Raw genomic sequence first — 57,671 nt, forward strand, 5'->3', positions numbered from 1 at the left:
GGGGCCGGGACCTCGGCTGTGGTGACCTCGGCTGTGGTGGTGCTGGCCATGTCCGAACTCCTGGGAGAAACACTTCAGGGCCGTACCCCACCAGTATCTGCTGGTGGCGTCCGGCCCGAAGGGTGGTGGGTGGGGCGGCGGTCCGGACCGCGTGCCCCGGCGGGGGCCGTTTCCGGGCCGATGCTGCTCGGGCCGTTGCCGTTCGGGCCGCCGCTGTCGGGGCGGTCCGGTCCGGTGCCGTCCGGGCCGTGGGCGTCCGGCCGTTGTCGGTCAGGCCGTGGGCGTCCGGGCCGTGGGCGTCCGGCCGTTGTCGGTCAGGCCTTGCCGACGTACTCGTAGCCCGCCTCGTCGATGGCGGCGCGCACGGCTTCCTCGGTCAGCGGCGCACGGGAGGAGACGGTCACCTGGCCGCTCGCGGCGACGGCCTTGACCTCGGTCACCCCGTCGATGGCGGAGATCTCCTCGGAGACGGCGCCCTCGCAGTGGCCGCAGGTCATGCCCTTCACCTCGTACACCGCGGTGACCGAGCCGATCGACACCTCGGCGGGGGCACCGTGATCGGCCCCGGACGAGCAGCAGGAGCGGGCGGCGGCCTGAGGGATCTCGGTCTCGGCGGTCATGGTGTTCTCCTCTGATCGGATGCCGAAGAGCGTGGACCGCGGCGCCTGCCACAGGTCGAAAGCGCAACAAATCGGCACATTGAGCGTTGTATGAGGGACTCGGGACATCCGGTCTGCGTCCGGGGCGGCCCGAAGCCTCCTTGCCTCGCTCTCCAGACTATACCCCTAGGGGGTATCAAGGCGAGCGCCGGGCGCCGGGCGCCGACGCCTCTCGTGCCCGCTCCTGCCGCGACCGCAGGACGAGGACGCGGAGCCAGCAGACCCCGACCAGGGTGGTCGCCACCGTGCCGCCCACCGAGATCAAGGTGAAGAGGTGCTGCTGCCGGCCGGTCGGGTTCTCCAGGAACCCCCGGGCCGGAATCGAATCCACCTGCCCGTCACCGGTGACCCGCGCGACCAGCCAGACCGCGATACCCCGCATCGAGTCCCACAGGGCGTGCAGGACGGCGACTCCGAGGAAGGTTCCGACGACCGCCGGCGGGAAACGGAACCGGCCGTTCACCTCCCGGTGGACCAGCAGGACCCCGCCGGTGATCGCTGTCCACAGGCCGTGCCCGAAGGGGGAGAGCACGCCGCGCAGCACCTCGGTCTCCAACAGCGCGCGCAGGTTGATGCCCTCCAGCGTGACCGCCGCGTCGAAGGCGTACCCGGCACTCTCGAACGCCGCGAAACCGAATCCCACCGTGCCGCCCAGCACCAGCCCGGCCCTGCGGCCCCGGATGGAGTGGTGGCGGCGGAGGACGAACATCAGGGCGCCCAGCTTCACCGCCTCCTCGATCAGGCCCACGCCGAGGTACAGCCAGGCCGAGGTCTGGTGCAGCAGGTAGTACTCCAGGACCGAGGCGCCCAGCACCCCCAGGATTCCGCCGGTCAGGAACGAGCCCAGGATCATCGACGGCCCGAGGTCCTCGCCGTGCCGCTCGTACGCCCACAGCACGAACGCGGCCGGCACGAGAAAACTGCCGAGCAGGATCAGCGTCGGCAGCAGCGTGGAGTTCTCGGTGAGGTACGTGGCCCCCGCGGCGAGGGCCCACGAGACGGCCCCACCCCAGAGGCAGCGCCGCCACAGGCCGGGACGCGGCCGGGGTGCGCCAGGCGGGCCGGGCGGCGGGCCGGGCGGAGGTGTGGGCGGCTGCGGGGGTGGTGGGTCGTCGGGGGAGGACGAGTTCACGTCGGCTCCTGGTGGGGGGCCTCCCTGCTCCCGGGAGGGGATCGGGAGGGTGCGATCTCCCGGCTCCCGGAAGGGTGACCGGGACGAGTTGGGAGGGGGCAGGAGGGGATCGGGAGGAGAGGATCGGGCTGGATCGGTTGATGTCGTGACGGTCGGGGTGAATCGGGCGGGATCCGTAGACTATGGGCTGCGTCCTGGCGCGTCAGGGCCGCAACACGAAGGGCGTGTCGTCGGAGCGCGGCGGTCGTTGGTGGGGCATGTCGTCGCACCGTTTGGGATGTTCCGGGGCATATGCCAGTGAGCGATGGCCCTGCTGCTCCCCGCACCGCGCCTCGCGTCGTGGCGTGTCCCGTGCCGTGCGGTCAGGTGGAACCCGGGGTGCGGGAGAGCCGGTTCGCCTCGTCGAGCAGCGGGTTCAGGTAGCGGAACATCACCGTCTTCAGCTCGCGGGCGTACGCCTCCCGCTCCTCGCCCTCGTGCGTCATGATCAGGTCGATTCCGGCCTTGAACAGCTGGAAGGACATGGTGCCGACGCGCTGTATCTGTGCGTCGGGAAGCTCCGGCAGGTAACCCGCGAGGAGCGCCTCGACACGGGTGAGCATCGCGTCGTGCACGAGGTCGTGCTTCTCGGTGATGCGGCCGGGCACCTCGCCGCCGTGCATCAGGACGCAGAACGCCGGATTCTCCGTGTTGAAGGCGATCAGCGGATCGAGCACCGCGTCGAGCAGGCGGTCCAGCGCGAGTTCGGAGTGGCTCAGGGTGATGGCCTCGCCGTACGTCTCCTGCCAGCGGTGCAGGAGGCGGTCGCCGAGTTCCACGGCGATCGCCTCCTTGTTGGGGAAGAACTGGTAGAGCGTGCCGGGCGAGACGCCGGCCTCACGGGCGATGGCATTGGTGCTGGCGGCGGTGTAGCCCTGTGTACGGAACACGTCGGCGGCGGCGGCGAGCAGCTGGGCTATCCGGGCCTCGCCGCGCGCCTGGCGGCGGCGGGGGGCCGGGGTGCTCCCGGCTTCGTCCGGGGCGGCGCCCGTGCGTGCTCCGTCCCGCGCCCCCGGTCCCTGTGCGCTCGCTCCCTTTGCGCGCGGTCCCTGTGTGCTCGATCCCTTCGTCGTCGATCCCTTCGTCGTCGATTCCTCGGCGGTCGATTCCTTCGCCGCCGCGGCGGCGGCCCGCTCGGTTCCGGCCTCAGACATGGTTCATCCCCAGCCCTCGAGAGAGTGATTGACAAACACGAGCGGGCACTCGCATTCTTGAGAAACGCGAGCGACCACTCGTGTTTGCCAGTCTATGTGGCAGTGGCCGGCCCGTGCTGCCTCGCGCAGCCCGGGCCTGGTGGAGGGGGCACCGCATCATGTCTGTAGTCGAGAGCCCGCGGCGGCTCGGTGGCTGGACCCGTTTCGTAACGGCGCGGCCTCGGCTCGCCCTGCTCGCGGCGCTCCTCTTCACCGCGCTCGCCGTGTTCGCGGGGAGCGGTGTCGGCGACCAGATGGGCAGCGGCGGCTGGGAGGCCCCGGACGCCGAATCGACCTGGACGACCCGGGTGCTGGAGAAGGAGTTCCCCGCCTCCCAGCCCAACCTCCTGCTGCTGATCGACAGCGGGCGGGCCTCGGTCGACGACCCGGCGGTGGTGGCCGAGGCCTCGCGCCTCACCGCACGCCTGGCCGCCCAGGAAGGGGTCACCGGCGTCGGCTCGTACTGGCAGAGTTCCGCCCCCGCCCTGCGCGCCCGGGACGGACACGAAGCGCTGATCGCCGCCCACATCACCGGTCAGGAGAAGGGCTCCGGAGAGACGCTCGACCGGATCGCCCCGCTCTTCGAAGGGGAGCACGGGCCGGTGAAGGTCTCCATCGGCGGTCTGGTCGCCGCACGGCACGAGATGCAGTCGATCATCCAGCAGGACCTGCTGAGGGCGGAGTTGGTCGCCCTGCCGGTCACCCTCGTCCTGCTGGTGATGGTCTTCGGCAGCGCGGTGGCGGCCCTGCTCCCCCTCGGCGTCGGCATCGTGGCGATCCTGGGGACCAGTGCCGTGCTGCGCGGCGTCACCGAGCTGACCGACGTCTCCGTCTTCGCCCAGAACCTCACGACCGCCCTCGGTCTCGGACTCGCCGTCGACTACGCCCTGTTCATCGTGCGCCGGTTCCGCGAGGAGATGGCCGCCGGCGCCGACCCCCGCTCCGCGGTCGGCATCACCCTCCGTACGGCGGGGCGCACCGTGCTCTTCTCCGCGCTCACGGTCGCGGTTGCGCTCTCCGCGATGCTCGTCTTCCCCCAGTACTTCCTGCGCTCCTTCGCGTACGCCGGAATCGCCGTGGTGGTGCTGGCGGCGGGGGCGGCCCTCATCGTCCTTCCGGCCGCGCTGGTGCTCCTCGGCCCCCGGGTCAACGCCCTGGACCTGCGGCGCGCGCTGGACCGCAGGAGAGGTGTCCGGAAGGCGGAGCCCGGGACGGCCGGCCGGGGGTGGGCCCGTCTCGCCGCGCTGGTGATGCGCCGCGCCCCGGTCTTCGCCCTGGTGACCGCGGCCGCGCTCGTCCTGCTCGGACTGCCCTTCCTGGGCGTGCGGTTCGGTATGGCCGACGACCGCCAGCTCCCCGCGGACTCCGCGTCCCGCACGGTGCAGGACCACATCCGGGAGGCCTTCCCCGGGTCCCCGGGCGGCAGCCTCACCCTCCTCGTCCGAGAGCCCGCCACCCCTGCCCAGTACGCGGCACTCCGTGAGCGGATCGCCGCCACGGAAGGAGTGGCACGGGTGGACGGTCCGCTGACGGCCGGAGATTCCGCCACCTACTCCGTGGTGCCCGAGGGCGAGGCGGCCGGGCCGGAGGCCCAGAAGCTCGTCCACGACCTCCGCGTGCTCGACGCACCCGTCCATGCCTCGGTGACCGGGACCGCCGCCGTACTCGTCGACTCGAAGGACGCCATCGCCGAACGGCTCCCCTGGACGGTCGGCATCATCGCCGTGGTGACCCTGCTCCTGCTCTTCCTGCTCACCGGCAGCGTCCTGATCCCCGTCCAGGCGGTCGTGCTCAACGCCCTCAGCCTGACCGCGATGTTCGGCGCGGTCGTCTGGGTCTTCCAGGAGGGCCACCTCTCCGGACCGCTCTCCTTCACCAGCACCGGCGACATCGAGACCACCCTGCCCGTGCTGATGTTCTGCGTCGCCTTCGGGCTCTCCATGGACTACGGCGTCTTCCTGCTCTCCCGCATCAAGGAGGAGTACGACCGCAGCGGCGACCACGAGGGCTCCATCGTCTTCGGACTGCGCCAGACCGGCGGGCTCATCACCGCAGCCGCGGTGATCCTGGCCGTGGTGATGGTCGCCATAGGGACCTCGCGGGTGACCAACACCAAGATGCTCGGACTCGGCATCGCCCTGGCCGTACTGATGGACGCCATGGTGGTGCGCAGCCTCCTGGTCCCCTCGGTCATGAAGGTGATGGGCCGCGCCACCTGGTGGGCGCCCGCCCCGCTGCGCGCCCTCCACCGAAGATTCAGCCTCGACGAGGGAGCGGCACCCGCCCCGTCCGGGCAGGGAGCGGGGATGGTCGCTTCCGTGCCGGGCAGCCGTGGGGCGGCCGTTGGAAGCGGGGTGACAACCTCGTCCGACCCGGGCCGGACCACGATCTCCAACGGCAGTTGACGCCCCATCCGGTGCGGCGCGACAGGGCGGCGCACCGTACCGTGCCCACCGGGCGCAGCACCGGGCGCAGCACCGGGCGTTCCAACGGGACGCGAGACGCGACGGAAGGGCGGGGCCATGCGAGCAGTGGTGTTCGAGGAGTTCGGTCAGGAGGCACGGGTACGTGAGGTGCCCGATCCGGTCCCCGCCCCGCAGGGGGTGGTGGTCAGGGTCGAGGCGACCGGGCTGTGCCGCAGCGACTGGCACGGCTGGATGGGCCACGACGAAGGAATCACCCTCCCGCACGTGCCGGGCCACGAACTCGCCGGAGTGGTCGAGGCGGTCGGAGCCGGAGTCGTCGGCCCGCGCCCCGGCGACCGGGTCACCGTCCCGTTCGTCTGCGCCTGCGGTCGGTGCGCGGCCTGCGCCTCGGGGGCGCAGCAGGTGTGCGAGCGCCAGACCCAGCCCGGCTTCACGCACTGGGGCTCGTTCGCCGAGTACGTCGCGCTGGAGAACGCCGACGTCAACCTGGTGTCCGTGCCCGAGGAGCTCTCCTTCGCCACGGCGGCGGGCCTGGGGTGCCGGTTCGCCACGGCGTTCCGCGCGGTCGTCGGTCAGGGCCGCGTCGCGCCGGGGGAGTGGGTCGCGGTGCACGGCTGCGGTGGGCTGGGGCTCTCCGCCGTGATGATCGCGGCGGCCGCCGGAGCCCGGGTGGTGGCCGTGGACGTCTCGGCCGCCGCTCTGGACCTGGCGAAGTCGTTCGGGGCGGCGGCGTGCGTGGACGCCTCGGCCCACCCGGAGGGCGCGGACGCCGTCGTCCGTGAACTCACGGGCGGCGGGGCGCATCTGTCGCTCGACGCCCTCGGTTCGCCGGTGACCTGCGCCGCTTCCGTACGCAGCCTGCGCCGGCGCGGACGCCATGTGCAGGTCGGGCTGTTGCCGACGGCGGCCGGGGACCCGGTCGTCCCGATGGCACGCGTGATCGCGCTGGAACTGGAGATCCTCGGCAGCCACGGAATGGCCGCCCACGACTACCCGCCGATGATGGACCTGGTCCGGGCGGGGACCCTGCGCCCCGACCTCCTGGTGACCTCCACCATCGGTCTCGCCGAGGCCCCCGCGGCGCTCGCCGCGATGGGCGGGGCCCCAGGAGCGGGGGTGACGATCATCGAACCGGGGCGCAGACGCCACGGGTCGCTCAGCGGGTGACCGCTCAGCCGGTGAGCGTGCGGACGCGGTTGCGGTTGCCGGGCCGGCGGGCGACCCAGTGGCGGACGGTGTCCGGGTACCAGTAGGGCCGGCCGTCCCGCACCTGATCGGGGTCGGGAAGAAAACCATGCTTGCGGTACGAGCGCACGGTGTCCGGCAGGACCCGGATGTGCGCGGCGATGTCCTTGTAGGACCAGAGCGTGCTGTCCGTCATCGAGTGTCGCCTCTCTGCGCGTTGCCGCACCGCAGCGGTGGTGAGGTAGTGAAGGGGGCCGCGGTGCCCCGGCTGACGATCGGTCAGCGGTGATCTGTCGAACGACCGGGAGCGCCGGCCGACGGGTGTTGTCGCGCAGCTGTGACGCATGCCGTACACAACCGGCACATGTCCCACGAAGGCGGGCGGGGCGAGGCCCGGCGGCCCGGTGGTCCGGCGGCCCGGCGGGTGGACGGGGCCCGGGGGCCGTGGGACCGGGGCGCCGGTGGTCGGGACGGCCGGGGCCGGTCGGGACGGCCTCTCGGCCGGTCAGGCGTCGGGCAGCCCCACAGCGTGCACGAATGCCTCGGCGAAGGCGTCGCACATCTCCTCGACGGAGGGGATCTGGAGGCCGGGTACGAGTTCCAGGGCCGGCCGGAGCAGGAGGTGCATGAGCAGGGGGTTCGACATCTGGTGGATGAGGGCGATGAGCGGCAGGTCGCGGATGCGGCCCGCCGCGACCTCGGAGGCCAGCCACTCGCCGATGCTCGCGTAGAGGCGCGGGATCGTGTGGCGTGCGAGGACCTGCGTCGCGTCGTCCCCCGGGCGGGCCAGGACCTCGGCGAGGATCGCGGGGAGCACCCGGGGTTCGAGGCCGACGACGTGTGCGAGGTGCGCGTAGATCCCGCGGACCGTACTCCGCAGGTCCCCGGGGTGGGCGGCCAGGACCGCTTCGATGTTCACGAACGGGCCGTACCGCTCGAAGATGGCCTGCATCACCCCGTCCCGGCCACCGAACGCGGCGTAGAGGCTGTGCACCGAGCACTCGGCCGCCGCCGCGACGCGTTCGAGGGAGAGCGCGGCCAGGCCGTCGCTGCTGATGAGTGCGGCTCCCGCTTCGACGGCCCGCTCGCGTACGGGCCTGTGGCCACCGGGGTCGACCCCGGCGGCGCGGACCGCCTCGTCGAGGGCGTGCCGGGCGCCCCCGAGGCGGCGTAGCAGGGTGCTGCGGGAGATACCCGCTTCCTGGGCGATGGCCTGCATCGACACGTCGGCGACGGCCGTCTTGCGTGCTCGCGCTGCGCGGAGGGCCGCCTCGACCAGGTCGGACGGCACCTGGACAGCGGGGTGAAACTCTTCGTTTGACACATGCATCAATGTACCTTGTATTCTTGTATCAGTTCCTGTGGCGGACGTGTGCGGCGTGCGAACCATCGCCTTGTCGCACTCTGCCGCTCTCTGCCGCCGAGCCTCGTGCGAAGCGTGACGTCCGGCCGTCGCCGGTGCGCCCGCGCCTTTGTCCCTTCTCCTCCCGGCCACGTACATCGGCCACGTACATCGGCCACGTACATCGGCCACGTACATCGGCCACGTGCATCGCGACGGGTACGCGCGTCGCGACGGCCCGCCAGGCATCCACCCACCGGCCCATCGCAAGGAAATCCGCCATGACCCAGCAAATCACCCCGCCCGCACCCGCCGGGCAGGCGCGCAAGCTCCTGGCCGTGGTCGTGGGCCTGGTCGCCGTCGTGATCCTCATGCTCTGCGCCTTCGCCCTGCCCTCGGTCAACAGCGGCCCGCACGACCTTCCCGTCGGGGTCACCGGGTCCGCCCAGGCGACCAGGGCCGTCTCCGGCGCACTCTCCGGCGACGAATGGAACGTCACCACCTACGGCGACGAGGGGGCCCTGAAGGCCGCGATGGAGAACCGCGACATCATGGGCGGCATAGCACTGACCCCAGGGCACGTGACCGTCTACACGGCCACCGCCGGCGGGGCGCAGCCAACCGCCGCGGTGACCGCCATGGGCAGCGGGATCGCGCACCAGCAGCAGGCCGAGGTGACCGTCACCGACCTGAAGCCGTTCACGGCCGACGACCCGAAGGGCGCTGGCTTCGCCGCCGCGGCGTTCCCCATGATCTTCGGCGGCATGATTCCCGCGGTGCTCCTCACCCGCCTCTTCCCCGGGCACGCCGGACTCCGCCGCCGTCTCGTCGGAGGTGCCGTCTTCGCCCTGCTGGCCGGATTCGCGGTCACGGCCCTCCTTCAGTTCGGCACGGGTTCTCTCGACGGCGACTACGTGCTCAGCGGCCTCGGCCTGTCCCTGGGCATGGCTGCCCTGGTGATGACCCTGCTCGGGCTCGAAGCGCTGCTGGGCATGGCCGGTTTCGGCCTCGGCGCCGCCGTGGTCATGCTGCTCGGCAACCCGCTCTCCGGACTGGCCAGTGGGGCCCACTGGCTGCCGGACGGCTGGGCCACGCTCGGGCAGATCCTCCCGCCGGGCGCCTCCGGAAGCCTGCTGCGCGCCAACGCGTTCTTCGGCGGCACCGGTGCCGGCGCGCCCGCCCTCGTGCTCGCCGGCTGGGCCGTGTTCGGCCTCGCCCTGATGCTGATCGCGGACCGGCGCGGCCACCGGGCCCCCGCCGCCGCGCCGGCACCGCAGGCGCAACTCGTATGACCTGAACGGCTGTCCGTACCGGAAGGCGGAGGCGGGGGCGGGGCACCACGTGCCCCCGCCCCCGCCTTTTCGCCGTCATGGAGTCATGAGGTGGGCGGCGGCGTGCCGCAGGAGCGGAGGTAGGCGCGGGTGCGGCGGGCGATCGGCAGCGGGGCGTCCGGGGCGCAGGGGTACATGTCCTGCTCGACGATCGCGAAGAGGTCGGTACCGAGCGCGCGCGCCGCTTCGAGCACCGGCTCCAGCGCCGGTACGCCGCGCGGCGGTTCGCACATCACGCCCCGGGCGACGGCGGGACCGAAGGGCAGCTCCTCGGCGACCACCTTCGCCAGGACCTCGGGATCGACCTGCTTCAGGTGGAGGTAGCCGATCCGTTCCCCGTACGTCCGCAGCAGGGCGACGCTGTCGCCGCCGCAGTACGCGTAGTGCCCCGTGTCCAGGCAGAGGGAGACGAGGCCGGGGTCGGTGGCGTCGAGGAACCGGTTGACGTTCTCCTCGCTGTCGATGTGGGTGTCGGCGTGCGGGTGGACGACGATCCGCAGCCCGTACCGGTCCCGCACCTCCCGGCCGAGCCGCTCGGTCTGGGTGGTGAGGTCGCGCCACTGCGCGGGGGTGAGCGTGCGGTCCTCCAGTACCTCGCCCGTCTTGTCGTTCCGCCAGAACGACGGGATGACGACGAGGTGTTCCGCGCCCATCGCCCGGGTCAGTTCGGCGATCCCGGCGACGTGCTCCCAGGTCCGTTCCCAGACCGCCGGCCCGTGGTGCAGCCCCGTGAACACGGTCCCGGCGGAGACCGAGAGCCCCCTGCGCCGGGTCTCGTCGGCGAGCCGGGCGGGATCGGTGGGCAGATAGCCGTACGGGCCCAGCTCGATCCACTCGTACCCCGCCGCCGCGACCTCGTCCAGGAAGCGCTGCCAGGGCACCTGCCGCGGATCGTCCGGGAACCAGACGCCCCAGGAGTCGGGTGCCGAGCCGATACGGATACGGGAGGGGGCGGGTGCGGATCGGGTCATATCGGCCACCCTCGGCCCCTGTCCCGGTGGAGTCAAGGGCGCGTTCGCATGTCCCGGCCAAATGTTGACGGTGTTTCGGGGTAGGGCTGTCCCCGTGATCCGTGGCGGATGCCATGCGCGGCGGATGTCACGCGCGGCGAATGTCAGCGTGGCGGACGTCATGGGTGGCGGACGGGATCCGTGGTGGGTGTGATCCGTGTGGAGGCGATCCGGGCCGGATCGTTGCGCGGCGTCGGAAAGGATGTGCATGCCTCAGCCGTACGACCTGATCACCATGGGCCGGATCGGGGTGGACCTCTACCCGCTGCGGACGGGGGTGTCCCTCGCGCAGGTCGACGCCTTCGGCAAGTTCCTCGGGGGCTCGCCCTCCAACGTGGCGGTGGCCGGCGCCCGGCTCGGACTCCGTACCGCCGTCGTCACCCGTACCGGACGGGACCCCTTCGGCGTGTACCTGCGCGCGCAGTTGCGGGAGTTCGGGGTGGACGACCGGTGGGTGGGCGAGGTGGCCGCGTACCCGACTCCGGTCACCTTCTGCGAGCTGTTCCCGCCCGACGACTTCCCGCTCTACTTCTACCGCCTGCCCAAGGCGCCCGATCTGGAGATCCACGCGCACGAACTCGACCTGGACGCGGTGCGCGCCGCCCGGATCTTCTGGGTCACCGGCACCGGCCTGAGCGCCGAACCCAGCCGTACGGCTACCCTCGCCGCCCTCGACGCCCGTACGGGCGGTCCCGGAACGGCCCCGGCGCCCGGCGTACCGGAGCGGCGGCCGGTCACCGTGTTCGACCTCGACTGGCGGCCGATGTTCTGGGAGGGCGGCGACGCGGACCCCGAGGCGCCCCGCCGCTACCGGGAAGCCCTCGCGTTCGCCACCGTCGCCGTCGGGAACCTGGCGGAGTGCGCCGTCGCCACCGGGGAGCGCGAGCCGTACGCCGCCGCCCGCGCGCTCCTCGATGCCGGGGTCGAACTGGCCGTCGTCAAACAGGGGCCCAAGGGGGTGCTCGCCGTCCACCGTGACGGTACGGTCGCCGAAGTGCCCCCGCTCCCCGTGCGCGTCGTCAACGGACTCGGCGCGGGCGACGCGTTCGGCGGGGCCCTCTGCCACGGGCTGCTCGCCGGATGGGAGACCGAACACGTGATGCGGTACGCCAACGCGGCCGGGGCCATCGTCGCCTCCCGGCTCGCCTGCTCGTCCGCGATGCCCTTCCCCGCCGAGGTGGAGGCCGCCCTCGCCCGCGGGGAGGTCGCCCCGGACGGGCCCGAACCCGGACCTGACTCCGGGCCCGAATCCCCGTCCCCGACGGGGACGGGCACATGACCCCCGCCGCCTCCTCGCTCGCCGACCTCGTACGGCTGCGCGCCGAGCACCCGGAGGCCATCGAGGAGGCCGCCTCCCACAGGCGCCGCAGGCCCCTCGCGCGCCCCGGCGAGCAACTGCTCATCCTCGCCGCCGACCACCCGGCGCGCGGAGCGCTCGCCGTCGGCGGCCGGGCCCTCGCCATGGCGCACCGCTACGAACTCCTCGAACGCCTCTGCCTGGCCCTCTCCCGTCCCGGCGTCGACGGAGTGCTCGCCACCGCGGACATCGTGGACGACCTGCTGCTCCTCGGCGCCCTGGAGGACAAGGTCGTCATGGGCTCGCTCAACCGGGGCGGCCTCGCGGGAGCCGCCTTCGAACTGGACGACCGCTTCACCGGCTTCCGCCCCCTCGACCTCGCCCGGCGCGGGTTCGACGCGGGCAAGCTGCTGCTCCGCATCGACCACGAGGACCCCGGCTCCCTCGACACCCTGCACACCGCCGCCCGCACCATCGACGCGATGGCCGCCCACCGGCTGCCCGTCTTCGTGGAGCCCTTCCTCTGCCACCGGGAGGACGGCCAGCTCCGTACGGACCTCAGCATCCCGGCCGTCACCACCGCCATCGCCGTCGCCTCCGGGCTCGGCGGCTCGTCCGCGTACACCTGGCTGAAGGTCCCCGTCACCGAGCGCCCCGAGGACATGGCCCGGGTGATGGAGACCTCCACGCTGCCCGCCGTGCTGCTCGGCGGCGAGGTCGGCGACGACCTGGACGGGGCGTACGAGAAGTGGCGCGGTGCCCTGCGGCTGCCGACCGTGCGTGGCCTCGTGGTGGGCCGGGCGCTGCTCTACCCGCCGGACGGCGATGTCGCGCAGGCCGTCGACACGGCGGTCGGGCTGCTCCGGCCGTGCGCCACCGGCGAGGGAAGGGAGACACCATGACGACGCACCACGACACCGACGCGGCGCACCGCCGCCCCCTGCACCTGAGAGGCGGCCCCGAAGACGCCCCGTACGCCCTGGACATCGGGCCGGAGAGGGCGGGATGGCAGCGGTCGAGCCTTCGGGTGCTCGACCTGCCGCCGGGCGGAGTTCACACACTCGTCACCGGGGAGAGCGAATGGATCGTTCTGCCGTTGACCGGCGGCTGTACGGTGCACACGGCAGGTGACATCTTTGAACTCACCGGCCGTGAGAGCGTGTTCAGCGGGGTGGCCGACTTCGCGTACCTACCGCGCGATGCCACCGCACAGATCTCCTCCGGCGCGGGAGGCCGCTTCGCCCTGGCAGGAGCGAAGTGCGAGCGACAGCTCCCCGCTCGCTACGGCTCCGCGCCGGAGGTACCTGTCGAACTGCGCGGCTCCGGCACCTGCGCCCGGCAGGTCAACAACTTCGCCGCCGCCGGCACCTTCCACTGCGACCGGCTCATCGCCGTCGAAGTCCTCACCCCGGCGGGCAACTGGTCCTCCTACCCGCCGCACAAGCACGACGAGGCCGAACCCGGCGTGGAGTCGGTGCTGGAGGAGATCTACTACTTCGAACTGGAGCGCGGAGGCCCGGGCTACCACCGGGTCTCCCCGTCCCGCCCCGGTGGCGCGGACGTGCTCGCCGAGGTACGCGGCGGCGACGCCGTCCTCGTCCCCGACGGCTGGCACGGCCCCTCCATCGCACCCCCGGAGGGCGCCCTCTACTACCTCAACGTGATGGCCGGACCGGACGAGGAACGCGCCTGGCTGATCCGCGACCACCCCGACCACGCCTGGATCAGGGAGACCTGGGACCCCCGGCAGGCCGACCCCCGGCTCCCGATGTACGCCGCACCGGAGGAACGCAGGTGACCGTCCGTCTGACCACCGCACAAGCCCTGATCGCCTTTCTCGCCCGGCAGTACACCGAGCGCGACGGAGAGCGGCAGCGGCTGATCGGCGCCACCTGGGGCATCTTCGGCCACGGCAACGTCGCCGGCATCGGCCAGGCACTCCTGGAGTACGGCGGCTCCAAGGACGCCCGGAGCCCCGGCTCCCGGATGCCCTTCCTCCAGGGCCGCAACGAACAGGCCATGGTGCACGCGGCCGTCGGCTACGCCCGGCAGTCCGGGCGGCTCTCCGCCCACGCCGTCACCACCTCCATCGGCCCCGGCGCCACCAACCTCGTCACCGGCGCCGCCCTCGCCACCGTCAACCACCTGCCCGTCCTTCTCCTCCCGGGCGACACCTTCGCCACCCGCCCCGCCGACCCGGTGCTCCAGCAGCTCGAAGTCCCGTACGCCGGGGACGTGTCGGTCAACGACTGCCTGCGGCCGGTCTCCCGGTACTTCGACCGGATCACCCGCCCCGAGGCACTGATCCCCGCCGCCCTCCAGGCCGCACGGACCCTCACCGACCCGGTCTCCACCGGCGCGGTCACCCTCGCGCTCCCGCAGGACGTACAGGCGGAGGCGTACGACTGGCCCGAGGAGTTCTTCGCCGAGCGGGTCTGGCACGTACGCCGCCCCGCGCCCGACCCGGACGAGCTGGACCGGGCCGTCCGGGCGGTGCGGGCCGCCCGCCGGCCGCTGCTCGTCGCGGGCGGCGGGGTGCGGCACAGCGCCGCCGAGGAGGCCCTCGCCGCGTTCGCCGCGGCCACCGGCGTCCCCGTCGCCACCACCCAGGCGGGCAAGGGCACCCTGCGCCACGACCATCCGCAGGACGTCGGCGGCATCGGCCACACCGGTACCGCCACCGCCGACGGACTGGCCCGCGAAGCAGACCTGGTGATCGGCGTCGGCACCCGCTGGACCGACTTCTCCACCGCCTCGGCCACCCTCTTCCCCGACCCGGCGACCCGGTTCGTCAACCTCAACGTCACCGGGTTCGACGCCCACAAGCAGGCCGCCCTCCCGCTCGTCGCGGACGCCCGTACCGGCCTCGAAGCGCTCGCCGCCGCCCTCGGCGCCCACGGCCACCGGGTCGACCCCGGCTACGAGCGCGCGTACACGGAGGGCAAGGCGCGCTGGGAGGCCCGGGTGGACGCCGCGTTCGCCGCCCCCGATCCCGGCGCCGCACCCACCCAGACCCAGGTACTCGGACTGCTGGACGCCCTCGTCACCGAGGACGACGTCCTGATCAACGCCGCCGGCTCGCTCCCCGGCGACCTGCACCAGCTGTGGCGGGCGCGATCGCCCCGGCAGTACCACGTCGAGTACGGCTACTCCTGCATGGGCTACGAGATCCCGGCGGCCATCGGCGTCCAGCTCGCCGCCCCCGGCCGCCCGGTCTGGGCGCTCGTCGGCGACGGTACGTACCTGATGAACCCGACCGAGATCGTCACCGCCGTCCAGGAGCGGCTGCCGGTCAAGCTCGTGGTGCTCGACAACCACGGGTACGCCTCCATCGGCGGGCTCTCGGCGGCCGTCGGCGGCGAGCGCTTCGGCACCGACTACCGCCACCGGGCCCCCGACGGCGCGTTCACCGGCCACCCGCTCCCCGTCGACCTCGCCGCCAACGCCGCCTCCCTCGGCATGCGGGCCCTGCGCGCCCGTACCGTCGGCGAACTCCGCGCCGCCCTCACCGAGGCACGGGCCGCCGACCACCCCGTCTGCGTCCACGTCGCACTCGCCCCGCCGCCGTCCGCCCACCCCGGAGACCGCACACCCGACGGAGTGCCGGGCCCCCCGCCGGCGCAGGCGTGGTGGGATGTGCCCGTGGCCGAGGCGGCCACCCGCCCGGCGGCGGTGGAGGCCCGCGAGGTGTACGACCGCCGACGGGCGACCCGGCACCGCCGCCTCTGAAGCCCGAGCCGCTGTCCGTCCGTGAGTCCCCGAAACCGATGCAGCCCGGGAAGCTTCCGGGAAACTCCGGAGCCCGGGAAGCCCGGGAAGCCCGGGAAGCCCGGGAAGCCCGCGAAGTCCCCCAGGTCCCCCAAGTCCCCGAAGTCTCTGAAGCCCGAAGGAGATCGTCATGACCAGGACCGTCCACCACTGGATCGGTGGCAAGACCGTCGAGGGCACGTCGGGCGCGTACGGCCCGGTCACCGACCCCGCGACCGGCGCCGCCACCACCCGCGTCGCCTTCGCCTCCGCCGAGGAGGTGGACGCCGCCGTCACCGCAGCCAAGGCCGCCCACGCGACCTGGGGCCTCTCCTCCCTCGCGGCCCGCACCGCCGTCCTGTTCCGCTACCGGGCCCTGCTCGACGCCCACCGCGACGAGATCGCCGCCCTGATCACCGCCGAACACGGCAAAGTGCACTCCGACGCGCTGGGCGAGGTCGCCCGAGGGCTCGAGATCGTCGAGCTGGCCTGTGGCATCACCACCCAGCTCAAGGGCGAGCTCTCCACCCAGGTGTCCGGCGGGGTGGACGTCTCCTCGATCCGCCAGCCGCTGGGCGTCGTCGCCGGGATCACCCCGTTCAACTTCCCGGCCATGGTGCCGCTGTGGATGTTCCCGCTCGCCATCGCCTGCGGCAACACCTTCGTGCTCAAGCCCAGCGAGAAGGACCCGTCGGCCGCCGTGCTGCTCGCCGAACTCGCCGCCGAGGCCGGCCTGCCGGACGGGGTGCTGAACGTCGTGCACGGCGACAGGACCGCGGTCGACGCGCTGATCACCCACCCCGGCGTGGCCGCCGTGTCCTTCGTCGGCTCCACCCCGATCGCCCGCCACATCCACGCCACGGCCTCCGCGCACGGCAAGCGTGTCCAGGCACTCGGCGGTGCGAAGAACCACATGCTGGTGCTGCCCGACGCCGACCTGGACGCCGCCGCCGACGCGGCGGTCTCGGCCGCGTACGGCTCCGCCGGTGAGCGGTGCATGGCCATCTCGGCGGTCGTCGCGGTCGGCGCGATCGGTGATGCGCTGGTCGCCCGTATCAAGGACCGCGCGGAGAAGATCAAGATCGGCCCCGGCACCGACCCCTCCTCCGAGATGGGCCCGCTGATCACCGCCGCGCACCGCGACAAGGTCGCCTCCTACGTCGCCGGCGCCGCCGCGCAGGGCGCCGAGGTCGTCCTCGACGGCACCGGCCACACCGTGGAGGGCTTCGAGAACGGCCACTGGATCGGCATCTCGCTGCTGGACCGCGTCTCCACCGACTCCGACGCCTACCGCGACGAGATCTTCGGCCCGGTCCTCTGCGTGCTGCGCGCCGAGACGTACGAGGAGGGCGTCGCCCTCATGAACGCATCCCCGTACGGCAACGGCACCGCGATCTTCACCCGCGACGGCGGCGCCGCCCGCCGCTTCCAACTGGAGATCCAGGCCGGGATGGTCGGCGTGAACGTGCCGATCCCGGTCCCGGTCGGGTACCACTCCTTCGGTGGCTGGAAGGACTCCCTCTTCGGCGACCACCACGTCTACGGCAACGACGGGGTGCACTTCTACACCCGTGGCAAGGTCGTCACCACCCGCTGGCCGGACCCGGCCGACGCCCCGTCCGGCGTCGACCTGGGCTTCCCGCGCAACCACTGAACCCGCTCCGGAGATCTCCGGAGATCTCCGGAGATCTCCGGAGCACACGACGCGGCGCCCCGCGGCCGGATTGCCGCGGGGCGCCGTCGATTCGTCTCTGCCCGGCCGAACCGATTCGTCTCTGCCGGCCGGACCGATCGCCTCTGCTCAGCCGATCGTTTCTGCTCGGCCGTGCCCGGTCAGCGCGCGCCTGCCCGGGCCGTGCCGTACCACCTCGTCACCCGGTGGGGCCCAGCCCCTCCGGTGCGCTCAGCGGCGGTTGTCGCGGCCGTGGCCCCAGTTGTCGTCACGGTCGTGGCCCCGGTTGTCGTCACGGTCGTGGCCCCGGTTGTCGTCGCGGCCGTGGTCCCGGTTGTCGTCGCGGCCGTGACGGCCCCACGACTTCTCGTCGACCTTCTTGCCGCGGGAGTCGCGCAGCGTGGCGGTGTCGCTGTCGTCCCAGACGTAATTGTTGCGGTCCTGGTAGACGTCCGTGCGGCTGTCACGGCCCACACCGGTGTGGACGCGCACCGACGAACGGCCCGCGAGACGCAGGTCGAAGCGGTAGGTGCGGCGGCTCTCGTCGGTGAGCGTCCAGCCGCGCAGGTTGACGGCCTGACGGGACGTGTTGGTGACGGTCACCCACTCGTCGTTCAGCGAACGGTTGGAGCGGTTGTCGCGGCCCGGGCTGTCGTACTGGACCTTGCCCAGGACGACGGAGGAGCGCGGGGCGGGCTTGACGCGGTCGTGCCCGCGGTCGTGGCCGTCCGCGGAGGCCGGCAGCGCGGCTGCCGCCAGGAGGGCGCCGGACGCGAGGACAGTAGCGGTGATCCGTCGTGCGGTACGGGACATGGGACCCCTCGGTACAGGCCCGGACGGGGAGGTCCGGGCGGTTCTCGGCCCCGGCGTTCGCTGCCGGGAGCACAGACTCTGTCCGGATTCGCCGATGGCCGGAAGTCGCTCCGGAGCGCGGTTACACAGTGCAGACATTTCCGTTATGAACGGATGTAGCAGGCACTCGGCATAATCGTCGGGACCCTGTCAAAGAGTGCTCAATGCACCCACCCTTGTGCCGCATGGGTGAGATCGACTCCGTGTATTTCGCGCCCCACTCCGCTCCGCCTTGTGTGCGCGCTGTGAAGAAGGTGGAGGAACGTAACGGCAGTTATCGGTCAAATCGAATGGGCGTCTCCATGTTTCCGGCTGACTCGCCGAATCGTTCGAAGGGAGGCGGTTTTGCAGCGGCTGAACACCGGGAACGTGCCGGTCCGGGCGCCTATGCTCGCGGGATGGAGCAGAGGGAAGTCCTGAAGCGAGTGATCGGCATCCTCACCGAAGCCGGCGAGATCCAGCGGCTGCTCGAAGAGGACGTGGAGCGCGACGACGTCGACATGGAGGGCAGCGTCGTCACCGCCCTGCTGAACGAGACGATGCCGCGCATCGCGATCCCCGGGGACGCCACCGTCGAGGAGATGGCCGCCGTGATCGGCCGCGAGGTGGGCGGCGCGGTCGAGCAGCTGGTGGGGGCGTTCACGCTCGCCTACACGATGCTGGCGCGGGTGCACGACTCCGGCCAGACCGACGTCTCTTCCACCGACGTGCTCCGTGACCTCGCGTTGCAGGCCGAGAGCGGCCCCTCCGCCGACCCCGGGGACGACGCCACCGAGCACTGAGGGTTCGCCCGCCCGCGCGACTGCCGCACCGGGGAAAAGCCGGTGCGGCGGACCTGCGGGCCCGCGCACCATGGTCGCCATGACCGCACCGCAGTACGAGATCCGGGCCCGGCACACCGGTACCACCATCACCGTCCACCAGGCCTACTCGCCGCGCATCGGCCTGCCCGCCGCCCGCGACGGCCGCTTCCCGCCGGCCTGGAAGCGCGACCGGATGACCTGGATCAAGCCGAGCTTCCTCTGGATGATGTACCGCTGCGGCTGGGCCACCAAGGAGGGCCAGGAGACGGTCCTCGCCGTCGAGATCACCCGCGAGGGCTTCGAGTGGGCCCTGGAGAACGCCGAACTCTCCCACTACGTACGCGGACTCCACCCCGACCGCGTCGCCTGGAGCCGCAGCCTCCGCCGCGCCCCCGCCCGCGTCCAGTGGGACCCCGAGCGGGACCTGCGGCTGAACCCTCTCCCGTACCGCTCGCTCCAGCTCGGCCTGTCCGGCGAGGCGGCGGCGCGGTACGCGGACGAGTGGACCGTCTCCGTCACCGACGTCACCCCGCTCGCCCGGGAGATCCACCACCTGGTCCGCACCGGAGACCTCGACGCGGCGACCGCCCTGCTGCCGGAGGAGAGGCCGTACACGGAGGTTGCCGCGCCCCGGCCGTTTCCGACGCCCGTGTGATCACGGCGGCCGGGGACAGCCGCGGCGTCCAGGAAGCGGCGCGTTGCTGCTCACCGCCTGCTCGCACGGCCGAGCGGGCGGATCACGCGCGACCGGCGGCCGCACGGCCCAGTGCGCCACGGGAACGAGCGCTGCCGAGACGTCCGCGTTCAGGCAGGTGAAGGGTTCCGGCGGGTGCGACGGAGGTGAAGGGCGCGCTCACTGCTCCGTGCGGTCCGCCCCCTCGTCCTCGTCCACCACGCCCGGCAGCGCTCCCGGCAGCGTGAAGACGAAGCGGGTGCCCGAGGTGCGGGTGGTGTCCACGGCGATCGAGCCGCCGTGGTGCTCGACGATCTTCTTGCAGAGCGCCAGGCCGATGCCGTTGCCCTCGTAGCTCTCGCGGGTGTGCAACCGCTGGAAGATGACGAAGACCCGCTCCGCGTACTCGGGCGCGATGCCGATGCCGTTGTCGGTCACCGAGATCTCCCAGAACGGGCGCCGGCCCTCCGCGCTCCCCTCGCGGCCCGGGTTCGGCACCGGGCGCGCGGCGATGTGGATGGCGGGCGCGGTGCCGGCCGCACGGAACTTGATCGCGTTGGAGATCAGGTTCTGCAGTACCAGGCCGAGTTGCGTCGGCTGTCCGTGGACCACCGGCAGCTCGTCGTGGGTGACGGTGGCACCGGTCTGCTGGACGGCCACGTCCAGATCGCCGACCGTCCGCCGCACCAGGCCCGCCAGATCGACCTCCTGGTCGTCGGTGTGGAGCCGGCCGACGCGCGAGAAGGTCAGCAGGTCGTTGATGAGGAGCTGCATCCGGTTGGCGCCGTCGACGGCGAACGAGATGTACTGCCTGGCCCGGTCGTCGAGCTGCTCGGCGTACCGCCGCTCCAGCAGCTGGCAGAAGCTGGCCACCTTGCGCAGGGGTTCCTGGAGGTCGTGCGAGGCGACGTACGCGAACTGCTCCAGCTCCTCGTTGGAGCGGCGCAGTTCGACGGTCTGGGCGTCGAGCGCCGCCCGGGCCCGGTCCTTGAGTTCGAGGTCCTCCGCGAGCCGGCGTCGCATGGCGTCCACGTCGGCGGCGAGGATCTGGATGTCGGCGGGGCCGGTGGGGCTCAGCGCGTGGGCGTAGTCCCCGGAGGCGACCTTGCGGACGTCCGCCCGCAGCCGGTCCAGCGGCCGCTGCACGCCGAGGCGCAGGCCCGCGAAGGCCAGCGCCATCACCGCCAGCATCACGCCGGCGATCACGATGAAGACCGTGTTGCGCATGGTGCGCACGGAGGCCAGGTCGCTCCGTGCCCGGTCGCGCTCCGCGGCGATGTGCTCCTGCTGGACCCTGAGCGCGGTACGCAGCGCGTCGAACTGGGTCCGCCCGCTCTCCGCGCGCTCCTGGGCCAGGGCGGTGGGGTCCGCGGCGGCGGCGATGGGCCGGGCGACGGAGGCGTGCCACTTCTCGGCGAGCTCGCCCACCCGCGCGAGGTCGGCCGAGGCCCGTGCGTCGCCGGCCGTGAGGTCCTCCAGCTCCGCCATGGCGGTCTTCTGCTGGGCCAGACCGGTGCGGTAGGGGGTGAGGAACTCCGCGTCCCCGGCCAGGCCGTAACCGCGGATGCCCGTCTCCTGGTTGACCAGCGCCGCCTCCATGCGCACCGAGGAGATGAGTGCGGGGGACCAGCGGCCGATGAGCCGCTGATTGACCGCCGTGGACCGGACCAGGGCCCAGGTGCCGCAACTGCCGAGCACGAGCAGCACCACCAGGGCCACGGTGGTGCCCGTGACGAGCCAGCGGCTGGTGCTCCAGCCGGGCCGGTCCCGCTCCGGCCGGAGCTCGGCCGGCCGGAAACCCTCTTCGGCGCTCTGCACGGTGGTTTACCTCTCACTCGGCTGGGAAACGGTGGGTGGATCACGGGCTCCAGTACCCACCGGAGCGCGGGTCACCCTACCCCGCCGACAACGCAGGTTGTCGCGGGCCTCCCGCTCCGGCTACGGTGCGGCCATGACAGTGGAGACCTCGGCGCGTCCCGGGACCGACGAGCTCGCCGACCGTGCGCGCCGCGCGGTCGCGGACCTGGCGCAACGACTCGCGCTGGAGCCGGACGCCGTGCCGTACGGGGAGGACCGTGACGGCGACGGCACCCCGGCGGACGAGAACTGGACCGACCCGCTGGCCTCGCTGCGCGCGCTGGCCCTCCTCAGCCGTGCGGTGGACGAGTGCGCCGCCCGGGCGGCCCGCGCCGCCGCCGACGAGGGGGCCGGCTACCCGCAGCTGGGCAGCGCCTGGGGCGTCAGCCGGCAGGGGGCCCGCAAACGCTGGCCCGGCCTGGTCTTCACCCAACGACCCCCCTCCCGTCCCCTGCCCAACGATCACCGGAGCCCCCACATGAACGGCCTTGCCCCCCGGCGCACCTACACCGTCCTGCTCGTGGAGGACGACGTGGCCGACGCCATGCTCATCGAGGAGGCCCTGATCGAGCGCGGGATGGCGCGGGGCATCAACCGGGTCGACGACGGGGTGTCCGCCCTGGAGTACCTGCGCGACCCCGCGAAGGACCGGCCGGACCTGATCGTGCTCGACCTCAACATGCCGCGCATGAACGGCCGTGAGCTGCTCGGCGTGCTCAAGAACGACGAGCAGCTCTCCAGCATCCCGATCGTGGTCCTCACCACCTCGGCCGCGCCCGACGATGTCCAGGACGCCTACACCCAGCACGCCAACGCCTACGTGACCAAGCCGGTCAACCTGGACGACTTCGTGCACACCGTCCAGAGCATCGACAGCTTCTTCCTGGAGACCGCGGTCCCGCCCCAGCACCGTCTGGACGGCTGAGAAAGCCCCAGCACCGCCTGGACGGCTGAGAACACCGGCCCCCGGGGCGCGTACCGCGTCCGCAGTACGCGCCCCGGGGGCCGTACCTCTCAAGGAGGCCGGGCGGTTCCGCCCTCCGGCCCGGGGAACGACCGTCGCCTCCCTCTAGGGTCGTGACATGGAGACCTCTACCGCACGACGGCTCCGGTGGCCCCGCGCGCGCGGCCGATGGGCGGCGGCCGTCGCCGCGCTCGTCGTGCTCGCCGGCGCCGGCACCTGGACCGCCGTGGCCGACGACGGCACACCCGCCGTGCACCACCAGGACCGGACGATCCGCGACGGCGGGGTGTCCCTGGACACCACGTACTTCACCGCCGACGGCGGCGGGCGGCGCCCCGCCGTACTGCTCGGCCACGGTTTCGGCGGCAGCAAGGACGACGTGCGCGCCGAGGCCGAGAAGCTCGCGGCGGACGGGTACGCGGTCCTCACCTGGTCGGCGCGCGGATTCGGTGAATCCGGCGGAAGGATCGGCCTCAACGACCCCGGTGCCGAGGTCGCGGACGTCTCCCGCCTCATCGACTGGCTCGCCGCCCGCCCCGAGGTCCGTCTCGACGGCAAGGGCGACCCGCGCGTCGGTGTCACCGGCGCCTCCTACGGCGGCGCGGTCTCCCTCCTCGCCGCCGGGTACGACGACCGCGTGGACGCCATCGCGCCCGTCATCACCTACTGGAACCTCGCCGACGCGCTCTTCCCGGACGGGGTGTTCAAGAAGCTCTGGGCCGGGATCTTCGTCAGCAGCGGCGGTGGCTGCGAGAAGTTCGAGCCGAAACTCTGCGCGATGTACGAACGCGTCGCGGCGAGCGGCGCACCGGACGCCGAGGCACGCGCCCTGCTGACGGAACGCTCGCCCTCCGCCGTCGCCGGCCGTATCGACGTGCCCGCCCTCATCGTGCAGGGCCAGACCGACTCGCTCTTCCCGCTCGGCCAGGCCGACGCCATGGCGAAGGCCGTCTCCGGCAACGGCGCACCGGTCTCCGTCGACTGGATCGCCGGCGGCCACGACGGCGGCGACACCGAGGACGCCCGCGTCCAGGACCGGATCGGCGCCTGGTTCGACCGCTACCTCAAGGACGACAAGGGCGCCGACACCGGCCCCGCCTTCCGCGTCACCCGCACCGGCGGCGTCGACTCCACCGACGGGGCCGCCCTCACCCGCGGCGCGAGCACCGACACCTACCCCGGACTGCGCGGCGGCGCCCAGGAGTTCGCCCTCAAGGCCACCGGCTCCGGTCCGGACACCCCGAGCACCGGATCCACCGGAAGCGGCCAGGGCTCCGGAACCACCGCGAGCACGGGGAACACCGCAGCCGCCCCGAACACCGTGACCGTCCGCAACCCGGCCGGGGGCAGCCCGCCCGCGATCTCCGCCGTGCCCGGACTCGGCGCCGGACTCTCCCAGCTCTCCTCCCTCGGCGTCGGCCTCTCCCTGGACTTCCCGGGCCAGCACGCCACCTTCGACAGCGCCCCGCTGACCTCCTCGGTGCGCGCCACCGGCACCCCCACGGTGAAGGTCACCGTCAAGGCCCGCACCGGCGACGCCGTCCTCTTCGGCAAGGTGTACGACGTCGCGCCGGACGGCAAGCGCCAGGAGCTGCCCGCCCAGCTCGTCGCCCCCTTCCGGATCACCCCCGACCAGCAGGGCAAGCCCCTCGACCTGACCCTGCCCGCCGTCGACCACGCCTTCGACGCCGGACACCGCCTCCGCCTGGTGCTCTCCGCGACCGACCTCGGCTACGCGTCACCGGCCGAGCCGAACACGTACACCGTGACCGTCGACGGCCCGCTCTCCGTCCCGACCGACGCCGGACTGACCGCCGCGGCCGCCGGACTCCCCTGGTGGACCTGGGGACTTCCGGCCGCCGCCCTCCTGGTCGCCGCCGTGCTGCTGCTCACCGGGCGCCGCCGCACCGCGACGCCCGCCCCGGACCCGGCGCTCGCGGGGGTACCGCTCCAGATCTCCGGGCTCGCGAAGAAGTACGCGGGCGCCGCGGACCGTTACGCCGTCAAGGACCTCGGCTTCCGCGTCGAACAGGGGCAGGTGCTCGGACTCCTCGGCCCCAACGGCGCCGGGAAGACCACCACCCTGCGGATGCTGATGGGCCTCATCACCCCGGACGCCGGCGAGATCCGCGTCTTCGGCCAGGCCATCCGGCCCGGAGCCCCGGTACTCTCCCGCGTCGGCGCGTTCGTCGAGGGCGCCGGCTTCCTGCCGCACCTCTCGGGCCGCGCCAACCTGGAGCTGTACTGGCAGGCCACCGGCCGCCCCGCCGAGGACTCCCGCATGGACGAGGCGCTGGAGATCGCGGGCCTCGGCGACGCGCTCGCCCGGGCCGTGCGCACCTACTCCCAGGGCATGCGCCAGCGCCTCGCCATCGCCCAGGCCATGCTCGGCATGCCGGACCTCCTCATCCTCGACGAACCGACCAACGGCCTCGACCCGCCCCAGATCCGCGAGATGCGTGACGTGATGATCCGATACGCGGCCGGCGGCCGGACCGTCATCGTCTCCAGCCACCTCCTGTCCGAGGTCGAACAGTCCTGCACCCACCTCGTGGTCATGGACCGGGGACGCCTCGTCCAGGCCGGCCCGGTCGCCGAGATCACCGGCTCCGGCGACATGCTGCTCGTCACCACCGCCGAGGAGGTCACCGAACCGGTGCTCCGCAAGGTCGAGGCCCTCGCGGGCGTCGCCTCCGCGGTCCGTACCGAGGACGGGCGGGGGCTCCTCGTACGGCTCGACGGCGCCACCACCGCCGGACTGATCACCGAACTCGTCCGGCTCGACGTGCCGCTCACCGGCGTCGGCCCGCACCGCCGCCTGGAGGACGCGTTCCTCACCCTGATCTCCGGAGGCTCCGCATGAGTGACGTCCTCACCGGCCCAGGTACGGGCCCCGGCTCCGGCCCCGCCCGGACCCCGGAGGCGCCCGGCGCACCCGGCTACCACCCCCGGCGCACTCTCCCGCTCCGCGTCGAGGCGATGCGGCAACTGCGGCGCCGCCGCACCCTGCTCATGGGCGGGGTCCTCGCGGCCCTCCCGTTCATCCTGATCGTCGCCTTCGCCATCGGCGGCACCCCCGGCTCCCGGGGAGGGTCCGGGGCCGACCGGATCAACCTGATGGACACCGCCACCGCCTCCGCGGCCAACTTCGCCGCCGTCAACCTGTTCGTCTCGGCGGGCTTCCTGCTGGTCGTGCCGGTGGCGCTGTTCTGCGGGGACACCGTGGCCTCCGAGGCGAGCTGGTCCTCGCTGCGCTACCTCCTCGCCGCCCCCGTCCCGCGCACCCGGCTGCTGTGGAGCAAGCTCGTCGTCGCCCTCGGCTTCAGCCTGGCCGCGATGGTGCTGCTCCCGCTGGTCGCCCTCGCGGCCGGAGCGGCGGCCTACGGCTGGGGGCCGCTCCAGCTGCCGACCGGTGGCGAACTCGCCCAGTCCGCAGCACTGCCCCGGCTCGCGCTGGTCGTCGCGTTCATCTTCGTCTCCCAACTCGTCACCGCCGGACTGGCGTTCTGGCTGTCGACGAAGACGGACGCACCGCTGGGCGCGGTGGGCGGCGCGGTCGGCCTGACCATCGTCGGCAACGTCCTGGACGCGGTCACCGCGCTGGGCCACTGGCGCGACTTCCTGCCCGCGCACTGGCAGTTCGCCTGGGCGGACGCCCTCCAGCCCCAACTTGAGTGGGGCGGCATGATCAAGGGCTCGGCCGTGTCGGTGACGTACGCCCTGATCCTCTTCGCCCTGGCCTTCCGGGGATTCGGCCGGAAGGACATCGTGTCGTGACGCCTCCGGTCCACCGCCCGGAATGACTCCCGCGCGCCGCCCGAAGCCGCTCCGTGAGGACATCGTGCCCGGACCCTGATGTTCCGCGTCCCGGACGCCCCTCGGCAGCTCTCCGTCACCGCATCGAGATTCATCCGCAACCGGTTCGACGGCTCCCGGCGGCCCCCTCGCGCGTCACATCCACAGATGCCGACGACATGGGGGCCAGAGATGAACCACGGCACATCGATACGCCCGGCGGGCCGGGCACGGGCGGGCGCGGCGCTCGCCGCCCTGCTGGTGAGCGCCGCACTCCTCGCCGGATGCTCGGCCGCGGGCGGCGGCTCCTCGTCCGACGGAACCGCCGCCGACGCGCGCGGCGGTTCCGTCACCGGCGGCGGCCCCGCGCCCGCCCCGGCGGCCACCTCCGGCGACGAGGCGGCCAAGCAGGCGCAGCGGGACGAGGCCGCACCCGACTACCTCTCCACCTTCGCGCTCGACGTGGACACCGCCAGCTACGGATACGCGCGCCGCGTCCTCGGCGACGGGCAGCTCCCCAAGCCGGAGACCGTACGGCCCGAGGAGTTCGTCAACAGCTTCAAGCAGGGGTACGAACGCCCCAGCGGCAACGGCTTCTCCGTCAGCGTCGACGGAGCCGCCGCCGGGGGAGGGGCGGACGGCTGGTCCCTGCTGCGGGTCGGACTGGCGACCAGGGCCGCCGACGACACCACCCCGAGGCCGCCCGCCGCACTCACCTTCGTCGTCGACATCTCCGGCTCCATGGCCGAGACCGGCCGCCTGGACCTGGTGCGCACCTCGCTGGCCTACCTCACCGAACAACTGCGCGACGACGACTCGGTGGCCCTGGTCACCTTCAGCGACAAGGCCGAGACGGTGGTCCCGATGACTCCGCTGCGCGGCCACCGGACGAAGATCCGGGAAGCCGTCGAGTCGCTGGCCACGGCGAGCTCCACCAACGTGGCGGCAGGGGTGGAGCGCGGCTACGACGAGGCCGTGGAAGGCCGCCGCGAGGGTGCGACCAACCGGGTCGTCCTGCTCTCCGACGCCCTCGCCAACACCGGCGAGACGGACGCCGACGCGATCCTGGAGCGGATCGGCACCTCACGCCGCGAGTACGGCATCACCCTCTTCGGCGTCGGTGTCGGCAGCGACTACGGCGACGCGCTGATGGAACAACTCGCCGACAAGGGCGACGGCAACACCACCTACGTCGCCGACGAGGCCCAGGCCCGCAAGGTCTTCGTCGACCAGCTCCCCGCCCACGTCCAGCTGCGCGCCCGCGACGCCAAGGCACAGGTTGCGTTCGACCGGGAGACGGTCCGGCAGTTCAAGCTCATCGGCTACGAGGACCGGGCCGTCGCCGACGAGGACTTCCGTGACGACAGCGTGGACGGCGGCGAGGTCGGTCCCGGGCACACGGTCACCGCGCTCTACGCCGTACGCCTGCGCGAGAAGGCCTCCGGCCATGTCGCCACCGCCACCGTGCGCTGGCTCGACCCGGTGACCCGCAAGGCGCGGGAGGCGACCGGCTCGGTGGAGACCGGAGCCATCGACGGAGCGCTCTGGGGCGGCTCCGACGAGCGCCTCCAAGTGACGGCGGTGGCAGCCTACTTCGCCGACATCCTGCGCGGCGGCACCCTCCCCGGCACACCCGCACTCGGCGAACTCGCCTCCCGGGCGCGGAAGCTGGCGGCGGAGACCGAGGACAGCTCGGTGAGCAGGCTCGCCGACGCCATCGGCGAGGCCGCCGAGCTCAAGGGCGCGGCGGACGACCTGCCGGACGCACCGGCCGAAGGCGAGATGGACTGAACGGGGGCGTCACGGGGAGGGCCGGCCCCTGCGGTTGCCGGCGCTCCCCGCCGTTTCCCCTTCTCACACGTTCGGGACCTTGAGCTTCGCCCAGCTCTCCTCGCCCGGGACGCCGTCGGCCGCGTCGCCGACGTACCCGAGCTTGCGCTGCCAGGCGGCGTACGACGCACGGTCGGACGCCGACCAGCTGGGCCCGGGCCCGACCGCGTACAGGTCACAGCCCTCCGCCACGAGCCGCTTGCCCATGGCGGTGATGATCGGACTGTTCCGCCCGACGGTGAAGAACCCGGCCCCGGGGAACGGCTCGTACGGCACCGGGATCGGCCCGTCCGGGCCCGCGCCGAGCCGGACCGCGACCCGGTCGCGCATCGCGGTCATCGGGAAGCCGCGCGGGTCCACCTTCCCCGGCTGCCACTCCAGGTGCCCGATCACCGAGCGCTCGGACCACTTGTGGGCGCGGCAGAGCGCCGCCGACGCCCGCTCGATCGCCAGCAGTTGGGCGGCCGGCCAGGGGTCCTGGCCGTCGCCGAGGTTGATGCACTCGAAGCCGTAGAAGTGGGTGTTGCCGTCCGTGTTGGCCTCGTTGTCGGCGGGCAGCTCCGCCGCCTCGGCGACCACCGCGCGCAGCACGTCGTCGTCGCCGAGCCCGGCGTGGTTGGCACGGCCGTTGCCCACCAGGTGGACCGTGCCCTCCTTGTCGATGACCCCGTGGCAGAGCGGCCCGGGGAGGTCGGAGCGGCCGGAGTAGCAGAGCTCCACGGAGCTCGCGACGCCGGAAGTGACGGTGTGATGGATCATCACGCCGTTGACCGGGCCCCAGGGGCCCTTGTGATCGCGGTTGTTCGTGCGCCAGCTCTTGTACTCCACCACCTTCAGCCCCTCGTCGCGGAGGGCCTTGAGCAGGGTGTCGGCGGACAAGGGGGTTGCCATGGTGGTGCTCCCTCGGTGCTTCGTCTGCGCGGTCGTGCGGAATGCGTTCGTGCGGCCGCATCCGTACGAACGCGGTCGTACGGATGCGGCCGCGCGGTTTGCGGCCGTAGGAACGCGGTCGTACGGATGCGCCCCTACGAGGGTGTTGTGCCCCTCCGTAACCGGCTCCCAACCCTCGGTCACCGGGTGAGGGGGCGCGCAGCGTATCGCGGCCCGCCCCGCCCCCGCGGCCGAAGAGCCCGAGCCCCGCCCTACCGGGTGACCCGCACCCGCGTACGCAGCGGCAACTCCGCCGAGGAGCGCCCCACCGCGAACTCGTACGACCCCGGCAGCAGCGTCCAGCCGTCCTCCACGGACCGCCACACGGCCAGTGCCTCCCGGGGTACGTCCAGGGCGACGACGGCCGAACGGCCCGGCTCCAGCGTCACCTTGGCGAACGCCTTGAGCTGCGAGGGGGGTTCGCCCGCCGCCGCCGGGAAGGTGACGTAGAGCTGTACGACCTCGCTGCCCGCGCGGGACCCGGTGTTGCGGACCCGCACGGTCGCGCGGTGGCCGGAACCGGCCCGCGCGACCTTCAGCTCGGAGAGGGCGAAGGCGGTGTACGACAGGCCGTGGCCGAACGGGAAGAGCGGCTGCTCGCCCGACTGCGCGTACCAGCGGTACCCGACCGCCAGCCCCTCGTCGTAGTAGACCTGCTTGCCGTCGCCCGGGAACTCCACCGGCCGCTTGGCCGGCCCCTGCGTCTCCGTGGCCGGGAAGGTCTCGGGGAGCCGGCCGCCGGGCTCCGCGTCGCCGAAGAGCATCGCGCCGACCGCGTTGCCCTGCTCCTGGCCCCCGTACCAGTTGGCGATCACCGCCGGAACCTCCGGCAGCCACGGCATCAGCACGGCCCCCGAGGTGTTGAGCACCACGACGGTACGGGGGTTGGCCGCGGCGACCGCGGCGATCAGCTCGTCCTGGTCGGCTGCGAGGGACAGGGTGGAGCGGTCCATGCTCTCGGCCGTCACGTCCACCACGACCACCACCGCCACCTCCGCCGCGGCCGCGGTGGAGGCCGCCTCGGCGATCAGCCGGTCCTGCCCCGGCTGGTGGCCCACCCGCAGGCTCGCGGTCCCGGAGGTGTGGCGGTAGGTGACCTCGATGGAGTGCGGGCCCTCCGCCAGGGTCACGAAGCCGTTCTGCACCACCTCGGCGCCGGTCGCGTAATCCGCGACCACCGTCCCGTCGACGGTGAGCACCACCGCTCCGCCGCCGCTCAGCGAGAACCGGTAGCGCCCGGTGACCGACGCCGTGTACGTACCGCTGTACCGCGCGGACCAGGCGCCGGTCCGGCCGCTCACCGGGGGCGGGGCGGCCGTCCAGTCGAGGCGGTCGGTGGTCGTGGTGGCGATGACCGTGCCGGTGAGGTCGGCCGAGGCGTAGTAGACCGCCCGCAGGCCCGGCCCGAGCGCTTCGGGGGGTACCGCGGGCAGGGCGCCGACCCCGAGGGTGCCGCGCGCGTACGTCACCGGGATGCTCACCGGGGCGTTCGCGGCGCGGGCCGTGATCCCGGCGAGCGGGGTCACCACCCCGCCGTACGGGTTCACGCTGCCCGAACCACCGCCGTGCGACCGGTAGCCCGCCCCCGCCGCGTCCCCGATCACCGCCACGGACCGGGGAGCGGCGAACGGCAGCACCCCGCCCGCGTTCTTCAGCAGCACGCTGCCCTGGACCCCGATCCGACGGGCCAGCAGCCGGTTCTCCTCGGTGGAGACGACCGTGTCCAGCAGCGTCAGCGGATCGGGGAGCGGGTGGTCGAACAGCCCGACCCGGTACATCGCCGTCAGCACCTGCACGGCCATCGTGTCGAGCGTCTTCCCGGTGACCGCGCCCCGCGCGACCGCCGAGGCGAGCGCCGTACCGAGGTACGTCGACCCCGGCATCTCCGTCGTGGACCCCGCCTCGGCGGTCCGCACCGTGCTGTGGGTACCGCCCCAGTCCGACATCACCATGCCGTCGAAGCCCCAGCCGTCCCGCAGCACGTCCTGGACCAGGGTGCGGTTCTCGTGCGTCCACACCCCGTTGACCTTGTTGTACGCGGTCATCACCGCGCCCACACCGCCCTGTTGGACGGCGGCACGGAACGCGGGGAAGTAGATCTCGTGCAGCGCGCGCGAGGACACCACCACGTCGATGGAGTGCCGCAGCGTCTCCTGGTTGTTGGCCGCGAAGTGCTTCACCGTCGCGATGACGTGGTTCGACTGGATGCCCCGTACGACGGGCGCCGCCAGCGCGGCGTTGAGGTGCGGGTCCTCCGTGAACGTCTCGAAGGACCGGCCCCACCGGGGCGTCCGCAGGATGTTGACGCACGGCCCCAGAGCCACGTTGTGCCCCTTGGCCGCCTGCTCACCCCCGTACGCCCGCCCGTACGTCTCGGCCGCGGCCGGATCCCAGGTCGCCGCCAGCGCCTTCGAACAGGGCCACTGGGTCACCCCCGTCGACCCGTTCCCCACCCCGCTCGGCCCGTCGGCCAGGATCGTCGCGGGGATGCCGAGCCGCTCGTTGCCCGGCACCTTGCCGATGTACCCGGGCCGGGCGACGACCTCCTTGACGTTCACCCCGTGCAGCAGGGCGATCTTCTCCTCCGTCGTCATCCGCGCGACCAGCTCGACCGCCTTCGCCCGGGCAGCCGCCGACCCGGGCTGCTTCACGGGGCCCACGGACACGGGCGCGGCTCCTTCGGCGGCCGGGGCTCTGGAACCTTTCGAGCCCTGGGAGCCCTTGGCGCCCTTGCTGGTTGCCCCTGCCCCTCCGTCCTTGTCCGAGGCGGCGGCCCCGGGGCCCATGGCCCCGAACCCGGCGGCGAGCGTGCTCGCACTCCCCAGTCTCAGCAGCGAACGACGACTGACCCGCATGGCCTCTCCCGGTGTTGGATGCCAGGAACCTAACGGCCGGTGACGCGTGGTCCCGGGAGGCACCAGCGGTGACGCCGGTCGCGGTACACCGATGCAGCCACGCGCGACCGGGGCCGGGGGTGGTCCGTCGCGTTCACGGTCGCACGGCGCCGCCGACGCCGTGCGACCGATCACCTTCTCAGGTGCAGGGAACGCCGTTCAGGGCGAAGCCCGTCGGGGCGCTGCCGGGCACCCCGGTACCCTGGAATCCGAAGGACGCCGAACCGCCGGGTGGGATGGCCTTGTTGTGGCCGGCGTCGGTGGCCGTCACGGTCGTGCCCGTCTGCGTGGCGGTCGCGTTCCACGCGCTGGTGACCTTCTCGTCGCCGACGAAACTCCAGGTGAGACGCCAACCGTTCACCGCGGTCGTGCCGGTGTTGCGGAGGGTGACGTCGGCGGTGAAGCCGCCGCCCCAGGAAGAGCCGACCTTGTAGGTGACGGCGCAGCCGGCGCCCGGAGCGGGCGTCGGGGTCGGGGTCGGAGTGGGTGTCGGGGTCGGAGTGGGCGTGGGGGTCGGTGTGGGTGTGGGTGTCGGGGTGGGCGTCGGTGTCGGGGTCGGCGTGGGTGTCGGGGTGGGCGTCGGACCGGACCCGTCCGGCAGCGCTCCCCACTGGCGTACGTCCCCCTCCAGCAGCACCAGATTCGGCGCGTCCGCCGGGGTGGCGCCCGGTGTGGTGGGCAGGCCCTGGAGCGACCAGTCGTTCGACGGGTCCCAGGCGCCCGAGGAACTGATGCGGAACTGGACCTCCTTGCGGTACGCCGACTGCCCGGCCGGCGCGATCACCGTGTTCGAGCAGTCCACGCTCACGTAGTACACGTCGCCCGCATACCGCGTGGGGCCGCTCGCGGTACCGCACTGGTTGTAGTTGGTGGTGACCGTGATGCCCGCCGGCGAGACCCCCGGTTCCAGCGTGAAGTAGTACCGCAGGGCGGCCTTCGTCAGCGGCCGGGCGGGCCAGGCCGACTTGTTCACCAGGTACGCCTTGATCTCGGTGAAGTTGCTCCCGGAGGCGTTCACCGACGCCTGCGCCAGCACCTGCGGCCCGTCCGGCTGCTCGGCCGGCGGGAAGACCGTGAGCGGGGCGCCGCCGTACTCGGCGTAGAGGCGGGCGAGCGCGCCGGTGAACGCCGCGTTGTAGTCGGTGGCGACCTCGTTGTTGGTGTAGTTCTGCCGGTCGTCGGTGTAGGCGTCGTCGGGTGCGCTCGGTCCGCCGACGAGGGCACCGTAGAGGATGTGGCGGCTCTCGGCCGGGCTGGTGATCTGGTCGGTCCACGAGCCGTGCGAGGTGCGGTGGTGCGGTTTGGTCGGAGGCGTGCTGCCGAAGCCGACGACGTAGCTGGCCCTGCGGGGGTTGTCGCCGAGCGCGTAGTCGATCTGGCGCACCGCGAAGTCGTGGTAGCGCGCCTTGCGGGTCGGGTCGCCCGTCAGCCAGTCGCTGTAGGAGAGCGCGGCGAACGCGGTGTTGGCCGCGTACCGGAGGGAGCCCCACGAGTCCAGCACGGCCTCGCCGCCGGGGGAGTAGCGGACCTTCGCGCCGTCCACCCCGGACGTCCACCAGTCCAGCCATCGGTTGGCGTCGTCGATGTACTTCTGCTTCCCGGTGATCTTGGCGAGCAGCACGTAGGAGCCGTAGGAGGTGTCGTCCCAGGAGAGTGTCCACCGGTAGGAACGGGTGGTGGTCTGCGGCTCGGTGGAGAGGCCGTCGTAGTACTGCTCGGCCTTGGCGAGATAGGCGGCGTCACCGGTGGCCCGGTAGAGCCAGACGGCACCCCACACCAGCTCGTCCTGGTACCCGCTCCAGGAGTTGTAGTACGACTTCGCGTCGGTGATGCAGTCGCTGTACTTGCCCCGGTAGGCGTCGGCGAAGGCGTACAGCTGCTTCGCGTGGGTGACCAGCTTCGCCGCGTAGGCCGGGTCGTCGTCGGAGAACAGCATCGAGGAGGAGGCCATCGCGGCGGCCGTCTGCCCGGCGAGGTCCGTACCGGGGCAGGAGGAATCGATCCGGTAGGCGGGCCGTGCCATCGGCATCACCTCCGCCGGACCCCACCACTTGTGGTCGTCGGCGCCGTTGCCCACCTGGCCGTACAGCACGTTCGGAGACGGGTGCGCCCTGACGAAGTAGTCGTTGACGAAGCGCAGACTGTCCTTGAGGTACTTCAGCTGCCCCGACGCGGCGTACGCGGCCTTCTGTTCGACGCCGCCCCAGGCCAGGACGGTGGCGCTGTACGCCATGGGCAGACCGAACTTGACGTGGTCGCCGGCGTCGTACCAGCCGCCGGTCAGGTCCAGACCGACGTCCTTGCCGTCGTCCAGGCCGGAGTCGCCGCGCCAGGAGACCCGGTTGTCGTCGGGCAGACGGCCGGAGCGCTGGGCCTCGTAGAAGAAGAGCGACTTCTGCAGCGCCTCGCCGTAGGCGAACTTGGGGGCGGCCGCGGCAGGGGTGGCGGCGAGCGGTGTGAGGGCGATGGCGAGCAGGGCGGTCACCACGGCGAGGGCGACGCCCCAGCGGGACCGCATCCCTGACGCGCGGCGTGGGCGCGGAAGCAGCCCGCGCCGTGGTCGCACAATCCGCTGCTCAGCATGTGCCTGACAAGTCATTGATGTCTTCTTTCCGTGGGGAGTGTCGGCCATGGGCAGCGGTGGCAAGGCGTGATGGGAGCGCTCCCGCGCCTCAGATTGCCGCGCTGCGAAACGAAGCGGCAATGTGTGAACACGCCACTTCCGCGCCGTGTGGCTGAAACTGTGCGGTCGTCGTCCGTCGGGTGGGCCCTCCGCCCCAGGCGCGCCGCGTGCCGCACGGTCGGACCGGGGTGGGTCGCCGTGGGGCCCCAAAATCACTTTCGTGTACGGGCGTTGACAGGAGGTCACACCGCTCTCACTATGGGAGCGCTCCCATAGGCGGGATCGGGCCGCCGGCCCGCATGTGCCCGACCGCACCGCGCTCACGTCCCGCCTTCCGCGCCGCCCGCGCGGAACGTTCCGCTGCCCGGACGGCGCTTCGCCGCCGCGCCGGTCGTTCGCCTGCTCATCGGCACCACCCGACAACCACTGACCCGCTCGTGACGACGGACCACCCAGTGAGGACTCCCATGCCAGTACCGCACGGACCCGGCCGCCCGGCCGCCACCGGCTTACGCCCCCTCGCGCGCGGCGCGGCCGTCATGGCCGTGGCCTCAGCCCTGCTGACGTCGCTGGTCGGTGTCGCGCCCGCCGCGTCTTCGGCGACCGCCGTCGCGGACGTGGACGTCCAGGTCAACGCCCAGGCGGCGCTGGGCCGGCTGTCCGACACCGCCCGCGGCGTCAATACCGCGGTGTGGGACTCGCACATGAACGATCCCGAGGTGGCCGACCTCATGAAGGCGGCCGACGTGGGCGCGATGCGCTACCCCGGCGGGTCGTACGCGGACATCTATCACTGGGAGACGAACACGGCGCCCGGGGGCTACGTCGCCCCGGGTACCGGCTTCGACTCCTTCATGGGCACCGTCGCCGCCACCGGCGCGCAGCCCATCCTGATCGCCAACTACGGTTCGGGCACGCCCGAGGAAGCGGCCGGCTGGGTCAGGTACGCGAACGTCACGAAGAAATACGGCGCGAAGTACTGGGAGATCGGCAACGAGATCTACGGCAACGGTCACTACGGCAGCGGCTGGGAGCACGACGACCACCAGGACAAGAGCCCTGGGGAGTACGCCCGCCAGGTGCGCGCCTACGCCGCGGCCATGAAGGCCGTCGACCCGACCGTCAAGATCGGCGCGGTCCTCACCGTTCCGGGCGAATGGCCGGACGGCGTGGTCGGCGAGGGGGATCCCGGTGACTGGAACAACACCGTGCTGCCCGAAGTGGCCGACGTCATCGACTTTGTGAGCGTCCACTGGTACGCGGGTGGATCCGACACCACCGCCGCGGACGCCACGGCCAGGCTGGCCAGGCTGCCCGGTGAACTGCGGGAGGTGCGCAGCCAGCTCGACCGGTACGCGGGCACCGGCTCACCGGGCATCGGCATCGCCCTCACCGAGATCAACACCAACACCGGTGGCGCTCGGCTCACCGCCCGTCCCAACGGACTCTTCGCCGCCGACGCGTTCATGACGGCTCTGGAGAACGGCGTGTTCAACGTCGACTGGTGGAACACCCACAACGGCATCGGCCAGATCACGACCGTCGACGGCGAGACGGACTACGGCGACATGGGGATGCTCTCCAGCGGTGCTTGCACCGGTGACGTGTGCGAGCCGGCGCCGAACACACCGTTCCACCCCTACTACGGCATGAAGATGACCAGCGAACTGGGCACTGCGGGCGACACCATGGTCGCTGCCGCGTCCTCCGCGCAGGACGTCTCGGCACACGCGGTTCTCCGTCGCGACGGGCGGCTGAGTGTCCTGCTCGTCAACAAGAACCCGGACGCCGCCCGGACCGTGGACCTCGCGTACGCGGGCTTCACTCCGGCCGCCACCGCTCCCGAGGCCAGCCGCTACGCGCCGGGCGACAGCGACATCACCGCGCTCGCCGCAGGGGAGGCGTCCACCTCACGGGTCACCGTGCCGGCGTCCGCCCTGCTCACCGTCACCCTCGAACCGCAGGCCGGCACCGGTCCGGTGGCCTCGGCCGCCGGAACCCCGGACACCCCGAAGCTGGAGGGGGTGACCGACACCACCGCTCGCCTGTCGTGGAGCAACTCGACGGGCGCCGCCCGCTACCTGGTCCAGGAGCGCGACGGCGCGCACACCCACCTGATCGGTGAGGCCACCGGCACGTCCGTGACCCTCCGGAACCTGCCCCCGGGCAGCACCCACACGGTCAACCTGCTGGCAGCCGACGCCTCGGGACGCCTCTCCGCCCCGTCCTCTCCGCTGACCTTCACCACCGGCTTCCCGTCGAACGCGGCCTGCGCGGTGACCTACCACCGTGACACGGGCTGGGGCAACGGCTTCGTGTCCACGGTCACCGTCCGCAACCTCTCCGACGTGCCGATCACCGGCTGGACCGTCGACTGGGACTGGCCGACCGGGACGCAGTCGGTGGCCTCCGGCTGGAACGCCACGTTCCAGCAGACCGGCTCACACGTGCGGGTGACCGCACCCGAGGGCGCGGGGCCGCTGGCCCCGGACGGCGGCTCGACGGTCTCCTTCGGCTTCGTCGGCGCCAACGACGGGCCCAACCCGGACCCGACGGCCTTCCGCCTCAACGGCACGGTCTGCTCCAGCGGCTGACGCTCGATCCGGGCGGTCCGGGCGGTCCGGGGGTCCGGGCGGTCCGGGGGTCCGGGCGGACCACCCGGTCCGGGCGGGAACAGGGCCCGCAGGCCGCGCCGAGCGGCAGGGGTGCCCTCGGTCACCCGCAGAAATCCGGTGACAGCCGTACAGCCCCGGTGTCCGACCTTGATCGCAGAGGGGGATGCCGGGGCTTCGTCGTCCCCACAGAAACCCGCCCCGACCAGCGAAAAGCCCTCCCGATGGGGAGGGCTCTCGACAGTGCCCCCGGCAGGACTCGAACCTGCGGCCAAGCGCTTAGAAGGCGCCTGCTCTATCCACTGAGCTACGGGGGCCGGGTGTGGGCCGTGGCGGGCGGGAGTCCTGTGGTGGGGGAGTCCCTCGCCGTGCCGGGACAAGGATAGGGCTCTTGTCGCGGTGTCCCGGTTGCTTCGCCTGCGTGGCACCTTGTGGAGGTTCGGTGAAGCGAACCGATAATCGCAGCTGGGTACGGATCGCGCACCGGTTTTCGGGCCGGATCGCGCGGGTGTTGTGCACTCGTTATGCCCGCGCTGTGCATGTCCCGCCTGCTCTCGGGGTGGAACCGCCGCGCACGGGTGGCCATACGCTTCAAAAAGGCGCCAAAAGCGGGCATTCTTCGCATGTGGTGACCATGGATGTACGGCCTCAGCTCATCGACGCACTCTCCGCCCTGCGCGACCGTGTCGCTGCCGTGCGTCTTCCACTACCGCTCCCCGGATCGGAGCGGGACCGTCAGACCAGGGACGAACTCCTCGCACAGCTCGACGACTACCTGCTGCCCCGGCTGAAGGCGCCCGAGGCGCCGCTGCTCGCGGTGATCGGCGGGTCCACCGGGGCGGGGAAGTCGACGTTGGTCAACTCGCTCGTCGGGTGCCGGGTCAGCGAGGCGGGGGTGCTTCGGCCTACGACCCGGACGCCGGTGCTGGTCTGCCACCCGGACGACCACCACTGGTTCGCCGACGTACGGGTGCTGCCCCAGCTGACCCGGGTCTGGCTGCCGCCGGGGCGGGGGGCCGGGGCGGACGGGATCGAGGAGGCGGGCGCCGGGCGGGTGCGGGGGGCCGCGCGGGAACTGCGGGTCGAGACGGCGATGAGCCTGCCGCGCGGGCTCGCGCTGCTCGACGCCCCCGACATCGACTCGCTCGTCGAACGCAACCGGGTCCTCGCCGCCGAACTCATCTGTGCGGCCGACGTCTGGGTGATGGTGACCACGGCGTCCCGGTACGCCGACGCGGTGCCCTGGCACATGCTGCGTACGGCGAAGGAGTACGACGCCTCGCTGGTCAGCGTGCTCGACCGGGTGCCGCACCAGGTGGTGGGCGAGGTCTCCCGCCAGTATGCGGCGCTGATGACCCGCGCCGGGCTCGGGGACGTACCGCGCTTCACCATCCCCGAGCTCCCCGAGTCGGCGGGCGGCGCCAGTGGGCTGCTGCCCACCACGGCCGTCGCCCCGCTGCGCGCCTGGCTCACCCACCGGGCCCAGGACCCCGCGGCCCGGCAGCAGGCGGTGGGGCGTACGGCGGCCGGGGTCATCGACTCGCTGAACGTACGGATGCCCGCGCTCGCCGGGGCCGTGGCCCAGCAGTACGCGGCGGCCGTACGGCTCACCGGCGCGGTGGAGGACGCGTACGAGAAGGAGGCCGAGCGCATCCGCCGCAGGCTCCGCGACGGTGCCGTGCTGGCGGGCGACGCCCGGACGCGCTGGCGCGGGTACCCGCTGGACAGTTCGGCCTGCGAGGTGCTGGAAGCGCTGGTGGAGAGCCTGGTCGCCCTCATCCAGTGCGCCGTCGCCGCCGCCGACGAGAAGATCCGTACGGCCTGGCGGCGGGATCCGGCCGCGGCGGGGTTCCGCTTCGAGAGCGCGGGCCGGGAGGGCGGCGGCTGGGGTCCGGCGGAGGACGTCGAGGGCCGGATCGCCGTGGCGGTACGTCGGTGGCGGCGGGTCGTCGAGGAGCTGGCCGAGGAGGAGGTGGGCCGGCTCGACCGCAGTGTGGCGCCGGACCCGGAGACCGTCGCCGCACTCCTCGCAGCCGCCCTGCTGGGCGGGCGGCGGGCCCGCACCGCGGGGGAGCAGCTCGCCGAACGCATCGGTGCGCAGGGCGCCCTGAGGCTGCGGGACAAGGGCGGGGCCCTGCTCACCAGCTATCTGGACCAGGTGCTGCGGGTGGAGCGGGAGCGGCGGCTCGCCCCGCTCGACGCGCTCGACATCGCCCCGGAGCCGCAGGCGGAGCTGATCGCCGCACTGTCCGTGTTGCAGAGGGAGAGGAGGCAGCGATGACTGCCGTCGTGGATCAGGACCGGGAGCAGGGCGATCAGGGCCGGGGGAGAGGCCAGGGAAAGGGGGGCGCGGGCGGCGGGGGCGACCGCGACGACGTGACGGCGCCCGTGACATCGGAAGCACCCGTGACATCGCAAGCACCCGAGGCGTCGGAGGACGATGGCGTGCCCGAGGCCCCCGCCGTCGGCGATCCGAAGGTGCCGGGGGCCGCACGCGTCGCCGACCGGCAGCCGGACCGGAACGCCGACCGGAAGCCGGATTGGAACGCGGACGGGAAGCCGGACTGGAACGCCGACCGGAAGGTGGACCGGAACGCGGACGGGAAGTCGGACCGGAATGCGTCGGACCGGAACGCGGACAGGGGCGCTGCCGGGCCGGTGGACGAGCCGGGTGTACAGGGTGTGAGGGGCGTACCAGGCGTCGTCCCCGGGGCACAGGCGGACGCACCCGCGTCGGCGGGCGACCCGTACCCGCAGGACACCGCCGTCACCCCGGCGGGCGTGGCCTCGCACTGGGACGACGGGCTCATCGCCCGCCGGGCCGCGGTTCGGGCAGCCAAGGCCGACGAGCGCGAGCCGGCGGTGCCCGAGGACGAACCGGGGCCCGAGGTGGAGGCGTACGTAACGTCGGGCGGCACGCTCCGGCCGCGGCTCGAAGCGCTGCGCGAGCTGGTCGGGCTGTCCCGCGCGCGGATCGACCAGGGGGCGCTCGCCGAGGCGGGCCGGGTGCTCGAAGAGGCTGCCGCGCGGCAGCGGCTCTCCTCCCGGCACACCGTGGTCGCCCTCGCCGGAGCGACGGGCAGCGGGAAGTCCTCCCTCTTCAACGCTCTCGCCGGAGCGCAGATCTCCGACACCGGCGTGAAGCGGCCGACCACCTCCTCCCCGATCGCGTGCAGTTGGACGGACGGGGCCGCAGGGCTCCTCGACCGGCTGGCGATCCCCGGACGGCTCCGCCGCAGGCCCCAGTCGGGGACGGCGGGGGCCGACGCGGCGCTCCAGGGGCTCGTCCTGGTGGACCTCCCCGACCACGACTCGGCCGCCGCCGGGCACCGGGAACAGGTGGACCGGGTCCTCGCCCTCGTCGACGCGGTGATCTGGGTCGTCGACCCGGAGAAGTACGGCGACGCGGCCCTGCACGAGCGCTATCTGCGCCCGCTCGCCGGCCATGCGGAGGTCAGCTTCGTCGTGCTCAACCAGATCGACCGGCTGCCCGGCGAAGCCGCCGACCTCGTCCTCGACGATCTGCGCCGGCTGCTCGACGAGGACGGCATGGCGGTGGGCGAGCACGGAGACCCCGGCGCCACCGTGCTGGCCCTCTCCGCCCTCACCGGCGAAGGGGTCGGCGAACTGCGCGAGTTGCTGGGCAAGTTCGTGCAGGAGCGTACGGCCGCACAGCGCCGGCTCTCCGCCGACGTGGACGCCGCCGCCGCGCGGCTGCGCCCGGTGTACGTCGCGGAGGGACGCTCCGGGCTGGGCGAGCGGGCCCGGGAGGAGTTCACCGACCGGCTCGCCGACGCGGTCGGCGCTTCGGCGGCCGGACAGGCGGCCGAGCGCGAGTGGCGCCGGAACGCGGGCCGGGCCTGCGGCACCCCGTGGCTGCGGCTCTGGCGGTGGTACGAGTCGACGCGCAGGCTCGGCGGCCTGGAGCGCATGGGACAGGTCCTCACCCCCGCACGGGAGGAAGAGGAGGCGACCGCGCGGCAGCGGGTCGAGCAGGCGGTACGGGTGGTGGCCGACGACGCCGCCGGAGGGCTCCCGGACCCGTGGGCCCAGGCCGTGCGCGAGGCCGCGTACAACGGGGCGAAGGGGCTGTCCGAGGCGCTGGACGAGCTGGCGGGGACGGCGGGTTCGGCCGTCCCCGCCCGAGGCCGGAGGGCCGGCGCCGGCGCGGCGGGGACCGGCACGGCGGACGGGCCCTCGGGGGCGGGCGGGGGCGGCCGTACGCGCGGCCCGGGGCGGTTCGGACGGAACCGGTCCCGGGGGGACGGTGCGGAGACCGGGGTCGGCAGCGTCCAGGGCTCGCCCGTGCTGCTCGGCCGGCCCGCCAAGCCGCCGCGCCCCAAGTGGTGGCCGGCGGCGGTCGTGGTCCAGGCGTCCATGACCCTCCTGCAGATCTTCGGAGGGCTGTGGCTGGTCGGTCAGATCGTCGGGGTGCTGGAACCGGGGCTCGTCGTCCCCGCGCTCGTGATGCTCGCCGGAGTCGTCGGCGGTCCGCTGGTGGAGTGGGCGTGCGCGGCCGCGGCGCGCGGTCCGGCCCGGCGGTACGGGCAGGAGGTCGAGCGGCGGCTGCGGGACGCGGCGGCCGGATGCGGTCGCGCCAGGGTCCTCGACCCGGTGGCCGCCGAACTCTCCCGGTACCGCGAAGTGCGCGAGCGGTACGGGGCGGTGACGGAGTTGTCCACAACCGGCCGGTAATCCACAGGCCCCGGCAGGATCTCCGCCCCTCGTCCAGCATGGAGTCCTTCGCACCGCCCAGCACGCGGGCGCGGTGGCGGAGGAGCGGCACGGGGAAGCGGGGAGAGCCTCGCGTACCCACCGGTGCGCGGGGCTCTCCCGCGTTCGGGTGGCGTACGCGGGCGGCCCGTCAACCCCGGCTGCTGGGCGGCACCCGGCGGGCTCGCCCGCACGGACAGGAAGCGAAGGCGGGGGACAGGACATGAACGAGACCTTGGTGACGCTGGTCGGCAATGCCGCGACGGGGGTGGAGTACCGGGAGACGGCCTCGGGCGGGATGGCGCGGTTCCGTCTCGCCGTGACACCCCGCCGCTGGGACCGGGAGAAGCAGCTCTGGGCCGACGGGCACACGAGTTTCTACACGGTGTGGGCCTGGCGGGGCCTCGCGTCGAACGTGGCCGCCTCCGTCTCCGTGGGCGAACCACTGCTGGTGCACGGCCGGCTGAAGGTCCGGGAGGAGGAACGCGAGGGCGCGCACCGGACGTTCGTGGACGTCGAGGCGGTAGCGGTGGGCCACGACCTGAACCGGGGCACCGCCGCGTTCCGGCGCGCGACGCGACGCGAGCCGCCGTTCGGCGCGGAGGCAGCGGAGGCAGGAGTGGGCGCGGGCGCGGGGGCGCGTGCGGGGCTGGTGGCGGAAGGTGGCACGGGCACGGGCACGGGCATGCGTGCGGGAGCGGGCGCCGGTGCAGGTGAGGGTGCTCGTACGAGAGCCGGCGCAGGGCCGCCAGGAGGGCCGGCGGGAGGGCAGGGAGGAGGCCCGGGAGGTGGGGCGGCAGGGCCGGGGGGACAGGACGCGGACGGTCCGGTTTTCGCGAGCGAACCGGTCGGTGACGGTCCCTCCTGGGAGCTCGGGCCCGTCGGCGGAGAGGGAGGCCATGCGGGAGCGGGAGAGGTTCCCCGAGCGGCGGCGGTGTTCACATGAGCCGACGACCTGTCAGAAACGGTCCGTGGAGCATGTGTCGAGATCTTGAGTGGGTCAGCGAGCGCTCGGTGCACGGTTGGTGACGGGGTGCTGATGGTTTTCGTCGCGCTCCGCGGGGCGGGAGTGGCGGCGATAACGATTGCGATTCGGAATGGTTGTGCGACCGTAAGACGGGGGAGCGGTTCTGGGCCCCGTCCATAGGATTCCCCCGTACTCATGGGCACTTGAGTCTTTCGGCGGGGCACTCCCCACACGCGCACCGAGCGCGAGGGCTCCGCCCCGGAGGGGAATTCTGTGACTTCTGCGTTTTCTGAGATTTCAGCGCTTCAAGATTCCGACATATCGTCCGACCCGGCCCTCGGCGCCGGTCGGGCCGCACGTCGGCCGCTGCGGGGACGGGGCCACGGGCTCGCCCGCCTGGCCTCCACCGCACTGGTCACCGGTCTCGTCGCGGCCGGCGCCCTCACCGGCGCGGGCGCTGCGGCGGCCGACGAGGCACCTCAGCACCAGGGTGGCGCGACCGCCGTCCTGGACGGGCTGAAGACGTTCGACAAGGCCGTCATCAAGACGCCCGGAGCGGACGACCAGCGGGTCTCCGCCGGTCTCTTCGAGATGACCGTCGACGGCGGCGGCAAGCTCAAGACCTACTGCATCGACATCCACAACCCCACCCAGCCGGCGGCGGAGTACAAGGAAACCCCCTGGGCGGAGTCCTCGCTCGGCAAGAACGACAACGCCGGCCGCATCCGCTGGATCCTCGAGCACTCCTACCCGCAGGTCGACGACCTCGCCTCCCTCGCCAAGGCGGCCGGCGTCGGCTCGCTCACCGAGGGCACCGCGGCCGCCGGCACCCAGGTCGCCATCTGGCGGTTCTCGGACAACGCCGACGTCACCGCGGTGAACAAGGACGCCGAGAAGCTCGCCGACTACCTCCAGGGCGCGGCCCAGAACTCGGCCGAGCCCCAGGCGTCGCTCACCGTGAGCCCCGCCGTCGTCTCCGGGCAGGCCGGCGGCCTGCTCGGCCCGGTCACCGTCCACACCGACGCGGCCGAGGCAGCGGTGGCCCCGCCCGCCGACGCCGTCGCCAGCGGCATCAAGATCACCGACAAGGACGGCAACCCCGTCTCGAAGGCGACCGACGGCACCGAGCTCTACTTCGACGTGCCGAAGGGCGCCGCGGACGGTACCGCCGCACTCACCGTGCAGGCCACCACCTCCGTCCCGGTCGGCCGTGTCTTCACCGGCGTGACGACCACCAGCCAGACGCAGATCCTGGCCGGTTCCAGCGAGTCCGTCGTCTCCGCGCAGGCCACCGCCACCTGGGCCGCCAAGGGCCCGGTTCCCGCGGTGACCGCACAGAAGAACTGCGCCAAGGGCAGCGTCGACTTCACCGTGACCAACAGCGGCGACCAGCCGTTCAGGTTCTCGTTCGAGGCCGGTACCGACTTCACCGTCGAGGCCGGTGGCACCAAGACCGTGTCGGTCCCGGTCGGTGAGGACAAGGCGTACGACATCACCCTCGGCGGTGTCGACATCGACTTCAAGCAGAACTTCAAGGGCGTGCTCGACTGCGTCACCGCCTCCACCCCCGCTCCGGGCGACGAGGGCACCGACACCCAGGCCGGCGCTTCGCCGAGCCCCGTCGCGACCGCCGCCGCCGCCGACACGACCGGCGGTGGTGAGGGCGACCTCGCCGCCACCGGTGGCTCCAGCGCGACCCCGGTCATCGCGGGCGTCGCCGTCGTGCTCGTCCTCCTCGGCATCGGCACGATGGTCTTCCTCCGCCGCAAGAAGGCGGCCGCCGGCGCCCAGTAGTGGCCGCCGGGTGCGCGCGGTGACCGCGCGCACCGCGCCGTGACGGTGCGGCGGCAGGAGTGCCGCACCGCCGCAGGACCGTACGACCGAAGGCCCCGGCCCCCGGATTTCCCGGGGGTGCGGGGCCTTCGCGCGTACCTGGAGCCGCCGCGCGCACCCGGGGTCTCCCCGCACGTGCCCGAGGCGCCCCGATCGCACCCGCCCCCGCCCCGGTCGCCCGACGGCGCTTCCAGCGGCTTCCAGCGGCTTCCGGCCGCTGCCGGCGGCGTCTCGTCCGGCGATGTCGCCTTTGCCGCCGCTCGTGGCCCCCCGCTGCCGTCCAGGTCAGCGGCCCCGGGTGGGACGGGTTTCCCCCGTGGGCTTGTCGTCAGGCAAGATGGGGTGTATCTGCCCACACCTCTATTGCTGCCGGACGGTTTCTCTTGGCTGAGTTCATCTACACCATGCGCAAGACGCGCAAGGCGCACGGCGACAAGGTGATTCTCGATGACGTCACCCTGAACTTCCTGCCCGGCGCGAAGATCGGTGTCGTCGGCCCCAACGGCGCCGGTAAGTCCACGGTGCTGAAGATCATGGCCGGCCTGGAGCAGCCGTCCAACGGTGACGCCTTCCTCTCGCCCGGCTTCAGCGTCGGCATCCTCATGCAGGAGCCGAAGCTCGACGAGGAGAAGACCGTTCTGGAGAACGTCCAGGACGGCGCCGCCGACATCATGAGCAAGCTCAAGCGCTTCAACGAGGTCGCCGAGCTCATGGCGACCGACTACTCCGACGCGCTGCTCGAAGAGATGGGCAAGCTCCAGGAAGACCTGGACCACGCCAACGCGTGGGACCTGGACGCCCAGCTGGAGCAGGCCATGGACGCCCTGGGCTGCCCGCCCGGCGACTGGCCCGTCACCAACCTCTCCGGCGGCGAGAAGCGCCGTGTGGCGCTCTGCAAGCTGCTCATCGAGGCGCCCGACCTTCTGCTCCTCGACGAGCCCACCAACCACCTCGACGCCGAGTCGGTGAACTGGCTGGAGCAGCACCTCTCGAAGTACGCGGGTGCGGTCGTCGCCGTCACCCACGACCGGTACTTCCTCAACAACGTCGCCGAGTGGATCCTCGAGCTGGACCGCGGCCGCGCGCTCCCGTACGAGGGCAACTACTCCACGTACCTCGACAAGAAGGCCGCCCGCCTCAAGGTCGAGGGCCGCAAGGACGAGAAGCGCGCCAAGCGGCTCAAGGAAGAGCTGGAGTGGGTCCGGTCCAACGCCAAGGGCCGCCAGACCAAGTCCAAGGCCCGCCTCGCCCGTTACGAGGAGATGGCTGCCGAGGCCGACAAGATGCGGAAGCTGGACTTCGAGGAGATCCAGATCCCGCCGGGCCCGCGCCTCGGTTCCATCGTCGTCGAGGTCGAGCACCTCTCGAAGGCCTTCGGCGACAAGGTCCTGATCGACGACCTGTCGTTCACGCTGCCGCGCAACGGCATCGTCGGCATCATCGGTCCGAATGGCGCGGGCAAGACCACGCTGTTCAAGATGCTCCAGGGCCTGGAGACGCCGGACTCCGGCACGGTCAAGATCGGCGAGACCGTCAAGATCTCGTACGTCGACCAGTCCCGCGCCAACATCGACCCGAAGAAGACCCTCTGGGCCGTCGTCTCGGACGAGCTGGACTACATCAACGTCGGCCAGGTCGAGATGCCCTCGCGGGCGTACGTCTCCGCGTTCGGCTTCAAGGGCCCGGACCAGCAGAAGCCGGCCGGTGTGCTCTCCGGTGGTGAGCGCAACCGCCTGAACCTGGCGCTGACGCTCAAGGAGGGCGGCAACCTGCTGCTCCTCGACGAGCCCACCAACGACCTGGACGTCGAGACCCTGTCGTCGCTGGAGAACGCCCTGCTGGAGTTCCCGGGCGCCGCTGTGGTCATCTCCCACGACCGCTGGTTCCTGGACCGCGTCGCCACGCACATCCTGGCGTACGAGGGCGACTCCAAGTGGTACTGGTTCGAGGGCAACTTCGAGTCGTACGAGAAGAACAAGGTCGAGCGCCTCGGTGCGGACGCGTCCCGCCCGCACCGCGCCACGTACAAGAAGCTCACCCGGGGCTGATCACCGTGGCCCGTCACCTCTACCCCTGCCCGCTGCGCTGGTCGGACATGGACGCCTTCGGCCACGTCAACAACGTGGTCTTCCTCCGCTACCTGGAGGAGGCGCGCATCGACTTCATGTTCCGGCTGGCGCCCGGGGACGGCTCGCCGTCCTTCGCGGGCGGTTCCGTCGTGGCCCGCCACGAGATCGACTACCTCCGGCCGCTGGTCCACCGCCACGCGCCGGTCACCGTCGAGTCCTGGGTCACCAAGATCGGCGCGGCGTCCCTGACGATCGCGTACGAGATCAAGGACGCGGACCTGGTGTACGTGCGGGCCTCCACGGTCGTCGTGCCCTACAACCTGGTGGAAGGGCGGCCCCGACGGATCTCCGCCGAGGAGAAGCTCTTCCTCCAGGAGTACATGGAGCAGGAGCCCGCCGCGGCATGACCGTGCCCGTGCACTCCGTGCTCTTCGCCGACGCGAGGGAGGCGGCGGACCTCGCCGCCTTCCTCGGCCGGCTGCTCCACTACGACCGCGCCGCCGCCGTCCGCCTCCAGGCGGCCGGCGGGGCGCTGGCCGTGTTCGGGCGCCCGCCGTCGTTCGACGTGCTGGCAATCCGTACCGCACGCCTGGCCGGGACCGGGAGCACCGGAACCTTCGACGTCACGGTGTCGGCGGGGGAGTTCCTGGAGACGCTGGCCCCGGAAGCCTCCGGGAGCCCTGAGGCCTCCGGGAGCCCCGGAGGTTCCGAGGACTCCGGCGGAGGCGCCGAAGGCCCCGGGCGTTCCGGCGGAGGCGCCGGCGTCCTGCCCGCCCCCGTCACCGGGCCGCCCTGGACCGGGCTGCTGCCGCCGCGCGGCCCCTGGCGGGAGATCCCTGGCCTGCCGGGTCCGCAGGAGCTGCGGACCGCGCTGACCACCGCCGTCGGCGAGTTCCGCGCCCGCGACGAGGCGCTCCCCGAGGAGCGCCGTACCCGGGCCGAACGCGATCTGATCGGCCGCGAGATCTGGTCACGGCAGGTCGGCGAAACCCCGCTCCCGCTCCGTGCCGTGCACGCGGCCCAGTCGCTCGGCTTCCTCCGCCCCCAGCCGGACTTCCCGGTCGGCCTGCTGTCGGCGGGGTCCTGGCTGCGGCTGCGGACCCCGTACGGCTCCGTCGCGCTGCGCGCCGAGGGCAGCGGCGGGCTCGGGGCGCTCCAGGTGTCGGTCGGCCGGCGCTGAGGTCCCCGCCCCGGCCCCATGGGTGCTCCGGCCGGCCGGTGCTGACGTCTTCGCGCCGGCCCGGCCACCACCGGCGTCTCAGCCGGCCGTGTTCACCATCGAGGCAGCCGCGTACGTGAGGTAGGACCACAGCTGCCGCTCGTGCTCGGGGGCGAGGTCCAGCTCGTCCAGGGCCACCCGCATGTTCGCGAGCCAGGCGTCGTGCGCCGCCCGGTCCACCCGGAACGGCTGGTGCCGCATCCGCAGCCGGGGGTGGCCGCGGTGGTCGCTGTAGGTCCGGGGACCGCCCCAGTACTGCATCAGGAAGAGCGCGAACCGCTCCTCGGCCGGACCCAGGTCCTCCTCCGGGTACATCGGCCGCAGCAGCGGGTCCTGGGCCACTCCCTCGTAGAAGCGGTGCACCAGGCGCCGGAAGGTCGCCTCGCCGCCGACCTGCTCGTAGAAGGTCTGCTCCTGAAGCGTGTCGCGCGGGTTCTCTGTCACGTCTCCATGGTCGCAGACGTACCGGCCCAGGTCCGGGGTCCTAGGACCCTCCGGTACCGGGCTCCCTGGGGCCGGCGGCGGGGCGGGCCCACGCGAAGACGAGTCCGGCGAGCGCGCAGATCCCGGCCGACAGCAACAGGGACCAGCCGGCGTGCGAGGCCGCGGCGGCGCCCATGAGGGCGACGCCGAGGGTGGCGCCGACCTGGCGTACCGCGTTGAGCAGGCCCCCGGCCGAGCCCGCGGTGCCTTCCGGGGCGGCGCCGACCACCGCCGCCGCGAGGGCCGGCAGCACGAAGGAGATCCCGAAACCGGTGAGCAGCAGGCCCGGAGCGAGCCAGAGGCAGCTGACCCCGGTGAAGGCCGGGACGGCGAGCGCCGCACCCCCGGCGGTCAGCAGCGAGAGACCGGTCAGGATGGGGAGCCGGGGGCCCTTGCGCGCCACGATCCTGCCGGTCAGCGGCGGATTGGCGGCGAAGGGGACCGTCAGCGGCAGGAAGACGAGCCCGGTCTCCAGCGGGCTCAGGTGCCACTGCCGCTGGAGCAGCAGGGGGAGTACGAAGAGCGCGCCGGCCAGCGCGAAGCCGACGGCCGCGCCGGCCAGGAGACCGGCCCGCACCCGGGCGGACCGCAGCAGGGCCCGGTTCAGGACCGGCGACCGGCTTCCCCGTTCGCGCACGAGGAAGGTGAGCGCCGCGAGGAGGAATCCCGCCGCCGACCACACCGTGTGGGCCGTGTTCCGCGCCCCGGCGGCGATCAGCGCGTCCGTGAGCAGCGCCAGCGCCACCGCGGCGGCCGCCTGGGCGGGCAGGTCGAGGGGACGGTCACTGCGGGGACAGACCACCGAACGCCCCCGGGCGAGGGCCAGCGCCACCAGCCCGACGGGCACGTTGACCAGGAACACCGCGCGCCACCCGGCCGCCTCGACGAGGACGCCCCCGGCGAGCGGACCGGCCGCGACGGCCGCCCCGCTGACCGCGGCCCACACCGAGATCGCGCGTGCCCGCGCGGCCGGCTCCGGGTAGAGCCGGCCGATCATCGCCAGGGAGGCGGGTACGCACGCCGCGGCGGCTGCGCCGGAGACCGCCCGGAGCAGCAGCAGCGCGGTCAGGCCGGGCGCGACGGAGCTGAGCACCGACGCGAGGACGAACACCGCGACACCGCCACGGAAGAGCCGCTCGGCCCCGAACCGGTCGGCCGCGGCCCCGGCCGACAGCAGCAGCGCCGCGAAGGCCACGGTGTAGCCGGTGACCGCCCACTGGAGTCCGGCCATCGACGTGCCCAGGGAGGAGGCCAGATCGGGTTCGGCGACCGAGAGCACGGTGGTGTCGAGGAGGACCATGAAGTAGCCCAGCGAAATGCCCGTCAGCGCGCGGGCCCGCCGCCTCTCCGGGCTCTTCGGGGTCTCCGGGACCTCCACGGCCTTCCGGCACTTCGGTGTCTTCGAGCTCTTCGGGGCGGAACGGCCCGTGGACGCGGGCGGGTCGACGACAGCCATGACGGGTAGTCCTCCGGGGAGTCGGGGAGTCGGGGAGTCGGGAGTCGGGAAGTCGGGAAGTCGGGGAGCTGGGGAGATGGGGGCGGGAGTCGGGGGCCGGGAGGCGGGAGTTCGGGGCCCCCGGCCGGGAAGGCGGGGACGAGCACGGCGGCGTCCCGGCGAACTCGGGTGAGGACAGCCCACCTTGGCCGTCGCGGCGGGGAAGCTCCACCGGTGCGTCCGCACGCGGCATGCGGAATCTCCGAACGCTCCGACGCGTTCTCCTCTGCCATGGAGCTACGCCAACTCAGGGTCTTCGCGGCGGTCTTCGACCACCGGACCGTGACCGCGGCCGCCGTCGCGCTCGGTCTCGCCCCCTCCTCGGTCTCGGAGCAGGTCCGCTCCCTCGAGTCCGCTCTCGGGGTGTCCCTGTTCGACCGGGGACCCCGGGGGATGGAGCCGACGGCCGCCGGGCAACGGCTGCGCGGCTGGGCGCGTTCCCTGCTCGACACGGCCGAACGGGCCGTCCGCGACGTCCGGACCGAGCGCCCGAGGCTGCGGCTCGGCGCGCTGGAGACACTGGCCGGCTCCCACGTCCCGCTGCTCCTCGCCCGGCTGGCCGAGCGGCGGCCCGAGACCGACGTCGAGGTGCACGCCGACGGCAGCCGCCAGGTGCTGTTCGCCGACGTCGTGGCGGGGCGGCTCGACGCGGCGCTGCTGCTGGACTCCGGCGAGGAACTCGGCGGCCTCGGCTTTCCGCCGCCGGCCGAACCGCTGGCGTTCGTCGATCTCGACCCGGTCCCGCTCGCCCTGGTCGCCGCTCCGGCCCACGCGCTGGCCGGCCTGAGCGTGCTGGTCCCCGCCGACCTCGGCCGTGAGCGCCTCCTGGTCAACGTCCCGGAGTGCTCGTTCCGGATGGCCGGCGACCAGATCCTCGGCACCGGCCCCGAGCGGGTCCGGGCCGGCGGGGTGACGGTGATGCGCGCCTGGGCCGAGCACGGCCTCGGCATCGCGCTGCTGCCGCACTTCGCGGTCGCCGACAGCCTCCGGGCGGGCACCCTGGTCCGGCTCGGACTTCCCCTGCCCGACCTCAGCCTGCGCCTCGTCTGGCGCGAGGACCGCGAGGCCCTGCCCGGCCTGCGGGACATCCTGTACGCAGCGGCCCACGCCACCCACCCGCCCTCGTGACGGGCCCGGCGGGCCGCCGCCGCTCGCCCGCGGGGCGCCGCCGCAGGAGAGTGGAGGCATGGGTGGACCAGAGCGCGCGGCACGCGATCCGTTCGAGGCCGAGGGGGCGGCGGCCCGGCAGGCCATGGTGCGGCTCATCACGGCCGGCGGCGGGCTGCGCGACCCCGCATGGCGCGCGGCCTTCGAGGACGTGCCCCGCCACCTGTTCGTGCCGTACTACTACGAGGGCGGGCTGCTCGGCCACGTACGCCTCTGGTGCGAGGACGCCGACCCCGTACGCCGCGAGCAGTGGCTGCGCGGGGCGTACGCGGACGGGCCGCTGGCCACCCGGATGAAGGACGGCGAACTCGTCTCCTCCAGCAGCCAGCCCTCCCTGATGGCGCTCATGCTCGACGCGCTGGACGTGCGCGACGGCCAGCGCGTGCTGGAGATCGGCGCGGGCACCGGCTACAACGCCGCCCTGCTCGCCCACCGGCTCGGCGACCGGGCGGTCACCACCGTCGACCTCGACCCGGAGATCACCGAGTCCGCCCGCCGCCACCTCGCCGCCGTCGGGTACCGCCCCACCGTCGTCACCGGCGACGGGGCACGCGGCTGCCCGGGGCGGAGTCCGTACGACCGGATCATCGCGACCTGCACCCTGCCGCTGATCCCGGAGGGCTGGCTCGCCCAGTGCGCCCCCGGCGCGCGCATCCTGGCCCCCTTCGCCACCGGTCTGGTCTCGCTCGGGGTACGGGAGACGGCGGGCGGGTGGCGGGCCGAGGGGCACTTCCTGCACACCCCGGCGTTCTTCGTACCGCTGCGCGGGACACCGGAGCGGTACGGCGGCCGGGCCCGGCGCATGACAGGGAACGACCTCTACTCGTTCCTGCTCACCCTGGCGGGCGGCTCGCTCGGCGCGGACGAGGCGATGAACCTCTGGGAGGGCGAGGGACGCCCCGAACGGGAACGCTTCGGCCTCACCGTCGACCGGGGCCGGCAGTGGGCCTGGCTGGACGATCCGGAGGGCCCGTACGTATGGCCCCTCACCGGTCACGAGGAGCGGTGAGAGGCCGTACGTTCCTTCAAGGAGCCCGGCGGGCTCAGCCCCGGCGGACCGTGATCGTCGTCCACGCGCCGACGTGCACCTGGTCGCCGTCCTGGAGCGGGACCGGCACATAGGGCTGGATCGGATCCTCGGCGCCGTTCAGCGTGGTGCCGTTGGTGGAGTTCTGGTCCACCACCGCCCAGCCGCCGTCCGGCTGCTTCACCAGGACCGCGTGCTGGTGCGAGACGCCCGGGTCCTCCGGCGGCACCGCCAGGTCGATGTCGGGCGACTCACCGGTGGAGTGCCGGCGGCGCCCGATGGTGACCTGGCTGCCCGCGAGCTCGAGGTGCTGCTCGGGGGAGTACGCGGGCAGGTTCAGCCCGGTCGCCTCCGGGCCGCTGCGCTGCATCATCGCCAGGAAGTAGTCACGGTCCGGCGCGATCACCGCGGTCCAGGTGGCCGGCCGCGGCGGCTCCTGCCCACCGGGACCCGCCTGGCCGCCCTGCGCTCCGGGACCCGCCTGGGCACCGGGGAAGCCGACCTGACCGGGGAACGCCGGCGGGAAGGCCCCCTGGGGGCTCTGCTGCTGGAAGGCGTGCGGCGGCGGCTGGTGCGGCGCGGGGGCGTGCGGCGCCTGGGCACCCGCCTGTGCCCCGGGCTGCCCCTGCGAAGGCGGCGGCAGCATCCAGTCGTCCGCCTCCGGCGCGGACACCGGACCGGGCGCGGGCGGCGCGCTCTGCTGGAACGACGACGGCGGTCCCTGCTGGAACCCGGCCGGCGGACCCTGCTGCGGGCCCTGCCGGCCACCCTGCTGCCGGCCCGGCCCGCCCTGCTGGTTCGGGTGACCCGGCTGGCCCTGCGGGAAGGACGGCTGCCCGGGGTGGCCGGGGAACTGCTGCTGCCCGCCCTGCGGGAACGGCGGCTGCTGTCCCGGCCCGCCCTGGGGGCTCGGCTGCCCAGGACGGCCCTGCTGCCCCTGCTGGCCCTGCTGGAAGGCCGGGGGCGGCGGACCCTGCTGGAACGCGGAGGGCGGCGGGCCCTGCTGGAACCCGCTCGGCGGCGCCTGCCGGCCGTCGCGGTCCGGTACGAGCGGCTCCGCCGGGCGGTTCAGCTGCGAGGGACGCGAACCCTGGTACTCGAAGGGGTCGCGCGGCTGCGGAGGCTGAGGACCCGAGGAGTGCGGGGCCGAGGACTGAGGGCCCTGGGACTGCGGGCCCTGCGACTGCGGGGCCGGCGGTGCCTGCCGGGGACCGGGCTGCGCCTGGAAGCCGGGCGGCAGATTGAGGCCGGGCCCGGCTCCGCCACCGGCGCCGGGCTGCGGGGCCAGCGGGGTGTACGAGGTGGCCGTGTTGGTGAGGAAGTTCCACCGGCACTCCTCGCAGAACGGCCCCCCGGGCTCACGCGGGGTGCGGCACTGCGGGCAGAGCTCCACGCCCGCGGTCGGCTGACCGCCGGGGCCGGAGCCCTGCGGATAGCCGTACCCGGGCGCGGGCGGCGGCGGAGGAGGCGGGGGGACGGAACCGGGCGGGCGGGCTCCGGCCATGCGATGTCCGCAGACCTCGCACCAGTCCTCGGAACCCGACTGGTGTCCGTTCGGGCAGGTCGGCATGTCGGCGCTTCCCCCTCTCCTCGTCCGGCCCAGGGGGCCGTCATGCTCGTCGATCGCCGTGCGCGCGGCGGGGCGGAGGGTCCGCCCTCGGCCGTGCGGACGACTCTGTCGCTCGGCTTCGTCTGTGTCGTTCTCTTGCTACTTCTTGACGCGAACGGTCTTGGTGGAGCGCGTTTCGAGTGTCATCTCGTCCGCTTCCGCGACCTTCGCTTTCAGTCGCACAGTACCTGTCGCGGCGTCGACCACGTCGACCACCTTCGAAAGCAGCTTCGCGGTGTCCTCGTTGCCGGAGACCGAGGCGAGCTGCACCGCGCGCCCCAGTTTCGCGGTCGCCCCGTTCAGGTCCCCGGCCTTGCGGGCATCGAGTCCCTGCTGGATCACCCGGGCCAGCTCGGCCTGGCCCGTATAGTGCGCCACCTGCGGATTCATCGCCGTGGACGCCACCATGTCGTCGGTCCACACCGCCCGTACGAGCCCCTGCGCGAGGGTCCCCGGAGCACCCCCGCCCGCCGGGGCGGGGAGGATCAGGGAGACCCGCGCCGCCAGCATCTCCTGGCCGATCCGGGCCTGGGGAACCCTGACGCACACGTGATAATCGCGGGATTCGTCACCCCAGGAACCCGTCGGATAGTCCCCGGCACGCGGCCCCGCCTCCGTCCGGCGCCCGGTCAGGTCGGCGACCGAGGGAGCGACCTGCTTCACGAAGAGGATGTCGGTGTCCACCGGCGTCCAGAGCCGCAGCGCCACGTCCGCGACCTCCTTGCCCATGGCGTTCTCCATCATCCGCGTGAAGTCCGCGGCCAGCCCGGACGGATCGGCGACGATGTCGGCGGTGCCCAGCAGGGCGGAGGCGATGCCCGTGACCTCCTTCACCTCCCAGTCGGTGCCGACGCCCCGGGCATCACAGGTGAAGCGGCCCGCGCAGGCCTCCAGAGCCGCCCGCAGATCCTCCGGCGCCTCGTGCTCGTTGCGCCCGTCGGTCAGCAGGATGCCGTGCCGCAGATCCGCCCCGGCGGTGCCGAACAGCCGGTCGGCGAGGCGCAGCCAGGTGCCGATCGCCGTGCCGCCGCCCGCGCTCAGCCCGCGCAGCGCGTCCTTGGCCTGCGCCTTGGTCAGGTGGTCGGCCGTGGCGAGCCGGCCGTTGCCCGGGTAGACGTCCCTCGCCACGTGCGTACCGGCCACCACGGCGAACCGGGTGCCGTCGCGCAGGGTGTCGATGGCCGCCGCCGTGGCGTCCCGGGCGTTGCGCATCTTCGTCGGCGGGTACTCCATCGACCCGGAGCAGTCGACCATGAGCACGACCGCCGCGCTCGACGCGGACGCGCCCGGGTTCCCGGCGAGCGGCACCCCGCCCGTCGTACCGCCTCCCGTGGAAGTGACGGTGACGATCGCGTTGACCTCGCGGCCCCCCTCGGGGAGATAGCTGTTCTGGTACACGTCGACGGAGAACCGCGGCGCTTGCGACTTGGAGAAGTTGGCCATGGAGCGGCTCCTCGATGCCCCACCGGAGGGACGGGTACGGGCGTGCGGTGGACGGTCGGTGACCGGGCGGGAAGCGGTGGGACACGGCAGGAACCAGCCGGAGGCGGCCTGGAGTCCGTCAGCCGGAGTGTGCCCCGGAGGGCGGTACGGCGAACGGCAGCAGCGCCACCGTTACGTTGTCGTGGCCCCCGCCGTCGAGCGCGTGCCCCACCAGCACCTGGGCGCCGTGCAGGGGGCGTTCGCCCGCGTCCCGGGGAACGGCGGCGGCCATCTCCTCGGCGGACTCCGCGTAGTTCCAGAGTCCGTCGGTGCAGACCACCACGGTGCCCGGCCGGTCGGGCTTGAACGCCGCGGTGTGCGGGTCGAGTTCGTAGGCGTCGGCGCCGAGCCAGCCGGTGATCGCGTGGGCCCGCTCGTCGGCGTACGCCTGCTCCTCGCTCATCAGTCCCGCCGCCACCATCTGCGCGGCCCAGGAGTCGTCCTCGGTGAGCCGGGCCGGCCGCTGGGTACGGTCGGCCGGCACCCAGTAGACGCGGCTGTCGCCGACCCAGCCGACGATCAGCAGACCGGCGGCGACGACCGCACCGACCAGGGTGCAGGCCGGGGCGTTCTGGTGGCGGTGCGCATCGTGCTCCGCCGCGCCCTCCTGCTCCTCGGCCAGCGCGTTGACCGCCCGGGAGGCCGCGACGATCGCATCGTGCATCGCCTGCTGCGGGTGCGTACCGCGCGGCAGCGACTCCAGGAGGGACGCGTCTGCGGCGCGCGCGGCGGCGGCCGACGCCTCGTCGGGCCGGTGCGCGGAGGACACCCCGTCGCAGACGATCGCGACGACGGCCGGCGAACCGTCCGGCAGCGCCGTCGTCGACACGGCGAAGGAGTCCTCGTTGCGGTGGTGGCGCAGCCCGCGGTCGCTGACCGCCGCCACCGGGCCGAGCTCCCGCTCCATGTGGTCGCGTTCGCGTGGCTGGGCGTGGCCGCAGGTCTCGCAGTACCCGTCGGTGTCCACCCGGCCGGCCCGGCAGGCGACGCAGAGCCCGGCGCCGGCCGGGGTGCTCGTACCGGCGGCGGGGGTCGTACCGGTCGCGGCGGCGCGTGGGTCGGTGGCGGGTACGCCTGCCGGAACAGCCCCGGGCGCCGCGAGCTCGAAGTCCCCGGAGCCGGAGCCGGAGCCGGGGTCGGAGCCGGGGTCGTGGTCGTGGTCGTGGTCGGGGCGCTGCCCGGGTACCGCCCGGTCGTCGTGGCGCACGGCGGGCGAAGCCACCGGCGCGGAAGGGGCCACCGGCGCGGAAGGGGTGCCCGGCGCGGCGGGCGCGCCGGGTGCCGCCGCACGGGCGTACAGCGGGTGCCCCGCGGAGTCGACGCCCGGGAGGTCGGCCGGACGGTGGACGGGGGCGGGCTGGTCCGAGGTGTCGGTCTCGGACGCCGGCGGCCACTGGACCGCGGCGGGATCCGGAGCCGCTGCAGCCGCCCCCGGCTGGGCGGGAGCCGCCGCGGCCATGGGCGGAACGGGCGGCACGGACGGGGCCGTCGGCGCGGCCGGCGGGGGCGGTGGCGGGGTGGTGATCGCCATCGTCGGCCTGTCGCCCGGCCGTTCGGGCACGGCCGACAGGTCGTAGCCGCAGGCGCCGCAGAACAGGTCGCCCGGCTCCAGCGGTTCCGCACAGCTGGGGCACGCCGGCAGGGGAGCCGCCTGCTGGTGGATCTGTGACATCTTCACACCCACGTCCGGGGGCGGAAACGGTTGGCCCGCTCCACCAGTTCGATCCTCTCGTCGCCCTGCTGAGCCAGCCTGGCGAGCATCCGATAAGCGCGTTCCAGCCCGAACCGGAGCCCCCGCTCGTCCAGTTCGCTGCCGAGCAGCGTCCGTGCGCCCGGCCGGGAGGGCGCGGGGCCCGCGGACGGACGGGCGGGTCCAGTGGAGAGTACCCAGTCCAGCGCGGTCCCCAGCACCTCCGTCGAGAGACGCTCGCGGCGCACCGCGTCCAGCCCCGCCCCGGCCAGCGCCGTGATCTGGTCCGAAGCGGCGGCCAGGTCGTCCGCCAGCGGCTCTCCCGGGTCGCGCCCGCGCAGCCGCGCGCGGACCGAGGCGACCCGGGCGGCCGTGAAGTGGATCGACGCGGCGGGTACCGACTCCAGCGTCCTTACGGCACCCGTACGGTCCCCGGCGGCGAAGCGCACCCGGGCGAGCCCGAACGCGGCGCTGACGAAGCTCGGATCGGTGGTCCAGACGAGGTGGTAGTAATCGGCGGCGTTGTCCAGCTGCCCCAGCACCTCCGCGCAGACGCCGAGCGCCAGCTTGGGGGCCGGTTCGCCCGGGAACGCGTCGTACACCGCGTCGAAGGAGAGCGCGGCGCGCTCGCGGTCACCGGTCACCAGGGAGACGACCCCCCGGTACCAGACCACCCGCCAGTCGTCCGGGTGCCGGGCCTCCAGCTCGCCCAGCACATGGCCGGCCGCCCCGAACTCCGCCAGCTCCAGCAGGGCGCGCAGCTCGCGCAGCCTGGTCTCCGGGGAGGGCGCCGGCACGGTGCGCAGCGCGCCGATCAGCTCCTGCGGAGCCGCCGCCATCACCCCAGCGAGGAAACCGGCGTTGGGGTCGCTCGCGTCGACGCGCGGCACCGGAAGGGCGAGCGCGGTCGCACCGGAGTCGAGACCGCCGAGCCACTGCCCGGCTCCGGACGGTGCCGGACCCGCCCCCGACGGCGGGACCGGGACGCCCGCCGCCGGGTGGGCGTACGCCGGAGCCACCGGCTGCGACGGCACGTACGGAGACACCCCGC

41 protein-coding genes, 1 tRNA gene and 1 pseudogene (2 of these 43 cut by a window edge) are annotated in these 57,671 nt (G+C 73.2%); 24 read left to right on the forward strand and 19 right to left on the reverse strand.

Features of this window, described 5'->3' with window-relative positions:
- The 4 genes from ACWCSV_RS21025 to ACWCSV_RS21040 all read right to left on the reverse strand — a co-directional run.
- Positions 1–50: the start of a heavy metal translocating P-type ATPase gene (locus ACWCSV_RS21025; protein WP_451144341.1), read on the reverse strand. 2,287 nt of this gene lie to the left of the window's left edge; the window shows 50 of its 2,337 coding nt (coding positions 1–50); its start codon is at positions 48–50; the stop codon falls past the left edge of the window.
- A 264-nt stretch (positions 51–314) separates the two neighbouring features.
- Positions 315–620 carry a heavy-metal-associated domain-containing protein gene (locus ACWCSV_RS21030; RefSeq protein WP_451144343.1) on the reverse strand — a complete coding sequence of 102 codons (306 nt, stop codon included), beginning with the start codon at positions 618–620 and terminating at the stop codon, positions 315–317.
- Positions 621–795: 175 nt separating this feature from the next.
- The gene (locus ACWCSV_RS21035; protein WP_451144345.1) at positions 796–1,791 is read right to left on the reverse strand and encodes a PrsW family intramembrane metalloprotease; all 996 of its coding nucleotides are present in this window, start codon (positions 1,789–1,791) and stop codon (positions 796–798) included.
- A 362-nt stretch (positions 1,792–2,153) separates the two neighbouring features.
- Positions 2,154–2,984 carry a TetR family transcriptional regulator gene (locus tag ACWCSV_RS21040; protein ID WP_451144347.1) on the reverse strand — a complete coding sequence of 277 codons (831 nt, stop codon included), beginning with the start codon at positions 2,982–2,984 and terminating at the stop codon, positions 2,154–2,156.
- A 158-nt stretch (positions 2,985–3,142) separates the two neighbouring features.
- Here ACWCSV_RS21040 and ACWCSV_RS21045 point away from each other — a divergent pair, with 158 nt between their 5' ends.
- Together ACWCSV_RS21045 and ACWCSV_RS21050 are read left to right on the forward strand one after the other, a co-directional pair.
- On the forward strand, positions 3,143–5,428 hold the full coding sequence (locus tag ACWCSV_RS21045) for an MMPL family transporter (protein WP_451144349.1): 2,286 nt from the start codon (positions 3,143–3,145) through the stop codon (positions 5,426–5,428).
- Between the two features lie 117 nt (positions 5,429–5,545).
- Positions 5,546–6,616 (forward strand): zinc-binding dehydrogenase, encoded by a 1,071-nt coding sequence (locus ACWCSV_RS21050; RefSeq protein ID WP_451144351.1) that lies wholly within the window; start codon positions 5,546–5,548, stop codon positions 6,614–6,616.
- Positions 6,617–6,620: 4 nt separating this feature from the next.
- On the opposite strand, the gene ACWCSV_RS21055 is transcribed toward ACWCSV_RS21050, so the two are convergent.
- Positions 6,621–6,830, reverse strand: coding sequence for a MarR family transcriptional regulator (locus ACWCSV_RS21055; RefSeq protein ID WP_327175888.1), 210 nt, complete (start codon positions 6,828–6,830; stop codon positions 6,621–6,623).
- A gap of 309 nt (positions 6,831–7,139) precedes the next feature.
- Positions 7,140–7,958 (reverse strand): TetR/AcrR family transcriptional regulator, encoded by an 819-nt coding sequence (locus ACWCSV_RS21060; protein WP_451144353.1) that lies wholly within the window; start codon positions 7,956–7,958, stop codon positions 7,140–7,142.
- A gap of 299 nt (positions 7,959–8,257) precedes the next feature.
- On the opposite strand from ACWCSV_RS21060, the gene ACWCSV_RS21065 reads away from it, so the two are divergent.
- Complete coding sequence (locus ACWCSV_RS21065) at positions 8,258–9,268, forward strand: hypothetical protein (protein WP_451144355.1); 1,011 nt, start codon at positions 8,258–8,260, stop codon at positions 9,266–9,268.
- Between the two features lie 83 nt (positions 9,269–9,351).
- Here the strand turns inward: ACWCSV_RS21065 and ACWCSV_RS21070 are convergent, their stop codons facing one another.
- The gene (locus ACWCSV_RS21070; protein ID WP_451144357.1) at positions 9,352–10,278 is read right to left on the reverse strand and encodes a sugar phosphate isomerase/epimerase family protein; all 927 of its coding nucleotides are present in this window, start codon (positions 10,276–10,278) and stop codon (positions 9,352–9,354) included.
- A 247-nt stretch (positions 10,279–10,525) separates the two neighbouring features.
- Between ACWCSV_RS21070 and iolC the strand changes: the two genes are divergently transcribed.
- The 5 genes from iolC to ACWCSV_RS21095 all read left to right on the forward strand — a co-directional run bounded on the left by iolC (position 10,526) and on the right by ACWCSV_RS21095 (position 17,015).
- Complete coding sequence (iolC, locus tag ACWCSV_RS21075) at positions 10,526–11,596, forward strand: 5-dehydro-2-deoxygluconokinase (protein ID WP_451144359.1); 1,071 nt, start codon at positions 10,526–10,528, stop codon at positions 11,594–11,596.
- On the forward strand, positions 11,593–12,516 hold the full coding sequence (locus ACWCSV_RS21080) for a Cgl0159 family (beta/alpha)8-fold protein (RefSeq protein ID WP_451144361.1): 924 nt from the start codon (positions 11,593–11,595) through the stop codon (positions 12,514–12,516). Before iolC ends, ACWCSV_RS21080 begins: the two co-directional genes overlap by 4 nt.
- Positions 12,513–13,412 (forward strand): 5-deoxy-glucuronate isomerase, encoded by a 900-nt coding sequence (gene iolB / locus ACWCSV_RS21085; protein ID WP_451144363.1) that lies wholly within the window; start codon positions 12,513–12,515, stop codon positions 13,410–13,412. Before ACWCSV_RS21080 ends, iolB begins: the two co-directional genes overlap by 4 nt.
- Positions 13,409–15,343, forward strand: a complete 1,935-nt coding sequence (iolD, locus tag ACWCSV_RS21090; protein WP_451144365.1) for a 3D-(3,5/4)-trihydroxycyclohexane-1,2-dione acylhydrolase (decyclizing) — start codon at positions 13,409–13,411, stop codon at positions 15,341–15,343. Before iolB ends, iolD begins: the two co-directional genes overlap by 4 nt.
- A gap of 169 nt (positions 15,344–15,512) precedes the next feature.
- A complete protein-coding gene (locus ACWCSV_RS21095; protein WP_451144367.1) occupies positions 15,513–17,015 on the forward strand; it encodes a CoA-acylating methylmalonate-semialdehyde dehydrogenase in 1,503 nt (500 codons plus the stop codon).
- 249 nt (positions 17,016–17,264) lie between these two features.
- Here the strand turns inward: ACWCSV_RS21095 and ACWCSV_RS21100 are convergent, their stop codons facing one another.
- Complete coding sequence (locus ACWCSV_RS21100) at positions 17,265–17,846, reverse strand: lamin tail domain-containing protein (protein WP_451144369.1); 582 nt, start codon at positions 17,844–17,846, stop codon at positions 17,265–17,267.
- 437 nt (positions 17,847–18,283) lie between these two features.
- On the opposite strand from ACWCSV_RS21100, the gene ACWCSV_RS21105 reads away from it, so the two are divergent.
- Entirely contained in the window at positions 18,284–18,667 is a 384-nt protein-coding gene (locus ACWCSV_RS21105; RefSeq protein ID WP_451144371.1) for a hypothetical protein, read from the forward strand.
- Positions 18,668–18,746: 79 nt separating this feature from the next.
- Positions 18,747–19,343 carry a DUF4291 domain-containing protein gene (locus tag ACWCSV_RS21110; protein WP_451144373.1) on the forward strand — a complete coding sequence of 199 codons (597 nt, stop codon included), beginning with the start codon at positions 18,747–18,749 and terminating at the stop codon, positions 19,341–19,343.
- 198 nt (positions 19,344–19,541) lie between these two features.
- Here ACWCSV_RS21110 and ACWCSV_RS21115 read toward each other — a convergent pair whose 3' ends face one another.
- Positions 19,542–21,179, reverse strand: coding sequence for a sensor histidine kinase (locus ACWCSV_RS21115; RefSeq protein WP_451144375.1), 1,638 nt, complete (start codon positions 21,177–21,179; stop codon positions 19,542–19,544).
- 133 nt (positions 21,180–21,312) lie between these two features.
- Here ACWCSV_RS21115 and ACWCSV_RS21120 point away from each other — a divergent pair, with 133 nt between their 5' ends.
- The 4 genes from ACWCSV_RS21120 to ACWCSV_RS21135 all read left to right on the forward strand — a co-directional run bounded on the left by ACWCSV_RS21120 (position 21,313) and on the right by ACWCSV_RS21135 (position 27,768).
- On the forward strand, positions 21,313–22,143 hold the full coding sequence (locus ACWCSV_RS21120) for a response regulator (protein WP_451144377.1): 831 nt from the start codon (positions 21,313–21,315) through the stop codon (positions 22,141–22,143).
- Between the two features lie 157 nt (positions 22,144–22,300).
- Positions 22,301–25,045, forward strand: a complete 2,745-nt coding sequence (locus tag ACWCSV_RS21125) for an alpha/beta fold hydrolase (RefSeq protein ID WP_451144379.1) — start codon at positions 22,301–22,303, stop codon at positions 25,043–25,045.
- The gene (locus ACWCSV_RS21130; RefSeq protein ID WP_451144381.1) at positions 25,042–25,959 is read left to right on the forward strand and encodes an ABC transporter permease; all 918 of its coding nucleotides are present in this window, start codon (positions 25,042–25,044) and stop codon (positions 25,957–25,959) included. Before ACWCSV_RS21125 ends, ACWCSV_RS21130 begins: the two co-directional genes overlap by 4 nt.
- A gap of 210 nt (positions 25,960–26,169) precedes the next feature.
- The gene (locus ACWCSV_RS21135; protein WP_451144383.1) at positions 26,170–27,768 is read left to right on the forward strand and encodes a YfbK domain-containing protein; all 1,599 of its coding nucleotides are present in this window, start codon (positions 26,170–26,172) and stop codon (positions 27,766–27,768) included.
- Between the two features lie 63 nt (positions 27,769–27,831).
- Here ACWCSV_RS21135 and ACWCSV_RS21140 read toward each other — a convergent pair whose 3' ends face one another.
- From ACWCSV_RS21140 to ACWCSV_RS21150, 3 genes are all read right to left on the reverse strand, one after another.
- Positions 27,832–28,698, reverse strand: coding sequence for a peptidoglycan-binding protein (locus ACWCSV_RS21140; RefSeq protein WP_451144385.1), 867 nt, complete (start codon positions 28,696–28,698; stop codon positions 27,832–27,834).
- A 251-nt stretch (positions 28,699–28,949) separates the two neighbouring features.
- Positions 28,950–31,592, reverse strand: a complete 2,643-nt coding sequence (locus tag ACWCSV_RS21145) for a glycoside hydrolase family 3 C-terminal domain-containing protein (protein WP_451144387.1) — start codon at positions 31,590–31,592, stop codon at positions 28,950–28,952.
- A 178-nt stretch (positions 31,593–31,770) separates the two neighbouring features.
- On the reverse strand, positions 31,771–34,149 hold the full coding sequence (locus tag ACWCSV_RS21150) for a glycoside hydrolase family 9 protein (protein ID WP_451144389.1): 2,379 nt from the start codon (positions 34,147–34,149) through the stop codon (positions 31,771–31,773).
- A gap of 572 nt (positions 34,150–34,721) precedes the next feature.
- Between ACWCSV_RS21150 and ACWCSV_RS21155 the strand changes: the two genes are divergently transcribed.
- Positions 34,722–36,848 (forward strand): cellulose binding domain-containing protein, encoded by a 2,127-nt coding sequence (locus tag ACWCSV_RS21155; RefSeq protein ID WP_451144391.1) that lies wholly within the window; start codon positions 34,722–34,724, stop codon positions 36,846–36,848.
- Positions 36,849–37,110: 262 nt separating this feature from the next.
- Here ACWCSV_RS21155 and ACWCSV_RS21160 read toward each other — a convergent pair.
- Positions 37,111–37,183: transfer RNA gene (locus ACWCSV_RS21160), tRNA-Arg, on the reverse strand.
- Between the two features lie 317 nt (positions 37,184–37,500).
- Here ACWCSV_RS21160 and ACWCSV_RS21165 point away from each other — a divergent pair.
- The 7 genes and pseudogenes from ACWCSV_RS21165 (at position 37,501) to ACWCSV_RS21195 (ending at position 47,628) form a co-directional block, all read left to right on the forward strand.
- A complete protein-coding gene (locus ACWCSV_RS21165; protein WP_451144393.1) occupies positions 37,501–39,147 on the forward strand; it encodes a dynamin family protein in 1,647 nt (548 codons plus the stop codon).
- Complete coding sequence (locus ACWCSV_RS21170) at positions 39,144–41,561, forward strand: GTPase (RefSeq protein WP_451144395.1); 2,418 nt, start codon at positions 39,144–39,146, stop codon at positions 41,559–41,561. The genes ACWCSV_RS21165 and ACWCSV_RS21170 overlap by 4 nt, the downstream gene beginning before the upstream one ends.
- 241 nt (positions 41,562–41,802) lie before the next feature.
- Positions 41,803–42,168, forward strand: a pseudogene (locus ACWCSV_RS21175) (single-stranded DNA-binding protein); the annotation flags it as partial.
- A 696-nt stretch (positions 42,169–42,864) separates the two neighbouring features.
- Positions 42,865–44,340 (forward strand): Cys-Gln thioester bond-forming surface protein, encoded by a 1,476-nt coding sequence (locus ACWCSV_RS21180; protein WP_451144445.1) that lies wholly within the window; start codon positions 42,865–42,867, stop codon positions 44,338–44,340.
- Between the two features lie 422 nt (positions 44,341–44,762).
- Positions 44,763–46,427, forward strand: coding sequence for an energy-dependent translational throttle protein EttA (gene ettA, locus ACWCSV_RS21185; RefSeq protein ID WP_390963045.1), 1,665 nt, complete (start codon positions 44,763–44,765; stop codon positions 46,425–46,427).
- 5 nt (positions 46,428–46,432) lie between these two features.
- The gene (locus tag ACWCSV_RS21190) at positions 46,433–46,855 is read left to right on the forward strand and encodes an acyl-CoA thioesterase (RefSeq protein ID WP_266704383.1); all 423 of its coding nucleotides are present in this window, start codon (positions 46,433–46,435) and stop codon (positions 46,853–46,855) included.
- Entirely contained in the window at positions 46,852–47,628 is a 777-nt protein-coding gene (locus ACWCSV_RS21195; protein ID WP_451144397.1) for a hypothetical protein, read from the forward strand. The genes ACWCSV_RS21190 and ACWCSV_RS21195 overlap by 4 nt, the downstream gene beginning before the upstream one ends.
- Before the next feature lie 78 nt (positions 47,629–47,706).
- On the opposite strand, the gene ACWCSV_RS21200 is transcribed toward ACWCSV_RS21195, so the two are convergent.
- Entirely contained in the window at positions 47,707–48,111 is a 405-nt protein-coding gene (locus tag ACWCSV_RS21200; protein WP_451144399.1) for a globin, read from the reverse strand.
- A gap of 40 nt (positions 48,112–48,151) precedes the next feature.
- A complete protein-coding gene (locus ACWCSV_RS21205; RefSeq protein ID WP_451144401.1) occupies positions 48,152–49,606 on the reverse strand; it encodes an MFS transporter in 1,455 nt (484 codons plus the stop codon).
- A gap of 270 nt (positions 49,607–49,876) precedes the next feature.
- On the opposite strand from ACWCSV_RS21205, the gene ACWCSV_RS21210 reads away from it, so the two are divergent.
- Both ACWCSV_RS21210 and ACWCSV_RS21215 read left to right on the forward strand, forming a co-directional pair.
- Positions 49,877–50,773, forward strand: coding sequence for a LysR family transcriptional regulator (locus ACWCSV_RS21210; protein WP_451144403.1), 897 nt, complete (start codon positions 49,877–49,879; stop codon positions 50,771–50,773).
- A 58-nt stretch (positions 50,774–50,831) separates the two neighbouring features.
- Complete coding sequence (locus ACWCSV_RS21215; protein ID WP_451144405.1) at positions 50,832–51,821, forward strand: methyltransferase domain-containing protein; 990 nt, start codon at positions 50,832–50,834, stop codon at positions 51,819–51,821.
- A gap of 34 nt (positions 51,822–51,855) precedes the next feature.
- Here the strand turns inward: ACWCSV_RS21215 and ACWCSV_RS21220 are convergent, their stop codons facing one another.
- From ACWCSV_RS21220 to ACWCSV_RS21235, 4 genes are all read right to left on the reverse strand, one after another.
- Positions 51,856–53,409, reverse strand: a complete 1,554-nt coding sequence (locus tag ACWCSV_RS21220; RefSeq protein ID WP_451144407.1) for an FHA domain-containing protein — start codon at positions 53,407–53,409, stop codon at positions 51,856–51,858.
- Between the two features lie 138 nt (positions 53,410–53,547).
- Entirely contained in the window at positions 53,548–54,891 is a 1,344-nt protein-coding gene (locus ACWCSV_RS21225; RefSeq protein WP_451144409.1) for a vWA domain-containing protein, read from the reverse strand.
- Between the two features lie 118 nt (positions 54,892–55,009).
- Entirely contained in the window at positions 55,010–56,602 is a 1,593-nt protein-coding gene (locus ACWCSV_RS21230; protein ID WP_451144411.1) for a PP2C family serine/threonine-protein phosphatase, read from the reverse strand.
- A gap of 2 nt (positions 56,603–56,604) precedes the next feature.
- Positions 56,605–57,671, reverse strand: the 3' end of a protein-coding gene (locus tag ACWCSV_RS21235; protein WP_451144413.1) for a tetratricopeptide repeat protein. 1,879 nt of this gene lie beyond the right edge of the window; 1,067 of the gene's 2,946 nt are visible here — the last part of the coding sequence; its start codon lies off the right edge, out of view — the gene reads right to left on this strand; its stop codon occupies positions 56,605–56,607.

The organism is Streptomyces sp. NPDC001770, assembly GCF_053596135.1.

Coding starts and splice junctions, on each gene's coding strand:
- ACWCSV_RS21040 (WP_451144347.1), bottom strand. CDS start 2,984: ATGTCTGAGGCCGGAACCGAGCGGGCCGCCGCCGCGGCGGCGAAGGAA.
- ACWCSV_RS21225 (WP_451144409.1), bottom strand. CDS start 54,891: ATGGCCAACTTCTCCAAGTCGCAAGCGCCGCGGTTCTCCGTCGACGTG.
- ACWCSV_RS21205 (WP_451144401.1), bottom strand. CDS start 49,606: ATGGCTGTCGTCGACCCGCCCGCGTCCACGGGCCGTTCCGCCCCGAAG.
- ACWCSV_RS21220 (WP_451144407.1), bottom strand. CDS start 53,409: ATGCCGACCTGCCCGAACGGACACCAGTCGGGTTCCGAGGACTGGTGC.
- ACWCSV_RS21110 (WP_451144373.1), top strand. CDS start 18,747: ATGACCGCACCGCAGTACGAGATCCGGGCCCGGCACACCGGTACCACC.
- ACWCSV_RS21095 (WP_451144367.1), top strand. CDS start 15,513: ATGACCAGGACCGTCCACCACTGGATCGGTGGCAAGACCGTCGAGGGC.
- iolB (WP_451144363.1), top strand. CDS start 12,513: ATGACGACGCACCACGACACCGACGCGGCGCACCGCCGCCCCCTGCAC.
- ACWCSV_RS21210 (WP_451144403.1), top strand. CDS start 49,877: ATGGAGCTACGCCAACTCAGGGTCTTCGCGGCGGTCTTCGACCACCGG.
- ACWCSV_RS21080 (WP_451144361.1), top strand. CDS start 11,593: ATGACCCCCGCCGCCTCCTCGCTCGCCGACCTCGTACGGCTGCGCGCC.
- ACWCSV_RS21045 (WP_451144349.1), top strand. CDS start 3,143: ATGTCTGTAGTCGAGAGCCCGCGGCGGCTCGGTGGCTGGACCCGTTTC.
- ACWCSV_RS21050 (WP_451144351.1), top strand. CDS start 5,546: ATGCGAGCAGTGGTGTTCGAGGAGTTCGGTCAGGAGGCACGGGTACGT.
- ACWCSV_RS21070 (WP_451144357.1), bottom strand. CDS start 10,278: ATGACCCGATCCGCACCCGCCCCCTCCCGTATCCGTATCGGCTCGGCA.
- ACWCSV_RS21055 (WP_327175888.1), bottom strand. CDS start 6,830: ATGACGGACAGCACGCTCTGGTCCTACAAGGACATCGCCGCGCACATC.
- ACWCSV_RS21125 (WP_451144379.1), top strand. CDS start 22,301: ATGGAGACCTCTACCGCACGACGGCTCCGGTGGCCCCGCGCGCGCGGC.
- ACWCSV_RS21030 (WP_451144343.1), bottom strand. CDS start 620: ATGACCGCCGAGACCGAGATCCCTCAGGCCGCCGCCCGCTCCTGCTGC.
- ACWCSV_RS21215 (WP_451144405.1), top strand. CDS start 50,832: ATGGGTGGACCAGAGCGCGCGGCACGCGATCCGTTCGAGGCCGAGGGG.
- ACWCSV_RS21140 (WP_451144385.1), bottom strand. CDS start 28,698: ATGGCAACCCCCTTGTCCGCCGACACCCTGCTCAAGGCCCTCCGCGAC.
- ACWCSV_RS21065 (WP_451144355.1), top strand. CDS start 8,258: ATGACCCAGCAAATCACCCCGCCCGCACCCGCCGGGCAGGCGCGCAAG.
- ACWCSV_RS21135 (WP_451144383.1), top strand. CDS start 26,170: ATGAACCACGGCACATCGATACGCCCGGCGGGCCGGGCACGGGCGGGC.
- ACWCSV_RS21170 (WP_451144395.1), top strand. CDS start 39,144: ATGACTGCCGTCGTGGATCAGGACCGGGAGCAGGGCGATCAGGGCCGG.
- ACWCSV_RS21155 (WP_451144391.1), top strand. CDS start 34,722: ATGCCAGTACCGCACGGACCCGGCCGCCCGGCCGCCACCGGCTTACGC.
- ACWCSV_RS21165 (WP_451144393.1), top strand. CDS start 37,501: ATGGATGTACGGCCTCAGCTCATCGACGCACTCTCCGCCCTGCGCGAC.
- ACWCSV_RS21130 (WP_451144381.1), top strand. CDS start 25,042: ATGAGTGACGTCCTCACCGGCCCAGGTACGGGCCCCGGCTCCGGCCCC.
- ACWCSV_RS21145 (WP_451144387.1), bottom strand. CDS start 31,592: ATGCGGGTCAGTCGTCGTTCGCTGCTGAGACTGGGGAGTGCGAGCACG.
- ACWCSV_RS21195 (WP_451144397.1), top strand. CDS start 46,852: ATGACCGTGCCCGTGCACTCCGTGCTCTTCGCCGACGCGAGGGAGGCG.
- ACWCSV_RS21120 (WP_451144377.1), top strand. CDS start 21,313: ATGACAGTGGAGACCTCGGCGCGTCCCGGGACCGACGAGCTCGCCGAC.
- ACWCSV_RS21150 (WP_451144389.1), bottom strand. CDS start 34,149: ATGCGGTCCCGCTGGGGCGTCGCCCTCGCCGTGGTGACCGCCCTGCTC.
- ACWCSV_RS21105 (WP_451144371.1), top strand. CDS start 18,284: ATGGAGCAGAGGGAAGTCCTGAAGCGAGTGATCGGCATCCTCACCGAA.
- iolC (WP_451144359.1), top strand. CDS start 10,526: ATGCCTCAGCCGTACGACCTGATCACCATGGGCCGGATCGGGGTGGAC.
- ACWCSV_RS21230 (WP_451144411.1), bottom strand. CDS start 56,602: ATGTCACAGATCCACCAGCAGGCGGCTCCCCTGCCGGCGTGCCCCAGC.
- ACWCSV_RS21100 (WP_451144369.1), bottom strand. CDS start 17,846: ATGTCCCGTACCGCACGACGGATCACCGCTACTGTCCTCGCGTCCGGC.